56 protein-coding genes and 7 tRNA genes (1 of these 63 running past the window's edge) are annotated in these 56683 nt (G+C 55.4%); 24 read left to right on the top strand and 39 right to left on the bottom strand.

All coding sequences use genetic code 11. From position 1 onward, the window contains the following. The 6 genes from ACR8BN_RS13870 to tatE form a co-directional block, all read left to right on the top strand. Positions 1-130, top strand: partial view of a nitrate ABC transporter substrate-binding protein gene (locus tag ACR8BN_RS13870; protein ID WP_434747029.1) — the 3' portion only. 839 nt of this gene lie to the left of the window's left edge; the window shows 130 of its 969 coding nt (coding positions 840-969); its start codon lies off the left edge, out of view; its stop codon occupies positions 128-130. After that, positions 130-918: a deaminated glutathione amidase gene (locus ACR8BN_RS13865; protein WP_031593219.1), complete on the top strand. Its 789-nt coding sequence runs from the start codon at positions 130-132 to the stop codon at positions 916-918. The genes ACR8BN_RS13870 and ACR8BN_RS13865 overlap by 1 nt, the downstream gene beginning before the upstream one ends. A 22-nt stretch (positions 919-940) precedes the next feature. Further along, positions 941-1828: an ABC transporter substrate-binding protein gene (locus ACR8BN_RS13860; protein WP_064704640.1), complete on the top strand. Its 888-nt coding sequence runs from the start codon at positions 941-943 to the stop codon at positions 1826-1828. Further along, positions 1825-2781 (top strand): amino acid ABC transporter permease, encoded by a 957-nt coding sequence (locus ACR8BN_RS13855; RefSeq protein WP_434747028.1) that lies wholly within the window; start codon positions 1825-1827, stop codon positions 2779-2781. The genes ACR8BN_RS13860 and ACR8BN_RS13855 overlap by 4 nt, the downstream gene beginning before the upstream one ends. Continuing rightward, the gene (locus tag ACR8BN_RS13850; RefSeq protein ID WP_064704642.1) at positions 2778-3548 is read left to right on the top strand and encodes an amino acid ABC transporter ATP-binding protein; all 771 of its coding nucleotides are present in this window, start codon (positions 2778-2780) and stop codon (positions 3546-3548) included. The genes ACR8BN_RS13855 and ACR8BN_RS13850 overlap by 4 nt, the downstream gene beginning before the upstream one ends. Before the next feature lie 92 nt (positions 3549-3640). After that, positions 3641-3844, top strand: a complete 204-nt coding sequence (tatE, locus tag ACR8BN_RS13845) for a twin-arginine translocase subunit TatE (RefSeq protein ID WP_010671272.1) — start codon at positions 3641-3643, stop codon at positions 3842-3844. A 113-nt stretch (positions 3845-3957) separates the two neighbouring features. On the opposite strand, the gene lipA is transcribed toward tatE, so the two are convergent. From lipA to leuS, 13 genes are all read right to left on the bottom strand, one after another. Continuing rightward, a complete protein-coding gene (gene lipA / locus ACR8BN_RS13840; protein ID WP_010258979.1) occupies positions 3958-4923 on the bottom strand; it encodes a lipoyl synthase in 966 nt (321 codons plus the stop codon). A gap of 169 nt (positions 4924-5092) precedes the next feature. Further along, the gene (gene lipB, locus ACR8BN_RS13835) at positions 5093-5752 is read right to left on the bottom strand and encodes a lipoyl(octanoyl) transferase LipB (protein WP_029519432.1); all 660 of its coding nucleotides are present in this window, start codon (positions 5750-5752) and stop codon (positions 5093-5095) included. Between the two features lie 80 nt (positions 5753-5832). Beyond that, the gene (ybeD, locus tag ACR8BN_RS13830) at positions 5833-6096 is read right to left on the bottom strand and encodes a DUF493 family protein YbeD (protein ID WP_003854030.1); all 264 of its coding nucleotides are present in this window, start codon (positions 6094-6096) and stop codon (positions 5833-5835) included. 100 nt (positions 6097-6196) lie between these two features. Further along, positions 6197-7408, bottom strand: coding sequence for a D-alanyl-D-alanine carboxypeptidase DacA (gene dacA, locus ACR8BN_RS13825; RefSeq protein WP_010258977.1), 1212 nt, complete (start codon positions 7406-7408; stop codon positions 6197-6199). 131 nt (positions 7409-7539) lie between these two features. Beyond that, complete coding sequence (gene rlpA, locus ACR8BN_RS13820) at positions 7540-8637, bottom strand: endolytic peptidoglycan transglycosylase RlpA (protein ID WP_064704643.1); 1098 nt, start codon at positions 8635-8637, stop codon at positions 7540-7542. 10 nt (positions 8638-8647) lie between these two features. Then, positions 8648-9760 (bottom strand): peptidoglycan glycosyltransferase MrdB, encoded by a 1113-nt coding sequence (gene mrdB / locus ACR8BN_RS13815; RefSeq protein ID WP_031592234.1) that lies wholly within the window; start codon positions 9758-9760, stop codon positions 8648-8650. An 8-nt stretch (positions 9761-9768) separates the two neighbouring features. Continuing rightward, the gene (gene mrdA, locus ACR8BN_RS13810; protein ID WP_031592233.1) at positions 9769-11673 is read right to left on the bottom strand and encodes a peptidoglycan DD-transpeptidase MrdA; all 1905 of its coding nucleotides are present in this window, start codon (positions 11671-11673) and stop codon (positions 9769-9771) included. Positions 11674-11707: 34 nt separating this feature from the next. Then, entirely contained in the window at positions 11708-12178 is a 471-nt protein-coding gene (gene rlmH, locus ACR8BN_RS13805; RefSeq protein WP_064704644.1) for a 23S rRNA (pseudouridine(1915)-N(3))-methyltransferase RlmH, read from the bottom strand. Positions 12179-12181: 3 nt separating this feature from the next. Beyond that, positions 12182-12499 (bottom strand): ribosome silencing factor, encoded by a 318-nt coding sequence (gene rsfS / locus ACR8BN_RS13800; RefSeq protein ID WP_010258968.1) that lies wholly within the window; start codon positions 12497-12499, stop codon positions 12182-12184. Positions 12500-12591: 92 nt separating this feature from the next. Continuing rightward, positions 12592-13236: a nicotinate-nucleotide adenylyltransferase gene (nadD, locus tag ACR8BN_RS13795; RefSeq protein ID WP_022626055.1), complete on the bottom strand. Its 645-nt coding sequence runs from the start codon at positions 13234-13236 to the stop codon at positions 12592-12594. Beyond that, positions 13229-14260 carry a DNA polymerase III subunit delta gene (gene holA, locus ACR8BN_RS13790; protein ID WP_010258966.1) on the bottom strand — a complete coding sequence of 344 codons (1032 nt, stop codon included), beginning with the start codon at positions 14258-14260 and terminating at the stop codon, positions 13229-13231. The genes nadD and holA overlap by 8 nt, the downstream gene beginning before the upstream one ends. Then, on the bottom strand, positions 14257-14856 hold the full coding sequence (gene lptE, locus ACR8BN_RS13785; RefSeq protein ID WP_031592230.1) for an LPS assembly lipoprotein LptE: 600 nt from the start codon (positions 14854-14856) through the stop codon (positions 14257-14259). The genes holA and lptE overlap by 4 nt, the downstream gene beginning before the upstream one ends. Positions 14857-14870: 14 nt before the next feature. After that, complete coding sequence (gene leuS / locus ACR8BN_RS13780) at positions 14871-17453, bottom strand: leucine--tRNA ligase (protein WP_182686272.1); 2583 nt, start codon at positions 17451-17453, stop codon at positions 14871-14873. 222 nt (positions 17454-17675) lie between these two features. On the opposite strand from leuS, the gene ACR8BN_RS13775 reads away from it, so the two are divergent. After that, entirely contained in the window at positions 17676-18158 is a 483-nt protein-coding gene (locus ACR8BN_RS13775) for a zinc ribbon-containing protein (RefSeq protein ID WP_010258963.1), read from the top strand. Positions 18159-18216: 58 nt separating this feature from the next. On the opposite strand, the gene ACR8BN_RS13770 is transcribed toward ACR8BN_RS13775, so the two are convergent. From ACR8BN_RS13770 to miaB, 9 genes are all read right to left on the bottom strand, one after another. Continuing rightward, positions 18217-18942, bottom strand: a complete 726-nt coding sequence (locus ACR8BN_RS13770; RefSeq protein WP_010258962.1) for an amino acid ABC transporter ATP-binding protein — start codon at positions 18940-18942, stop codon at positions 18217-18219. Then, on the bottom strand, positions 18943-19620 hold the full coding sequence (gltK, locus tag ACR8BN_RS13765; protein ID WP_010258961.1) for a glutamate/aspartate ABC transporter permease GltK: 678 nt from the start codon (positions 19618-19620) through the stop codon (positions 18943-18945). Continuing rightward, complete coding sequence (locus ACR8BN_RS13760; protein WP_010258960.1) at positions 19620-20360, bottom strand: amino acid ABC transporter permease; 741 nt, start codon at positions 20358-20360, stop codon at positions 19620-19622. The genes gltK and ACR8BN_RS13760 overlap by 1 nt, the downstream gene beginning before the upstream one ends. A 280-nt stretch (positions 20361-20640) precedes the next feature. Beyond that, a complete protein-coding gene (locus tag ACR8BN_RS13755) occupies positions 20641-21537 on the bottom strand; it encodes an amino acid ABC transporter substrate-binding protein (RefSeq protein WP_010258958.1) in 897 nt (298 codons plus the stop codon). A 440-nt stretch (positions 21538-21977) separates the two neighbouring features. After that, complete coding sequence (lnt, locus tag ACR8BN_RS13750) at positions 21978-23501, bottom strand: apolipoprotein N-acyltransferase (protein WP_434747027.1); 1524 nt, start codon at positions 23499-23501, stop codon at positions 21978-21980. A 4-nt stretch (positions 23502-23505) separates the two neighbouring features. After that, on the bottom strand, positions 23506-24387 hold the full coding sequence (gene corC / locus ACR8BN_RS13745; protein WP_031592226.1) for a CNNM family magnesium/cobalt transport protein CorC: 882 nt from the start codon (positions 24385-24387) through the stop codon (positions 23506-23508). A gap of 82 nt (positions 24388-24469) precedes the next feature. Then, a complete protein-coding gene (gene ybeY / locus ACR8BN_RS13740) occupies positions 24470-24943 on the bottom strand; it encodes an rRNA maturation RNase YbeY (RefSeq protein ID WP_033785461.1) in 474 nt (157 codons plus the stop codon). After that, a complete protein-coding gene (locus ACR8BN_RS13735) occupies positions 24940-26001 on the bottom strand; it encodes a PhoH family protein (protein ID WP_010258952.1) in 1062 nt (353 codons plus the stop codon). Before ACR8BN_RS13735 ends, ybeY begins: the two co-directional genes overlap by 4 nt. A gap of 209 nt (positions 26002-26210) precedes the next feature. Then, a complete protein-coding gene (miaB, locus tag ACR8BN_RS13730) occupies positions 26211-27635 on the bottom strand; it encodes a tRNA (N6-isopentenyl adenosine(37)-C2)-methylthiotransferase MiaB (RefSeq protein ID WP_434747026.1) in 1425 nt (474 codons plus the stop codon). Positions 27636-27807: 172 nt separating this feature from the next. Here miaB and ubiF point away from each other — a divergent pair, with 172 nt between their 5' ends. After that, positions 27808-28980: a 3-demethoxyubiquinol 3-hydroxylase gene (ubiF, locus tag ACR8BN_RS13725; RefSeq protein ID WP_115758733.1), complete on the top strand. Its 1173-nt coding sequence runs from the start codon at positions 27808-27810 to the stop codon at positions 28978-28980. A gap of 99 nt (positions 28981-29079) precedes the next feature. Here ubiF and ACR8BN_RS13720 read toward each other — a convergent pair. From ACR8BN_RS13720 to nagB, 12 genes are all read right to left on the bottom strand, one after another. Continuing rightward, positions 29080-29154: transfer RNA gene (locus ACR8BN_RS13720), tRNA-Gln, on the bottom strand. 30 nt (positions 29155-29184) lie between these two features. After that, positions 29185-29259, bottom strand: a tRNA-Gln gene (locus ACR8BN_RS13715). A gap of 6 nt (positions 29260-29265) precedes the next feature. After that, positions 29266-29342, bottom strand: a tRNA-Met gene (locus tag ACR8BN_RS13710). Positions 29343-29364: 22 nt separating this feature from the next. Beyond that, positions 29365-29439 (bottom strand) — tRNA-Gln (locus tag ACR8BN_RS13705). A 34-nt stretch (positions 29440-29473) separates the two neighbouring features. Further along, positions 29474-29548: transfer RNA gene (locus tag ACR8BN_RS13700), tRNA-Gln, on the bottom strand. Between the two features lie 22 nt (positions 29549-29570). Continuing rightward, positions 29571-29655: transfer RNA gene (locus tag ACR8BN_RS13695), tRNA-Leu, on the bottom strand. Positions 29656-29664: 9 nt separating this feature from the next. After that, positions 29665-29741: transfer RNA gene (locus tag ACR8BN_RS13690), tRNA-Met, on the bottom strand. 218 nt (positions 29742-29959) lie between these two features. Continuing rightward, positions 29960-31627 (bottom strand): asparagine synthase B, encoded by a 1668-nt coding sequence (gene asnB, locus ACR8BN_RS13685; RefSeq protein WP_031592223.1) that lies wholly within the window; start codon positions 31625-31627, stop codon positions 29960-29962. Between the two features lie 307 nt (positions 31628-31934). Further along, entirely contained in the window at positions 31935-32687 is a 753-nt protein-coding gene (locus ACR8BN_RS13680) for an HAD-IIA family hydrolase (protein ID WP_010260664.1), read from the bottom strand. A 248-nt stretch (positions 32688-32935) separates the two neighbouring features. After that, positions 32936-34156 carry a DNA-binding transcriptional regulator NagC gene (gene nagC / locus ACR8BN_RS13675; protein WP_010260667.1) on the bottom strand — a complete coding sequence of 407 codons (1221 nt, stop codon included), beginning with the start codon at positions 34154-34156 and terminating at the stop codon, positions 32936-32938. 7 nt (positions 34157-34163) lie between these two features. Then, on the bottom strand, positions 34164-35312 hold the full coding sequence (nagA, locus tag ACR8BN_RS13670) for an N-acetylglucosamine-6-phosphate deacetylase (RefSeq protein ID WP_010671285.1): 1149 nt from the start codon (positions 35310-35312) through the stop codon (positions 34164-34166). Positions 35313-35374: 62 nt separating this feature from the next. After that, positions 35375-36175 (bottom strand): glucosamine-6-phosphate deaminase, encoded by an 801-nt coding sequence (gene nagB, locus ACR8BN_RS13665; RefSeq protein ID WP_010260676.1) that lies wholly within the window; start codon positions 36173-36175, stop codon positions 35375-35377. A 328-nt stretch (positions 36176-36503) separates the two neighbouring features. Between nagB and nagE the strand changes: the two genes are divergently transcribed. The 3 genes from nagE (at position 36504) to ACR8BN_RS13650 (ending at position 40982) form a co-directional block, all read left to right on the top strand. Further along, on the top strand, positions 36504-38531 hold the full coding sequence (gene nagE / locus ACR8BN_RS13660; protein ID WP_083068710.1) for an N-acetylglucosamine-specific PTS transporter subunit IIBC: 2028 nt from the start codon (positions 36504-36506) through the stop codon (positions 38529-38531). Between the two features lie 152 nt (positions 38532-38683). Beyond that, entirely contained in the window at positions 38684-40351 is a 1668-nt protein-coding gene (glnS, locus tag ACR8BN_RS13655) for a glutamine--tRNA ligase (protein WP_010260682.1), read from the top strand. 235 nt (positions 40352-40586) lie between these two features. Then, positions 40587-40982: a hypothetical protein gene (locus ACR8BN_RS13650; protein ID WP_010260686.1), complete on the top strand. Its 396-nt coding sequence runs from the start codon at positions 40587-40589 to the stop codon at positions 40980-40982. 71 nt (positions 40983-41053) lie between these two features. On the opposite strand, the gene fur is transcribed toward ACR8BN_RS13650, so the two are convergent. The 4 genes from fur to ybfF form a co-directional block, all read right to left on the bottom strand. After that, entirely contained in the window at positions 41054-41497 is a 444-nt protein-coding gene (fur, locus tag ACR8BN_RS13645) for a ferric iron uptake transcriptional regulator (protein WP_009091454.1), read from the bottom strand. Positions 41498-41845: 348 nt separating this feature from the next. Continuing rightward, entirely contained in the window at positions 41846-42376 is a 531-nt protein-coding gene (gene fldA, locus ACR8BN_RS13640) for a flavodoxin FldA (protein WP_010671288.1), read from the bottom strand. Between the two features lie 132 nt (positions 42377-42508). Continuing rightward, the gene (gene ybfE, locus ACR8BN_RS13635; RefSeq protein WP_010260688.1) at positions 42509-42784 is read right to left on the bottom strand and encodes a LexA regulated protein; all 276 of its coding nucleotides are present in this window, start codon (positions 42782-42784) and stop codon (positions 42509-42511) included. Positions 42785-42952: 168 nt separating this feature from the next. After that, on the bottom strand, positions 42953-43717 hold the full coding sequence (gene ybfF, locus ACR8BN_RS13630; protein WP_010260689.1) for an esterase: 765 nt from the start codon (positions 43715-43717) through the stop codon (positions 42953-42955). Between the two features lie 250 nt (positions 43718-43967). Between ybfF and seqA the strand changes: the two genes are divergently transcribed. Both seqA and pgm read left to right on the top strand, forming a co-directional pair. Continuing rightward, positions 43968-44516, top strand: coding sequence for a replication initiation negative regulator SeqA (gene seqA, locus ACR8BN_RS13625; protein ID WP_010260690.1), 549 nt, complete (start codon positions 43968-43970; stop codon positions 44514-44516). A gap of 26 nt (positions 44517-44542) precedes the next feature. Continuing rightward, positions 44543-46183 (top strand): phosphoglucomutase (alpha-D-glucose-1,6-bisphosphate-dependent), encoded by a 1641-nt coding sequence (pgm, locus tag ACR8BN_RS13620; protein ID WP_010260692.1) that lies wholly within the window; start codon positions 44543-44545, stop codon positions 46181-46183. A 273-nt stretch (positions 46184-46456) separates the two neighbouring features. Here pgm and kdpE read toward each other — a convergent pair whose 3' ends face one another. Beyond that, positions 46457-47131: a two-component system response regulator KdpE gene (gene kdpE, locus ACR8BN_RS13615; protein ID WP_010260694.1), complete on the bottom strand. Its 675-nt coding sequence runs from the start codon at positions 47129-47131 to the stop codon at positions 46457-46459. A 257-nt stretch (positions 47132-47388) separates the two neighbouring features. Here kdpE and ACR8BN_RS13610 point away from each other — a divergent pair, with 257 nt between their 5' ends. From ACR8BN_RS13610 to nei, 11 genes are all read left to right on the top strand, one after another. After that, entirely contained in the window at positions 47389-47589 is a 201-nt protein-coding gene (locus ACR8BN_RS13610; RefSeq protein ID WP_031592216.1) for a DUF2517 family protein, read from the top strand. A 154-nt stretch (positions 47590-47743) separates the two neighbouring features. Beyond that, positions 47744-48700: a YbgA family protein gene (locus ACR8BN_RS13605; RefSeq protein ID WP_022626045.1), complete on the top strand. Its 957-nt coding sequence runs from the start codon at positions 47744-47746 to the stop codon at positions 48698-48700. Positions 48701-48712: 12 nt separating this feature from the next. Then, positions 48713-50137, top strand: coding sequence for a deoxyribodipyrimidine photo-lyase (phrB, locus tag ACR8BN_RS13600; RefSeq protein ID WP_434747025.1), 1425 nt, complete (start codon positions 48713-48715; stop codon positions 50135-50137). Positions 50138-50155: 18 nt separating this feature from the next. Continuing rightward, on the top strand, positions 50156-50905 hold the full coding sequence (locus tag ACR8BN_RS13595) for a type 2 GTP cyclohydrolase I (protein WP_434747024.1): 750 nt from the start codon (positions 50156-50158) through the stop codon (positions 50903-50905). A gap of 159 nt (positions 50906-51064) precedes the next feature. After that, the gene (gene pxpB, locus ACR8BN_RS13590) at positions 51065-51721 is read left to right on the top strand and encodes a 5-oxoprolinase subunit PxpB (RefSeq protein ID WP_191938322.1); all 657 of its coding nucleotides are present in this window, start codon (positions 51065-51067) and stop codon (positions 51719-51721) included. Then, the gene (gene pxpC, locus ACR8BN_RS13585; protein ID WP_069025946.1) at positions 51715-52644 is read left to right on the top strand and encodes a 5-oxoprolinase subunit PxpC; all 930 of its coding nucleotides are present in this window, start codon (positions 51715-51717) and stop codon (positions 52642-52644) included. Before pxpB ends, pxpC begins: the two co-directional genes overlap by 7 nt. After that, complete coding sequence (gene pxpA / locus ACR8BN_RS13580) at positions 52634-53371, top strand: 5-oxoprolinase subunit PxpA (protein ID WP_010260713.1); 738 nt, start codon at positions 52634-52636, stop codon at positions 53369-53371. The genes pxpC and pxpA overlap by 11 nt, the downstream gene beginning before the upstream one ends. A gap of 53 nt (positions 53372-53424) precedes the next feature. Then, positions 53425-54153: a DUF969 domain-containing protein gene (locus ACR8BN_RS13575; RefSeq protein ID WP_137244462.1), complete on the top strand. Its 729-nt coding sequence runs from the start codon at positions 53425-53427 to the stop codon at positions 54151-54153. After that, positions 54153-55169, top strand: a complete 1017-nt coding sequence (locus tag ACR8BN_RS13570; RefSeq protein ID WP_031592206.1) for a DUF979 domain-containing protein — start codon at positions 54153-54155, stop codon at positions 55167-55169. Before ACR8BN_RS13575 ends, ACR8BN_RS13570 begins: the two co-directional genes overlap by 1 nt. 6 nt (positions 55170-55175) lie before the next feature. Continuing rightward, positions 55176-55823 carry a pyroglutamyl-peptidase I gene (gene pcp / locus ACR8BN_RS13565; RefSeq protein ID WP_434747023.1) on the top strand — a complete coding sequence of 216 codons (648 nt, stop codon included), beginning with the start codon at positions 55176-55178 and terminating at the stop codon, positions 55821-55823. Positions 55824-55834: 11 nt separating this feature from the next. After that, positions 55835-56623, top strand: coding sequence for an endonuclease VIII (gene nei, locus ACR8BN_RS13560; RefSeq protein ID WP_193585857.1), 789 nt, complete (start codon positions 55835-55837; stop codon positions 56621-56623). The last annotated feature ends 60 nt before the right edge of the window (positions 56624-56683 follow it).

Raw genomic sequence — 56683 nt, 5'->3', positions numbered from 1 at the left:
TCAGAATGGTTTTAGCGTTAACAGAAAGATGATTGCGGACTTTGGTCGCGAGCTCTATGAGCAAGGGCTGACTCACCAGGTACTAACGCCGGAAGCAATGTTTCCGGCCGCTGCGGGAGAAGAGAAATGATGAAAGTGGCACTGGGACAATTTGCGGTGAACCGCGAATGGCAGGAGAACGCCAGTATCTGTCTGGACTTAATGCAGCGGGCGGCAGAAGGTGGCGCCGATCTGCTGGTACTGCCGGAAGGGGTGCTGGCACGTGATATAGCCGACCCCGATTTAGTGCTGAAGGCGGCGCAACCGCTGGATGGCCCTTTTCTGAGCCAGCTGCTGGCCGCCAGCAAGCACACTGCGCTGACCACCATGATGAGCGTGCATGTTCCCACCGGCGAGCAAAAAGCGCTCAACGTACTGGTAGCGATCCGCAACGGTGAGATCATCGCCGCCTATGAAAAGCTGCATCTGTACGATGCCTTTGCGATGCAGGAGTCGCAGCGGGTCAATCCCGGCCACGTCATTCCGCCGCTGATTGAGGTCGCGGGTATGAAAGTCGGATTAATGACCTGCTATGACGTGCGCTTCCCGGAGCTGGCGCGTCGGCTGGTGCTGGATGGTGCAGAGGTGCTGGTGCTGCCTGCCGCCTGGGTTAAAGGTCCGCTGAAAGAGATGCACTGGGAACTGCTGACCCGCGCCCGTGCGCTGGAGAACACCTGCTATATGGTAGCGGTGGGGGAGTGTGGCCCGCGCAATATCGGCAACAGTCTGGTGGTCGATCCGCTGGGCGTAGCGGTGGCGAATGCGGCGGAATCGCCGGCGCTGCTGTTTGCCGATCTCGATCCTGAGCGCGTTGCCTATGCCCGCCGGGTGCTGCCGGTGCTGGAAAACCGGCGCTTTGCCCGTCCCGAACTCAACTGATCCGCTGAACCAGGAATCCATTATGACTAAGAGAGCAACCGCCTTAATCGTGGCGCTGGGGCTGACTGCAGCGCTGGCGCAGGCTGCCGACGCTATTCCGGTGCAAAAAGTTGACCAGGCCCTGCATGACAGGCTGCCGGATGAGATCAAAAAATCGGGCAAAATGATTTCAGTGAATAACGGCTCATTTCCGCCCTATGAAATTGTGAATGGCCCGCACTCAATGGAGGGCGCGTCGGCCGAATTAACGACTGCGCTGGCGCAACTGCTGGGTGTGAAGATCGAGCATGCAACGGTGAGTGGTTTATCGGGCGTACTCACCGGCATCAACGCGGGTCGTTATCAGCTGGCGATTGGGCCGATTGGTGATTATCCGGACCGTCAGCAGAAAGTGGATTTCATCGATTTTGTACAGGAGTTTGTGGTGTTTGGCGTGCAGAAGGGCAATCCGGCCAGAATCAATCAGCTGGACGACACCTGCGGCAAGCGCATTGCCGTCATGGCCGCTGGCTCTGCGGAACAGGTTATCCGTAAGCAGTCAGCCCGGTGTGTGGCCGACGGGAAACCGGCCGTGACAGTGCAGGCCTTTACCGATCAGCCTTCTTCAATTCTGGCGGTACGTTCTAAACGCTCCGATGCGTTCTTCTCATCACAGGCGCCGCTGACTTACTTTGTTAATCAGGCGAAGGGGCAACTTGAGCTGGCGGGCAAAGGCCAGAAAAACGGCTTTGGCGATATTTTCCAGGGCACGGTGGTGCCGAAAGGCTCGCCGCTGGGTCAGGTGGTGCTGGATGCCTACAAAGAGCTGTATCAGAACGGGACGTATGCGGCCATCATGAAAAAGTGGCAGCTTGAGGGCAACATGACCACCGCACCCGGATTGAATCTGGCGAAAGAGGCCAGCAAATGAGCCCGCCGCGCCATCTGCACAGCGGTGACAGAGGCGAGGCACAGCTGCGCGACGTGGCGTTCGCTCGCAGCGCGCCCACTTACGGACGCTGGATCAGCTGGATTGTCGTGCTGGTGATCGGCACCAATCTGTTGTGGCTGGTGGCGACCAACCCTAACTTTGAATGGCAGGTGGTGCTCAGGTGGTTTACTGAAGGATCCGTGCTCAAAGGGTTGCAGGTCACTCTGGGGCTGACAGTGGTGTCGATGGTGCTCGGCACGCTGCTCGGTCTGCTGCTTGGCGTCTGGCGGCTCTCTGAGAACCGGTTGCTGCGCGGCGTTGCCGGACTCTATATCTGGTTCTTTCGTGGCACGCCGCTGCTGGTACAGCTGATCTTCTGGTACAACCTTTCTACACTGTTTCCGGCGCTGTCGCTGACGCTGCCGTGGACCGATATCACGCTGGCCAGCTGGAATACCAACGATCTGATTACGCCGCTGACAGCCGCTATTGCCGGGCTGGCGCTGAATGAAGCGGCCTATATGGCGGAAATTATTCGCGCCGGTCTGCTGTCGGTGGATAACGGTCAGGTAGAGACCACGCAGGCCTTTGGTATGAGTCGTTCACGGGCGCTGCGACGCATTATTATTCCGCAGGCGATGCGATCGATTATTCCGCCTACTGGCAACCAGCTGATCAGCATGATCAAGGCGACGTCGCTGGTCAGCGTGATCGCAATGGGCGATCTGCTCTATTCGGTGCAGGCGATCTACAACCGTACCTTCGAGATCATCCCGATGCTGATGGTGGCGGTGATCTGGTATCTGCTGATCACCTCGATCCTCAATCTGGGCCAGTCCGGCATCGAGCGTTACTACGCGCGTGGCACTCGCCGGGTGGCCAGCGCCCCCAGACGCGCCCCCAGACGCGCCGCCGTCGCGGCTAACGCGCAACCCCAGCAGGAGGAACAATGAGTCAGCATGAACCCCTGGTCTGCGCCCGCAATGTGCAGAAGAATTACGGCGACAATCAGGTTTTGAAAGGGATCGATCTGGATGTCTGGCCTGGTGAAGTAGTGGTGATCCTCGGGCCATCCGGTTCCGGTAAATCCACGTTTCTGCGCTGCATCAATCACCTTGAAGAGATGAACGCCGGATCGATTCGGGTCGGTGATGAGCAGATCGGTTACGTACTTAAAGGGCATGTGCTGCACCGGTTGTCGCCACGCCAGATCGCCCGTCAGCGCCAGAAAATTGGTATGGTGTTTCAGCAGTTCAATCTCTACCCCCATATGACTGTGCTGCAGAACATCATTGAAGCGCCCATCGGCGTGCATAAATTCCCGCGTCAGGAGGCGATGGCTCATGCCCGATCGCTGCTGGCGACGGTGGGGTTAAGCGATAAAGCGGACGCCTGGCCACGTCACCTGTCGGGCGGACAGCAACAGCGTGTGGCGATTGCGCGGGCGCTGGCGATTAAACCGCAGCTGATGCTGTTTGATGAGCCGACCTCCGCGCTCGATCCGGAACTGGTGGGCGAAGTGCTGGCGACCATGCGTACCCTGGCCGATCAGGGATTAACGATGATCGTGGTGACTCATGAGATTAGCTTTGCGCGGGAAGCCGCCGATCGCGTGGTCTTTATGGATGGGGGGGTGGTGGTGGAGCAGGGCACGCCTGAAGAGGTGATCGCGAATCCACAGCATCCGCGCACCCAGGCGTTCCTGAGTCGTTTCATCTGAGATCTTACTCTGTTACAGATTCCAGTTGTCGCCACAGGCAAACTGCGCGTAAATATCAGTCACCGTGATTCGATAAAGTTGAAAGGTTAAATATGGAAGGTATCAGTATTGCCAAGCTGCTGATTATCGGTGCGCTTATCGTACTGCTTTTTGGTACCAACAAGTTGCGCTCACTGGGTGGCGATCTGGGCTCCGCAATCAAGGGCTTTAAAAAAGCCATGAAAGATGAAGATACCAGTGCAACCCGAACTGCGGCTGAAGACGTGCCGGCAGAACGCGTCGTTCATAAAGATTAATCGGTTATTTGCTGCAAATAACTGTTACTTTTTATTTCAGGCACAGATAAAAAAACCAGACTGTCTCCAGTCTGGTTTTTTGTTTTTTCCGGCGTCCGACCGCAGAGGCGTGATTATTTCACTTCTTCGCCTTTGGCCTGCATATCCGCGTGATAGGAAGAGCGGACAAACGGACCGCACGCGGCATGGGTAAAGCCCATCGCCATCGCTTCTTCTTTCATCTCATCGAACTCAGCCGGGCTGACGTAACGCTGAACCGGCAGGTGGTGGCGGCTCGGCTGCAGATACTGGCCCAGCGTCAGCATGGTGACACCATGGCGACGCAGATCGCGCATCACTTCAACGATTTCGGCATTGGTTTCGCCCAGGCCCACCATCAGACCCGATTTTGTCGGGATGTGAGGATGCGCCTCTTTGAAACGTTCAAGCAGCTTCAGTGACCACTCATAGTTCGCGCCCGGACGCACCTGGCGGTAGACGCGCGGTACGTTTTCCAGATTGTGGTTAAACACATCCGGTGGCGTCGCGGTGAGAATCTCCAGCGCGCGATCCATACGGCCACGGAAGTCCGGCACCAGCGTTTCGATTTTGATCGTCGGATTTTTTTCGCGAATCGCGCTGATGCAGTCGGCAAAGTGCTGTGCGCCACCATCACGCAAATCATCGCGGTCAACCGAGGTGATCACCACGTAGCGCAGGCCCATATCGGCAATCGTCTGCGCCAGTTTAGCGGGTTCGTTAGCATCAGGCGCATTGGGACGGCCATGTGCCACATCGCAGAATGGACAACGACGGGTACAGATTGCGCCAAGGATCATAAAGGTGGCGGTGCCGTGGTTGAAGCATTCGGCGAGGTTAGGGCAGGATGCCTCTTCACAGACTGAGTGCAGCCCGTTTTTGCGCATCGCGGCTTTAATGCCCTGAATACGACTGGAGTCAGCTGGCAGCTTGATTTTCATCCATTCCGGCTTACGCAACATCTCCTGCCGTTCAACAGCCACGGTTTTCACCGGGATCAGCGCCATTTTGTCTGCGTCACGATATTTGACGCCGCGTTCCATCTGAATTGGTTTACTCATAAATCAGCAGGTTCCGGTCGGATTGCGATTTGAAAGCGTTCCCACTCAAACGGGGAAGGCTGCTTTCAACTTTATTTGAAAAAAGTGCAAAAATTATATCATCACATCGCCTGCGAAGCAGCCACAGTCAGCGCGGATAAGTTACATATTTGTAAATTCGCATTCTGCGTTAAGGTTTAACAGGGAGATCCCCTGAAATCCATTCAACATTTTCATAACCTGACAGCCGCGCAAACGCGCTGACCAGCGGAGAGTGTACCTGCTCCGTCGTCACCTCTGGCTGGAAATTCTTCAACTGGGTCATGCTCATGCCGGCGTAACCACAGGGATTGATACGCAGGAAGGGCGACAAATCCATGGCAACATTCAGCGCCAGACCGTGAAACGAGCAGCCTTTACGGATGCGTAATCCCAGTGAACAGATTTTTTCTTCCCCGACGTAGACGCCGGGTGCATCAGCACGGGCGCGGGCGCTGACGCCAAATTCTGCCAGGGTGGCGATAACCGTCTCTTCCAGAATGGTCACCAGCTGGCGTACGCCGAGCTTACGGCGTTTCACATCGATCAGGACGTACATCACCTGCTGTCCCGGCCCGTGATAGGTGACCTGACCCCCACGGTCACTCTGCACCACCGGGATCTCGCCTGGCATCAGCAGATGCTCTGCTTTGCCCGCCTGACCCTGAGTAAAGACCGGAGGATGTTCAACCAGCCAGATTTCATCACGACTCTGGTCGTTGCGCTGGTCGGTATAGTGATGCATGGCGTCGGAGACAGATTGCCAGTCGCGCAGACCTGACTGGCGGACAAGAAGAGTTTCAACTGACAAAACGATAGCCCGCTAAAGGAAATAACGCTGAGGATAACGTCGGCAAACCGTCAGGCAGAGGCGCCTTGCCGACCCGTAAATTACAGTACCATCCGCACAATTTCGATGTTGCCCAGCTCTTCGTACAGGCGTTCTACCTGCTCGATGTGGGTGGCGGTGATAGTGATGTTTACGGAGTGATAGTTGCCTTTGCTGCTTGGCTTAACTTCTGGGCTGTAGTCGCCTGGCGCATGGCGTTGCACCACTTCAACCACTTGATCAACCAGCTCCGGTTGTGCCAGACCCATTACCTTGTAGGTAAACGGGGTAGGAAATTCGAGCAGCTCATTCAGTTTGGTTTTCATATTAACTCCGGTGCATAAAAAACAGGCTCCCGCCTGAGCGGGAGCAACATAATATCGTGTAATGGGGGCGAAGGGGTGATTTTTCAATCACCCGCCACGCTTAACCGAACCAGTGATGGAACATCAGCTTGATGTAATCAACGATACGGCCAAAGAAACCTCCTTCAGAGATCTCGTTCAGCACTACCAGCGGACGCTGTTCGATAGTCTTGCCATCCAGCTGGAAGTTGATGCTGCCGACTACCTGATTTTTCTTCAGTGGTGCATGCAGTTCTGTGTTGGTCAGCACATAGCTGGCTTTCAGATCTTTCATGCGGCCACGTGGGATGGTCAGGTAAGCATCTTTTTCCACGCCCAGCTGCACACGGTCGTTATCGCCGAACCAGACTGGCTCAGAGGCGAACTCTTTGCCCGCTTTCAGTGGTGCAACGGTTTCAAAGAAACGGAAACCCCAGGTGAGCAGTTTCTTACTCTCAGTTTCACGGCCTTTGTAGGTATGACCGCCCATGACAGCAGAAATCAGGCGCATCTGGCCTTCAGTCGCAGACGCCACCAGGTTGTAACCGGCAGAGTTGGTGTGACCGGTTTTGATGCCGTCCACATTCAGGTTGGTATCCCACAGCAGACCGTTACGGTTCATCTGACGGATATTATTGAAGGTGAACTCTTTCTCTTTATAGACAGCATACTCTTCCGGCACGTCACGGATCAGCGCCTGACCGATCAACGCCATATCGCGCGCGGAGCTGTACTGACCTTCCGCGTCCAGACCATGAACAGTCTGGAAGTGGGTATTCTGCAGACCAATCGCTTTAACATAGTTGTTCATCAGGTTAACGAACGCATCCTGGCTGCCAGCGACATAGTCAGCCATCGCAACACAGGCGTCGTTACCGGACTGCAGCACAATCCCACGGGTCAGCTGAGAAACCGGCACGCGGTCGCCTGGCTTCAGGAACATCAGTGAGGAGCCTTTGAACACCGGGTTGCCGGTCGCCCAGGCATCCGGGCCGACGGTGACCATATCGTCCTGATGAATTTTACCCGCTTTAACGGCCTGACCAATGACATAGCTGGTCATCATCTTGGTCAGACTGGCAGGATCGCGACGTGCATCGGCATTTTTCTCTGCCAGCACTTTGCCTGAGTTGTAGTCGATAAGGACGTACGCTTCGGCATCAATGTCCGGTACGCCCGGAATCATGGTCTTGAGATTGACGTCATCAGCAATAGCAGCATGGCTGAGAGAGAAAGCGATCAGTGATCCCACTGTCAGGCGTTTCAGCAAACGAGATGATTTCAGCGTGTTCATGTGTAGGACTACAACATCCGTGAGTTTGAGGTTGAAAATGTCACTCATCATACCCAATGCCAGATTAACTGACACCGGGCGTGATGATTGGGTTGTTAGCAGACATAACGTGCAGCTGTCTGACAAACGGTTCAGCGACGCGTGTTAGTAATAAATGAGGCGGCCTGGCCTTCACTGCTCAGGCGCTGTTGCAGCGCAGCCGCTTCGGCGCGGGAGGTGTAGCCGCCGAGCTGAACGCGATACACATTGTTGCCCGCGTCTTCTACCTTACCGGGCACGCCGTAACGCTGGCTCAGGCTTTTCATCATCTGCTGGGCACGCGCCGGGTCATTCAGCGCACCGACCTGCACAACATATCCATCGGCATCACCACTGCTGGCTGCAGGTGCAGCGCTGGCTGCTGCGGGAGCAGCATTGCTGACTGCCGGTGCGGAACTGGCGGGTGCGGCGGCTGGCGGTTCGTTACCTTCCAGTACGCCGGTCGCTAATGGCTGGGGTGCACCAAGAAAGCCGCTGCTCTGCACCGGCGCACCCATGTTGTCACCGCTTTGCAGCGTGCTGTTGCTGATGGCCTCAACATTTTGCGCAGGCGGCTCTGAGGGTGCTGAGCTGCCGCCGTTCATCACCGCGCCGCCACTCAGGTCCGGCCGGGCTGGCAGAGAGTAGCTCTGTTTTGCCACGACGGTCCCGATGGTGCCGGGGCCAGAGAGCGTGCCGTCTGGGGCGACCTTGATGTAATCAACCCGCACGCGCGAATTGTTGGAGATATTCAGGCGGTCACCGGCAGCCCGCGACAGGTCGATAATGCGTCCTGGCGTGTAAGGGCCGCGATCGTTAACGCGCACCACAATCTGACGGCCATTCGCGATATTGGTCACGCGCACATAGCTCGGCAGCGGCAGAGTAGGGTGGGCCGCGGTCAGCGCATCAGGATCGTAGGCTTCGCCGGTGGCGGTGCGGTTGCCCTGCGCCTCTTCGCCGTACCAGGTGGCGAGGCCGACTTCACTGTAGTTCGACGGATCTTTGATGACGCGATAATTTTTGCCGTTCACGCTGTAATCCTGGCTGGTGCCTGGATTGATCGGCTCATAACGTGGCTCAACGCCTGGAATCTCAACCACCGGTCCATTGTAAGCCGGTTGCGGCGGCGCCGTATTTTGGGGTTCCGGCGTGGTACAGGCCGCCAGAACCAGTGATGCCAGTGCAACGCCAAGCCATTCCTTACGCATCTGCAGCCTCTTAGACACTTTTAGATAACATTTTTCGGTGAGTGTGGATCGACATCACAATGCCAAATCCCGCCATAAGCACGATAAGCGCGGAGCCACCATAACTGACCAGCGGCAGCGGCACGCCAACTACCGGTAAGATACCACTAACCATGCCAATGTTAACGAAAACATAAACGAATAAAATCAGCATTAAACCGCCCGCCATTACCCGGCCAAAGGTGGTCTGCGCCCGGGCTGCCACCACCAATCCCCGCATGATTAGCAGCAGATAAAGGGTCAGCAGCAGCAGCACGCCAACCAGGCCTAACTCTTCGGCCAGAACCGCAAAGATAAAGTCGGTATGACGTTCCGGCAAAAACTCCAGCTGAGACTGGGTGCCCTGCAGCCAGCCTTTACCGCGCAGGCCTCCCGAGCCAATAGCAATTTTCGACTGGATAATGTGATAGCCCGCACCCAGCGGGTCCGTTTCCGGGTCGAGCAGCATCATCACGCGGTCACGCTGATAATCGTGCATCAGGAAAAACCACAAAATCGGGATAAAGGCGGCGACCAGCAACACGGCTACGCCAATCAGTTTCCAGCTCATACCCGAGAGGAACAGCACAAACAAGCCGGAGGCAGCAATCAGAATCGAGGTGCCGAGATCGGGCTGTGCCGCCACCAGCAGGGTGGGCAGGAAAATCAGAATCAGCGCAATGCCGGTATTTTTCAGCGTTGGCGGACAGACATCGCGGTTGATAAAGCGCGCCACCATCAAAGGCACCGCTATCTTGGCAATCTCAGAGGGCTGAAAACGCACAAAGCCGAGATCGAGCCAGCGTTGAGCGCCTTTACTGATCTGCCCGAAGGCATCCACCGCCACCAGCAGAATGACGCAGACAATATAGAGATAGGGTGCCCAGCCTTCATAGACGCGCGGCGGTACCTGCGCCAGCACAATCATGATGACTAGCCCCATCGCGATCTGACCGAGTTTACGCTCCATCATGCCGGGATCCTGACCACTGGCGCTCCAGATCACCACAGCGCTATAGGTCAGCAGGCCGAGAATGATCAGCATAAACAGCGGATCGATGTGGATGCGCATCCAGATCGAACGTTTCTGCGGACTATCTTGCATCGACATGTTTATTCACCTTCATAACCGGGCGGCACAGGAGCGGCGTCCGGCAGGACAGTATTGTTATCACCCAACATAATGTGATCCAGAATCTGGCGCATGACGGTGCCGACAGCCGGACCGGCGCCACCGTTTTCCAGGATAATGGTCACGGCGACCCGAGGTTTGTCATAAGGGGCAAACGCGGTCATTAATTTATGGTCGCGTAATCGTTCAGCAATTTTATGGGCGTTATAGGTTTCGTTCTCTTTCAGGCCAAAGACCTGGGCCGTACCGGACTTGGCGGCGATTTTATAGGGCGCATCGGCGAAGCTCTTGTGCGCGGTGCCGTTGGGCCGGTTCGCCACGCCATACATGCCATCTTTGGCAATTTCCCAGTAGCCGGAATGGATATCACCAATCGGGGCTTCAGGCGGCTGGCGATACGGCACCAGAGTACGACCTTCGCGGGTGGCGCGCAGCATATGCGGCACTTTGACGACGCCGTCGTTGATCAGAATCATCATCGCTTTGTTCATCTGCAACGGCGTGGCGGTCCAGTAACCCTGTCCGATCCCCACCGGAATGGTATCGCCCTGATACCACGGCTTTTTAAAGCGTCTCTGTTTCCAGTCGCGGGTCGGCATGTTACCGGCGCTCTCCTGCGGTAAATCGATGCCGGTACGGCTACCGTAACCAAATTTATTCATCCACTCCGACAGACGGTCGATGCCCATGTCATAGGCAACCTGATAGAAGAAGGTATCGGCAGACTCTTCCAGCGCTTTGGTAACGTTCAGACGTCCGTGGCCCCATTTTTTCCAGTCGCGGAAGCGTTTTTCTGAACCGGGAAGCTGCCACCAGCCGGGATCAAACAGGCTGGTATTACGGTTAATTACGCCAGCACTCAGGGCAGAGACCGCCACATAAGGTTTAACCGTCGAAGCCGGTGGATAGGCGGCCTGAATCGCACGGTTATAGAGCGGGCGGTTTTCATCTTCCAGCAGGCCGCGGTAATCCTTACTGGAAATACCGTCGACAAACAGGTTGGCGTCATAGCTGGGCGTTGAGACCATAGCGAGAATTTCGCCGGTGCGCGGGTCGCTGACCACGACGGCCGCGCGACTGCCCGCCAGCAGGGTCTCGACATATTGCTGCAGTTTGAGATCGATAGTCAGATAGATATCACGGCCTGCCTGAGGAGACTCCTCATGCAGCTGGCGAATGACCCGGCCACGGTTGTTGACCTCAACCTCTTCAAAGCCGGTTTTGCCGTGCAGCAAATCTTCGTAATAGGCTTCAATGCCCAGCTTGCCGATGTCGTGCGTCGCGGCGTAGTTAGGCCATATGCCCTCTTTGTCGAGGCGTGCAACGTCACGATCGTTGATTTTTGAGACGTAGCCGACCACATGCGTCAGTGTGGCACCGTAAGGGTAGTAGCGTCGCTGGTAACCTTTAACTTCCACGCCGGGGAAGCGGTACTGATTGACCGCAAAGCGCGCCACCTGCACGTCATTCAGACCGGTTTTAACCGGGATAGAGGTGAACCGACGCGAGCGTTTACGCTCTTTCTGGAAGTTTTCGAGGTCTTCGTCAGTCAGCTCAAGAATGGGGCGTAAGTTTTCCAGGGTCTGTTGCAGATTATCAACTTTTTCCGGGACCAGTTCTGCCTGATAAATAGTGCGGTTCAGCGCCAGCGGCGTGCCGGTACGATCGTAAATTATGCCGCGGCTGGGGGCCACAGGCACCAGTTTGATACGGTTCTGGTTGGAGCGGGTGCTGTAATCATCAAAGCGAAGGATCTGCAGGTGGTAAAGGTTAACCACCAGTACTGAAGAGAGCAGTAAGATACCGACGAAGGCGATAAAGGCCCGACGGACAAAGAGTTTCTGTTCGGCGCTGTAATCGCGAAAGGCGTTGCTTTGTAATTTCATCCGCTACTTGTCATGTCTGATGTGGGCTGATCGGTCATTCACGATGATAAGGATGATTTGTCGTTATGCTCCAGGCCCGATACAGACTTTCGGCTACCAGCACGCGCACCAGCGGATGGGGCAACGTCAATGCTGACAGTGACCAGCTCTGCTCTGCCGCCGCTTTGCAGGCGGGGGCCAGGCCTTCAGGCCCGCCAATCAGCAGGCTGACATCGCGACCATCCAGCTTCCAGCGTTCAAGCTGCTGCGCCAGCTGCGGGGTTTCCCACGGATGACCAGGAATATCCAGCGTGACGATGCGATTGCCTTTGCCGACCGCCGCTAACATCGCGTCACCCTCTTTTTCAAGGATGCGTTTGATATCAGCATTTTTACCGCGTTTACCTGCGGTTACTTCGGTCAGCTCAAGCGGCATATCTTTCGGGAAGCGGCGCAGATATTCCATAAAACCGGTCTGCACCCAGTCAGGCATTTTCGTGCCGACGGCAACAAGTTGCAGTTTCACCGATTAGCCCCAGAGTTTTTCCAGCTCATACAGCTGGCGACTCTCTTCCTGCATCACATGCACGATGACATCACCCAGATCGACCACGACCCAGTCTGCCGCGCTTTTACCTTCAATGCCCAGTGGCATCAGGCCTGCTAAACGCGACTCCTGCTCTACGTGTTCTGCGATCGAAGTCACATGACGCGTGGAGGTGCCGGTGCAGATGATCATGAAATCGGTGATGCTGGATTTGCCCTGAACGTCGATGGTGACAATGTCCTGGCCTTTGAGATCATCAATCTTATCAATAACGAACTCTTGGAGTGCTTTACCTTGCAAAAGGTTCCCCTTGGAATCTGGTGGTAACGAGCCGGCTGTAAGCCCGGAGAGTGCAGCCAAAAAATTAAGCGGCATAGTATAGCATGCCCGGATCAGTCGCGATATAAGCCTTCGCGGTCGATATAATCGATAACCGCAGCGGGCAACAGATCGTCGCAGGGCTGATTCTGGTGGCGACGGCGGCGAATTTCCGTGGCCGAAATGTCATAGAGAGGAGTGTCCGCCAGCCAGATATGGCCTGCGGGCTGCTGATGCAACTGCCGGATATCCTGAGCGAGGTGTTGCTCAAGCCAGCGCTGCATGTCAGGCGAGTCGAACCGGGTCGGATAGCCGGGTCGCTGGCATACCAGCAGATGGCAGAGTGACAGCAGATCCTGCCAGCGATGCCATTTTGATAAGCTCAGCAATGAATCCTGACCAATAATAAATCCCAGCGGCTGCTCTGCACCGCGCTCGGTTCGCCAGGCTTCCAGGGTGGTCACGGTCCAGGACGGGGTGTCGCGTTCCAGTTCGCGCGTATCAATCTCAAACAGCGGCAGGTCGCGGATAGCGCAGCGCAGCATAGCAACCCGCTGGGCAGCGCTGGCTTCCGGTTGCGGACGATGCGGCGGCACATTGTTGGGCAGCAGCGTTACACGCTGCAGGCCGGTCTGTTGCGCCAGCGCTTCGACCGGGCGCAGATGGCCAAAATGAATCGGATCAAAGGTGCCGCCAAACAGCGCGTGTAACTCAGACATGGGCAAAGCTCGTCGGAAAAGCACGACTGCTGAGCAGCAGCGTCAGGGTCTGCAACTGCGGCCACACCGGCTGTCCATAATCCTGCTTCAGGGTGATCTCAATCTGGCTCAGCAGATGAATGGCGCGTTGCAGACGCGTGGCATCCAGCCGTTGCAGCGCGTCGGTAAACAGCGCACGGCGGTTCTGCCAGATACGCTGCTGATCCATCAGCGTACGCAGCGGCTGCGCTGTCTGGTGGCGTTGCAGATGCAGCAGCGTCAGCAGATCGCGCTGCAGCGTACGCAGCAGTATCACCACTTCGCTCTCTTCTTTCTCCAGTTGATGCAGAATATGCAGGGCGCGGCGGCTTTTTCCCGCTAGCAGGGCATCCACCCAGTGGAAGGGAGTAAAGTGCGCGGCATCACTGACCGCCTCTTCAACCCGGGGCAGTGTCAGCTTGCCGTCGGGCCACTGCAGCGAGAGCCGCTCCAGCGCCTGCGCCAGCGCCAGCAGATTGCCTTCATAGCAGTAACACAATAGCTGCACGGCCGCGTCATCTACCGATAATTTCAGCGCCTTAGCGCGATTAACGACCCAGCGTGGCAGTTGCGCCTGTTCGGGCGTCTGACAGGGCACCAATACCGCAGAGGCGGACAACGCTTTAAACCACGCGCTGTTTTCCTGCGCTTTGGTCAGCTTCGCCATTCGGCAGATCAGCAGAATATCGGCGTGCAGCAACTGCGACAGCTTAACCAGCTGTTCTGCCATCGCGGCGTTAGGGCCATTATCGGGGAATTGCAGCGTCATGGTCTGACGCTGAGCAAACAGGCTCAGTGACTGGCAACTGACGAACAGGCTCTCCCAGTCAGTCTGTGCATCCAGCGTAAAACTAAAATGTTCTTCGAATCCCTGCGCGGTTGCGGCGACGCGAATCGCATCTGAACTTTCCTGCAGCAGCAGCGGTTCGTTACCGGCTAACAAATAACAGGCGCGCAGCCCCTCACGGAGCTGCGCGCTGAGTTGCTCAGGATAAATCCTGATCATTGCAGGCTGGTAGCAGAGGAAGTGGGCGCTTCCTGTGAACCCTGACCCGGCACCGGAATCACTGACGCCGGTAAGGTCTCTTTGCTGTTAATCTGCGCGGCGTGTACCGTCAGCAGTTTACGTACCAGCTGTTCAGCAGCACGCTGACGCATCTCCTGCGTAATCAGATCCTGCTCGGCATCTTTTGCCAGCGCAGCGTTCGGGTTATCGAAGAACGACCGATAAACCGTGGTGCTGATAGGATAGATACCTTTGCCTGGCAACAGCACCTGCGCAGTGAGGGTCATCACCAGCTGATACTCGGCAGTAGTGCCGCTGATAAAGACCGACGCGGTATTACGACCCGAGGCTTCCGGACCCAGACGCAGCGTCGGAATATCGGTGCGATTCTGTTTGCTGTCTTCAACAATTTTGACATCGTTGATACGCAGTTGCTGACGCACAGTACGCGCCAGCGGCCCATAAGGATCGCCGGTTGAAACAATCAGGGTTTTCAGTTCGCTGGGCACCTGAGTGGTGCCGCGCGGATGAAAACCACAGCCAGCGGTGATCACCACCGCCAGCATGACAAACAGCCTGATAATCGGATGTCGCACAGTTCCTCCTGAACTTAACCTACGACCAGGTTAAGCAGTTTGCCCGGTACATAAATGACTTTACGGATAGTCACGCCGTCCAGATACTTCGCTACCAGATGCTCCTGCGCAGCGCGTGCCTGAACCTGTTCCTGTGTTGCATCGGCTGGCACGGTGATTTTACCACGCACTTTACCGTTAACCTGAACCACTACCAGCAGCGAATCTTCAACCATAGCGGCTTCATCCGCAACCGGCCAGCTCGCTTCATCGATAGTGCCTTCGCCACCCAGCGTCTGCCACAGAACATAGCAGGCGTGCGGGGTAAACGGATAGAGCAGACGGACGATGGCCAGCAGCGCTTCCTGCATCAGGGCGCGATCCTGCTCGCTTTCCTGCGGGGCGCGTGCCAGTTTGTTCATCAGCTCCATGATCGCCGCAATGGCGGTGTTGAAAGTCTGACGACGGCCAATATCATCCGCCACTTTGGCGATGGTTTTGTGCAGATCGCGACGCAGCGATTTCTGCTCGTCATTCAGGCTTTCCACATTGAGTGCTACGGTCGCACCTTTCTGTGTGTGCTCGAAGACCAGCTTCCAGACACGTTTCAGGAAGCGGTTCGCCCCTTCAACGCCCGACTCCTGCCACTCCAGCGTCATCTCCGCCGGTGAAGCAAACATCATAAACAGACGCACGGTATCCGCGCCGTAACGCTCAACCATCAGCTGTGGGTCGATGCCGTTGTTTTTCGACTTCGACATTTTGCTCATGCCCGCGTAGATCACTTCACGGCCCTGCGTGTCTGTGGCTTTGACAATGCGGCCTTTCTCATCCCGCTCAACCTCAACGTCAACCGGTGAAACCCAGTTGCGCTCGCCGTTGGCACCGAGGGAGTAGAAGGCGTCAGCCAGCACCATGCCCTGGCACAGCAGACGTTTGGCTGGCTCATTGGAGTTCACCAGGCCCGCGTCACGCAGCAGCTTGTGGAAGAAGCGGAAATACATCAGGTGCATGATGGCGTGTTCAATACCGCCTACATACTGATCGACCGGCAGCCAGTAGTTTGCCGCTGCCGGATCCAGCATGCCTTCCTTGTAGCTGGCGCAGGTATAACGCGCGTAGTACCAGGAAGACTCCATAAAGGTGTCAAAGGTGTCGGTTTCACGCAGAGCAGGCTGGCCGTTTACCGTGGTTTTAGCCCACTCCGGATCTGCTTTGATTGGGCTGGTAATGCCATCCATCACCACATCTTCCGGCAGGATCACCGGCAGCTGGTCTTCTGGTGCAGGCATGACGGTGCCGTCTTCCAGCGTCACCATCGGGATAGGGGCACCCCAGTAGCGCTGACGGGAGACACCCCAGTCGCGCAGGCGGTAGTTCACTTTACGCACGCCCACGCCTTTTGCCGCCAGCAAATCTGCAATGGCGTTAAAACCGGTGGCGTGATCCATGCCGTTAAACTCACCTGAGTTGAACAGCGCACCTTTGTCAGTCATCGCCGCGGCGCTGACGTCAGGAATGGAACCATCCAGATTCAGGATGACCGGTTTAATCGGCAGATCGTATTTAGTGGCAAACTCCCAGTCGCGCTGATCGTGCGCCGGAACCGCCATCACGGCGCCGGTGCCATATTCCATCAGTACAAAGTTGGCAACCCAGACCGGGATAAGCTCGCCGGTCAGCGGATGAACAACAGACAGGCCTGTCGCCATGCCTTTCTTCTCCATGGTCGCCATATCGGCTTCGGCCACTTTGGTATTGCGGCATTCAGCAATAAAGTCAGCCAGCGCCGGATTATTGACCGACGCCTGGGTAGCCAGCGGATGGCCTGCGGCAACAGCAACATAGGTTGCGCCGATAAAGGTATCCGGGCGGGTGGTGTAGACGGTGATCTTCTCTTCGCTGTCAGCCACATCGAAGGTGATTTCGACACCTTCAGAGCGGCCAATCCAGTTACGCTGCATGGTTTTGACCTGCTCAGGCCACTCTTCCAGCGTATCCAGGTCGTTCAGCAGCTCTTCCGCATAATCGGTGATTTTGATAAACCACTGCGGGATCTCTTTACGCTCAACTTTGGTGTCGCAGCGCCAGCAGCAGCCGTCGATCACCTGCTCGTTCGCCAGCACCGTCTGATCGTTCGGGCACCAGTTCACGGCAGAGGTCTTTTTATAGACCAGGCCTTTTTCATACAGTTTGGTAAAGAACCACTGTTCCCAGCGATAGTATTCTGGCTGGCAGGTTGCCAGTTCACGACTCCAGTCATAGCCAAAGCCCAGCAGTTTGAGCTGGTTTTTCATGTAGGCGATGTTGTCGTAAGTCCACGGGGCCGGAGCGGTGTTGTTTTTCACCGCAGCGCCTTCCGCAGGCAGGCCGAAAGCATCCCAGCCAATCGGCTGTAGTACGTTTTTGCCGAGCATACGCTGATAACGCGCGATTACGTCGCCGATGGTGTAGTTACGAACGTGGCCCATGTGCAGGCGGCCAGAAGGATAGGGCAACATGGAGAGGCAATAGTATTTCTCTTTACCTTCCTGCTCAGTCACTTTAAACGTTTCGTTTTCATCCCAGTGCTGCTGCACACGGGATTCAATTTCTTCCGGGCGGTATTGCTCTTGCATGGCTGCCTGTGGTCCTTTATGAAAAACATTTTTCTGGCTCTAAGATCCGCATAGCATACCCATAAGGCCGCGTATCAACAACACTTCCCACTTTTGCCGGCACGATTTCTGCCGAAAGCGTCAGAGCCTTCACCCTTTTGTAATTCACTGTACAGACGACACGGCAAAAGCAACATTACGACTAAACTTAGTTCAGCGAGGGTCTGCATAAAGGAGAACAAAATGAATAAAGTGGCTCAGGAATATCGCGAGTCGTTAGCCGTATTGACCGAACGTCTCCGTCAGGGCGATCGTAACCTTGATGAGCTGATTGCCGGGCGACGAAGCCAGTTGCTGGTGCGCGATGACATGACGGAACAGGAGATTGACCAGGCGCTCAGCTCAGTGCGCCGTGATCTGGGCGAGTTTGCACGCAGCTACACCGATGTGGAAGAACCGCTGGCGGACTCACTGTTTATGCGCATCATCCGCGAGAGCGTCTGGAAAGAGCTGGCGGATATCACCGATAAAAGTCAGCTGGAGTGGCGTGAGGTCTTCCAGGATCTGCATCATCACGGGGTTTATCAGAGCGGGGAAGTGGTGGGGCTGGGCAATCTGGTCTGTGAGAAGTGCCAGTTCACCCGGGCAATCTACACGCCTGAAACGCTGTCACGTTGTCCGGAATGCGGCAACGACCAGTTTCAGCGTCAGCCTTTTGAACCCTGATAGTGCGGCGTAGCTAAATGAAGCGGGCCACCCTGGGTGACCCGCCTGTTCGTTAGGTTTAGTGCAGAATTTTTGCGAGGAAATCTTTAGCGCGCTCAGACTGTGGGTTATTAAAGAAGTCATCTTTGTTGGTGTCTTCGATAATTTTCCCTTCATCCATAAAGATCACGCGATTGGCAACCTTACGGGCGAAGCCCATCTCATGGGTCACCACCATCATCGTCATCCCTTCCTGTGCCAGTTCAACCATCACATCCAGCACTTCGTTGATCATTTCCGGATCCAGCGCGGAGGTGGGTTCATCAAACAGCATCGCGATAGGGTCCATGCAGAGCGCACGCGCAATGGCCACGCGCTGCTGCTGACCACCCGAGAGCTGGCCGGGAAACTTCTCAGCATGGGCGGAGAGACCCACACGCTTCAGCAGCTTCAGCCCTTTATCGCGGGCTGCCGCTTTGTCGCGTTTCAGCACTTTCACCTGCGCCAGAACCAGGTTGTTGATAATGCTCAGATGCGGAAACAGCTCGAAGTGCTGGAACACCATCCCGACCTGGCTGCGAAGCTGCGCAAGATTAGTTTTTTTGTTATTCACCTCGGTGCCGTTTACCGCAATCACGCCCTGCTGAATCGGCTCGAGTCCGTTCACCGTTTTGATCAGGGTCGATTTACCGGAGCCGGACGGGCCGCACACCACCACCACTTCACCGGTTTTGACGTCGGTTGAGCAGTCGGTCAGCACCTGAAAGTGACCATACCACTTAGAAACATTTTTCAGGCTAATCATTTAAACCGTCCTTTTTCTTTTTAGATAGCTGACCAACAGCGATGCGCTCAGGCTGATAACGAAGTAGACCAGACCTGCAAACAGAACCATTTCAACCTGGGTGCCATCACGCTCACCAATGGTGGACGCGGTACGGAAGAAGTCCGCCAGGCTTAAGACATAAACCAGCGAGGTATCCTGGAACAGCACGATACCCTGCGTCAGTAACAGCGGAACCATGGCGCGGAACGCCTGCGGCAGAATGATCAGTCGCATTGCCTGCCACTGCGTCATGCCCAGCGCCAGAGCCGCACTGCCTTGTCCACGCGAGATACTGATGATGCCGGCGCGAATAATTTCAGAGTAGTACGCCGCTTCGAACAGTGAAAAGGCGACCATGGCCGAAATCAGTCGGATATCCGTTTTGGGCGACAGGCCCAGCACCTGCTGCAGAAAACTCGGCACCACCAGATAGAACCACAGCAGCACCATGACCAGCGGCACCGAGCGGAACAGGTTGACGTAAATTTTAGCGAACCAGCTGATGGGCTTAAACGTCGACAGACGCATCACCGCCAGCAGAGTGCCCCACAGGATGCCGAAGACCACGGCGGTAATCGTGATTTTAAAGGTGATCACTAAGCCATTAAGCAGATAGGGCAGGCTGGGTGTAATCGAACTCCAGTCAAACTCGTACATTACTTGCCTCCCGCATTGCCTGGCAGCCGGACTTTGCGCTCGACCAGACTCATCAACAACATAATCACCAGGTTAATCGCAACGTAGGCCAGCGTAATAGCGGTAAAGGATTCATAGGCGTGGGCAGAATAGTCGAGCAGTTTGCCCGCCTGCGCCGCCATATCGACCAGACCTATGGTGGAGGCGATAGCGGAGTTCTTCACCAGGTTGAGCATTTCCGAGGTCATCGGCGGCACAATCACGCGATACGCATTCGGCAGCAGCACATAGCGATAGGTCTGCGGCAGGGTTAAGCCCATCGCCAGACCGGCATTCTTCTGTCCACTCGGCAGTGACTGAATCGCTGCGCGCACCTGCTCGCAGACACGGGCGGCGGTAAACAGGCCAAGACAGATCATCGAGGAGAGGAAGAACTGAATGTTGGGATCCAGTTCAGACTTAAACCACATGCCGAGCTTTTCGCCCACCAGCTCGGGCGCCACCAGATACCAGAAGAAGAACTGGACGATCAGTGGGATGTTGCGAAACAGTTCGACATAGCAGGTGCCAATGGTCGACAGCAGGCGATTAGGCACGGTGCGCAGAATGCCGAAAAATGAACCCACGCAGAAGGCGATAATCCAGGCGCAGCAGGAGACGGCAATCGTCACCTGAAAACCGGACCACAGCCAGCCGAGGTAGGTCGTGTTACCGAACGGGGCCTGTTCGAGGAATATGCCCCAGTTCCAATCGATACCCATAACGAGCTCCGGAAAAAAAGGGTAGCTAAGCTACCCTGAAGATTGATGAACGGCGTTTTATTTCCTGACTCAGGGGAACGACCCGTGTCAGTCTGTCTGTCCATGCCGCGGTTTCAGCAATCGAGAGGGCAGCCAGGCCGCCCTTGTTATACCCGTCGTCTTTCAGGCTGCATTTTTGTTGGCTACGTTCACTCACCTGAATCACTTACCGGAGTAAGCTCATGGGGAGTCATTCTCCTGCCGCCTCAATACAATCTGAAATCCATTGGGTATTTTGTTGTTAATTCAGTGCTTTATCATTTGGCGTTTTGAACAGCGCTTTCATGTCATCAGACAGCTCAAAGTTCATGTTCAGGTTCTTTGGTGGAATCGGCTGTTTGAACCAGGTGTCGAACCATTTTTCTGCCTGGCCAGAGGTCTGGGCTTTGGCAATGGTTTCATCCACCAGCGCTTTGAACTGCGGATCATCTTTACGCAGCATGCAGCCATAGGCTTCTTTTGACTGTGGCGTGCCCAGGATTTCCCAGTTGTCCGGCTTTTTGGCTTTGGCGCGTTCGCCTGCCAGCAGGGCATCATCCATCATAAAGGCCACGGCACGACCGGTTTCCAGCGTACGGAAGGAGTCACCGTGATCTTTTGCGCTGATGATGCGCAGATCCAGTTTCTGTTCGTCGTTGAGTTTGTGCAGCAGCACTTCAGAGGTGGTACCTGAGGTCACCACTACGGTTTTGCCTTTCAGGTCAGCGAAATCTTTGATCGGGCCATCTTTCTTAACCAGCAGACGGGTGCCGATAACAAAAATAGTGTCTGAGAAGGCGGCCTGTTTCTGGCGCTCAAGGTTATTGGTGGTCGAGCCACACTCATAATCGTAGGTGCCGTTTTGCAGCAGCGGAATACGGTTTTGTGAGGTGATCGGGATCATTTTGACCTGCAGATCAGGCTTGTTCAGCTTTGCTTTAATCGCTTCAACGATGGCGTTTGAGTAAGCCTGTGAGTAGCCGACGACTTTTTGCTGGTTGTCATAATAAGAAAAGGGAACTGATGATTCGCGATGCCCGACCACAATGACGCCATTGTCATTGATCTTCTTCAGGGTGCCGCTGAGATCTTCCGCCTGGGCCGCTCCCGCCGCTGCGCTGATCAGCAGAAGAGATAATGCCACTTTGCGTAGTTGCATGTTCCAACTCCTTCGTATGAAAAAGGCACAGGATATAACCTGCGCTGATTATGATGTTGTGTCTGTTTTCTGCTGCGTTTCTGCTCATTCTGCGGTTTAAACGGGCGCAGAAGAGTCATTAACATAGCGGATTGTTAACGCAATGAAACAAAAAAGTTTCTTTTTTGCGAGGTGATACGCACCAAAAAAAGGCAATTTTTTCACCCTGCGCGTTAATGGTGCAGCAGCGTCAATTGTTTTGGTGCAACCCGCCCGGCATCAGCGCCTGCAATCAGCCTGTTTGCGAAAAGCAGTGAAACATTTTGCAATCATCGTGCCAGAAAGAGGTTATGGGTTAGAAAGACAGCAGAGTGTGCGGCGTGGGGAGTGAAAAAAACCGGAGAGTCACCATGAAAAAGGCGAAGCACGTGCTTCGCCTTCAGTGAGCACAGGAGGGGAGGTTATCGACGACGGCGCAGGAGTGCTATCACCGCCGCCAGCAGCGTCAGTGACCATACTGGCCAGAGGCCAGCCCGCGCATACGGGGTTTCTCCCTGTGTTGGCGTAACCTTGCTGGTCAGCACATCGCGGGTAAACTGCGGCAGCATGGCTTCCACATCACCACTGGCATTAACCACCGCCGTCACACCATTATTGGTGCTGCGCAACAGCGGACGTCCCAGTTCCAGCGCACGCATCCTCGCCATCTGGAAGTGCTGCCATGGGCCGATAGAGTGACCAAACCAGGCATCGTTCGAAACGGTGAGCAGGAAGTTGGTGTCGGGATGGAAGTTGGCACGCACCTGCTCTCCCAGCACGATCTCATAACAGATGGCGCTGGTCAGCTTATAGCCCGCCACGCTGAGTTGCGGCTGGAGGTAGTTGCCACGACTGAAGGCCGACATCGGCAGATCGAAGAACGGGGCCAGCGGACGCAGCAGATCGGCCAGCGGCACAAATTCGCCAAATGGCACCAGGTGATTCTTCTGGTAACGATTGCCGCTGAAGTAGTTGTACGGCGCTTTACCGCCCAGCACGATCACGGTGTTGTAATCGTGATATCGGTTCTGTTCCAGCCGGGAGTCCACAATGCCGGTGATCAGCGAACTGCCGCGCTCACGCAGTTCGTCATCCAGCGAACGCAGGAACGGCTGCTGATTACTCTCCAGATCGGTAATTGCCGATTCAGGCCAGATAATAATCGGCGCTTTGCCCATCAGCGGCTGACTCAGACCGTTGTAAATGCGCAGGGTAGTGAGCAGCTGCTGCGGATCCCACTTCATCGATTGCGGAATGTTCCCCTGGACCAGCGCCACCTCGACGGCCCGCTCGGGCATCGGCTGAACCCACTGGATGTAGCGCAACGGCCATGGCAATGCCAGCAGCAGCAGCGCCGCCACCAGACTTCTGACGTTGCGCTGTTGCAGGGCATAAGCCAGCAGGCCAGCCACCACCATCAGCAGGAAGGTCAGCGTCTCTACGCCGGCCAGCGGGGCCAGGCCTTTTAACGGGCCATCGATCTGGCTGTAACCAAACTGCAGCCACGGAAAGCCGGTCAGCACCCAGCCGCGCAGGAACTCGGTCATCTGCCACAATGCCGGTGCCGCCAGCGCCAGGCGCCACAGCGTCGTTCGCGGCCAGATGCGATTCAGTACGCCGGCAAACAGCGCCGGGTAGATCGCCAGATAAGCCGCCAGCAGCGCTACGATAAAAACATTGACCGGGCCAGGCATGCCGCCAAAGGTGGCGACACTGACATAAACCCAGTTGATGCCACTGCCGAACAGACCTAATCCCCAGACAAAACCGATCGCGCTGGCCTGCGGGCTGGAGCGGTTAAGAGTCAGCAGCTGTAAGCCGCACAGCGAGAGCAGCGCGGCGGGCCAGAAATCATAAGGAGAGAAGGAGAGGGTGCCAAGTGCACCCGTTATTAAAGCCAGCAGCAGGCGAACCCGCTGACGCGGGTAGAGTGAGGCTAAAGCCATAGACTTATTCGTTTTCCAGTTGAGGTTGTGGCGAATTTTCCGGAATAGTCACGTGAACCTGGATAATGCGGCGGCTGTCAGCCATCGCCACCTTGAACTGGTACCCCTCAATCTCGATGCTTTCACCGCGAGCGGGCAGATGACCGAAGCCCTGCATCACCAGACCACCGATGGTGTCGACTTCATCGTCGCTGAACTGGGTGCCAAACACCTCGTTGAAATCTTCAATGGCAGTCAGTGCGCGCACCGTAAAGGTGTGACGGTTGAGCTGACGGATATCACGATCTTCTTCATCGTCATACTCATCTTCAATTTCACCGACGATCAGCTCCAGGATGTCTTCAATGGTCACCAGACCGGAGACACCGCCAAACTCATCAATGACGATCGCCATGTGGTAACGCTGGGAGCGGAACTCTTTCAGCATCCGGTCGACACGCTTACTTTCAGGCACAACCACCGCAGGACGCAGCACTTTCTCAATGCTGAAAGGCTCAGATTCGCTGCTCATAAACGGCAGCAGATCTTTCGCCATCAGAATCCCTTCCACATGATCTTTATCTTCGCTGATCACCGGGAAACGAGAATGGGCGGATTCGATGATGACATCCAGACACTCTTCGAGGCTCTGATTACGTTTCAGGGTGATCATTTGCGAGCGCGGGATCATGATGTCACGCACGCGCTGCTCCGCAATATCCAGTACCCCTTCGAGCATGTCGCGGGTGTCCTGGTCAATCAGCTCTTTGTTATTCGAGTCGCGGATCAGCTCCAGTAGCTCATCACGGCTTTTTGGTTCACCGTGAAAGAGTTGGTTGATCAACAGGGAGAAAAATCCCTTTTTACTACTGGGTGCATCGCTGTTTTGAGAATGGTCGTCGCTCATGGCGGTTTTTAAAGATCTCTCTGGTGAGGAATGGGTGCTGTCAGTAACCTGTACTGACAGCAGGATTGACTGAATTCAGGATTCAGGCGTCTTCTTTCTCCGAAATGTACGGATCAGGATACCCAAGAGCAAGCATTATCTCGGTCTCCAGCCCTTCCATCTCGTCCGCTTCGTCGTCTTCAATATGGTCGTAACCCAGCAGATGCAGCGTGCCGTGTACCACCATATGTGCCCAGTGGGCTTCAACGCTTTTACCCTGTTCAGCGGCTTCCTGCTCAACGACCTGGCGGCAGATGATCAGATCGCCCAGCAGCGGCAGCTCAATGCCCGGCGGCGCTTCAAACGGGAAAGAGAGGACGTTGGTCGGCTTGTCTTTGCCGCGATAAGTCAGATTAAGCTCATGACTCTCCGCTTCATCAACCAGACGCACCGTGACTTCGCTTTCCGGCTGAAAAGGGGTGACAGCCGCTGACAGCCAGCGATGAAACTGGCTTTCATCAGGCAGGTCAGCGGTGTTGTCACAGGCGACCTGCAGGTCGAGAATCACCTCGCTCATTTGCTCTCCTGCGTGGCGCTCTGTGCAGCCAGTGCTTCACGTTTACGCTCTTCGGCCTGCTGGTCACGACGGGTCTGATCGGCCGCTTCCCAGGCTTCATAGGCGGTAACAATGCGTGCAACCACCGGATGGCGCACCACATCTTCGCTGTGGAAGAAGTTGAAGCTGATCTCTTCAACGTCCGCCAGCACCTCAATGGCATGACGCAGGCCTGACTTGACGTGACGCGGCAGGTCAATCTGGGTAACGTCGCCGGTAATCACCGCTTTAGAGTTAAAGCCGATACGCGTCAGGAACATCTTCATCTGTTCGATGGTGGTGTTCTGGCTCTCATCAAGAATGATGAATGCATCGTTCAGGGTACGACCGCGCATGTAGGCCAGCGGGGCGACTTCAATGACGTTGCGCTCCATCAGCTTTTCTACCCGCTCGAAGCCGAGCATTTCGAACAGCGCATCGTAGAGCGGACGCAGATAAGGGTCGACTTTCTGGCTCAGATCGCCTGGCAGAAAGCCGAGCTTTTCACCCGCTTCGACGGCTGGGCGGGTCAGCATGATGCGGCGAATCTCCTGACGCTCCAGCGCATCGACTGCTGCGGCTACCGCCAGATAGGTTTTACCGGTACCGGCCGGGCCGACACCAAAGGTGATATCGTGGTCGAGCACATTAGCGATGTACTGTGCCTGGTTTGGGGTGCGCGGCTTGATCACACCGCGCTTGGTCTTGATATTGACCGCTTTACCGTACTCCGGCACGCTCTCAGCGGTTTGCTCCAGTACCCGGCTCTCTTTGATCGCCAGGTGAATCTGATCAGGCTCGATATCCGGGATGTCGCCACGCACAGGCGCGGTATCAACATAGAGGGTTTTCAGAATATCTGCTGCGGCATTGACGCAAAGTGGACGTCCTGACAGCTTAAAAACGTTGTCGCGACGATTGATCTCAATGCCCAGACGACGCTCAAGCTGTTTTACATTATCGTCGAAAGGCCCACACAGGCTCATCAGACGACGGTTATCAGCCGGTTCAAGGGCGATTTCACGAGTTTCGATATTCAAACGAATCCTTTGGGTCACTCAGGGCCAGTTATGGGATGTGTCTGACGCACCGTTAAGATTAACCGGATGCACCATAACGAAATTATTTATGCCGTAACGCCTGGGCGCAAGCTTATGGAGAGATATTTGGGCGACACTTTCAGAAAGCAAGTGGTGCAAAGTGAAATTGGCGGCAACGCGATGCGCGCTGCCGCACAGTAAAGCGGGCATCACGGCTGGAACAGACTCACGCCGATTTCATTTTCTTTACGGGTACGCGCGATCACGGACGCCGGACTTTCCGCCATGCGCAGCCCCATCTCTTCTTCAGTACGCACCAGTTTGCCGCGCAGCGAGTTGGTGTAGACATCGACAATCTCAACATCCACAAAGCGGCCGATCATTTCAGGCGAGCCTTCGAAATTCACCACGCGGTTATTTTCGGTACGGCCAGAGACTTCCATCACGTTCTTGCGGGAGATGCCTTCCACCAGAATACGCTGCACTGTGCCCACCATGCGGCGACTGATCGCCTGCGCCTGCTGGTTAATGCGGTCCTGCAGGATCCACAGACGCTGCTTCTTCTCCTCTTCGCTCACATCATCCGGCAGGTCAGCGGCGGGCGTGCCGGGACGGGCAGAGTAGATAAAGCTGAAGCTGACGTCGAAATTGATCTCGGCGATAAGCTTCATGGTCTGCTCGAAATCCTGCTGAGTTTCACCGGGGAAACCAATGATGAAGTCAGAGCTGATCTCAATATCCGGGCGCGACGCGCGCAGCTTGCGGATAATCGCCTTATATTCCAGCGCGGTATGAGCACGCTTCATCAGCGTCAGAATACGGTCTGATCCACTCTGAACCGGCAGGTGCAGGAAGCTCACCAGTTCCGGCGTATCGCGGTAGACCTCGATGATGTCATCGGTGAACTCAATCGGGTGGCTGGTGGTGAAGCGAATGCGGTCGATACCGTCGATGGCTGCGACCAGGCGCAGCAACTCAGCGAAGGTACAGATTTCACCATCAAAGGTGGCACCACGATAGGCGTTAACGTTCTGGCCAAGCAGGTTAACTTCACGCACGCCCTGCGCCGCCAGCTGAGCGATCTCCAGCAGAATGTCATCGCTGGGACGGCTCACTTCCTCGCCACGGGTGTAAGGCACCACGCAGAAAGTACAATATTTGTTGCAGCCTTCCATGATGGAGACAAAGGCAGTCGGGCCGTCTGCGCGGGGTTCCGGCAGGCGATCAAATTTCTCGATTTCCGGGAAGCTGATGTCGACCACCGGGCTTTTGGTGCCGCGCACGGTGTTGATCATCTCTGGCAGGCGGTGCAGTGTCTGCGGACCAAAAACGATATCCACGCAGGGCGCACGCTGGCGGATATGATCCCCTTCCTGCGACGCCACGCAGCCGCCCACGCCGATAATCACATCCGGGTTGCGCTCTTTGAGTTTTCTCCAGCGTCCCAGCAGGTGGAATACCTTCTCCTGCGCTTTCTCGCGAATAGAACAGGTGTTAAGCAGCAGAATATCCGCCTCTTCAGGAACCTCGGTCAGCGTATAGCCGTGCGTACTGTTCAGCAGATCAGACATCTTGGATGAATCATACTCATTCATCTGACATCCCCAGGTTTTGATATGCAGTTTTTTTGTCATCGCGCTAACCATTGATTCAGTGCAGTGAAGTGCGGGGCGCGTATTGTAATGCTTTGATGCTGTTGTGACCAGCCTCAGGGCTTTTCTGCCAGCAATCCGGTTTTCCGGTACACTTTGCTTTATTCAGACCCGTATTGCGCAGGCTGGCGGGAATAAGAGAGGGACATAAGCAATGCAGGATAATCAGTTTGATGTAGTGATTGTTGGCGGTGGCATGGTCGGTGCGGCGCTGGCATGTGGACTGACGCAGCAACATTTTCGCGTTGCGGTGATTGAGCGTGCCGAACCCGCTCCTTTTGATGCCGACAGCGATCCCGATCTGCGAATTTCGGCGATTGGCTCATCCTCGGTGGGACTGCTGAAGCAGCTCAACGTCTGGCCTCGGGTAGAGGCGATGCGCAGCGCGCCCTATCGCAGGCTGGAAACCTGGGAGTGGCAGACGGCGCAGGTGAGTTTTGATGCGGCCTCGCTGGGGCTGCCCGAGCTGGGCTTTATGGTCGAGAACAGCGTGCTTCAGCGGGCGTTATGGGAGGAGATGCAGTCGCTGGGCGTGACCTGCTATTGCCCGGCCACCCTGGAGAACCTGCAGCCAGAAAATGGCGGCTGGCGCATCGACCTTAACGACGGCGTTGCCTTACACGCCCGCCTGGTGGTTGGGGCTGATGGCGCGAACTCTCAGGTGCGACAGATGGCCGGGATCGGTATTCATGGCTGGAGCTATGCGCAATCCTGTTTACTGATCAGCGTGACCTGCGAACATCCGGCAGGCGATGCGACCTGGCAGCACTTTACGCCTCAGGGACCGCGCGCCTTTTTGCCGCTGTATGACAACCGGGCCTCGCTGGTCTGGTATGACGCGCCTGCAAGAGTCCGCCAGCTACAGGCGATGCCGATGGCCCAGCTGGAAAAAGAGATAGCCAGCCACTTCCCGGCGCGGCTGGGACGTTTTAAAGCCCACGCAGCGGGCGGTTTCCCGCTGGTGCGGCGTCACGCTTCACGGTATGTCCTGCCTGGACTGGCGCTGGTCGGTGATGCCGCGCATACCATTAATCCGCTGGCCGGGCAGGGCGTGAATCTGGGCTATCGTGATATTGATGCGTTGATTAATGTGCTGGTCAGCGCGCGCGGTGCGGCGGAGGATTGGGCATCCGAGCGCGTATTGCAGCGCTATCACCGGCAACGTCGTAAAGACAATATGCTGATGCAGGGCGGCATGGATTTGTTCTATTTTGCCTTCAGCAATCAGCTGGCACCGCTGCGGTTTGCACGTAATCTCGGTCTGATTGCCGCCGAACATTCCGGGGTACTGAAGCGGCAGGTTTTGCGTTACGCGCTGGGGTTATAGCAGATTGCGCATGTCGGCTCGCCATACGGCGGGCCTGCAATCAGGAAGGGGAACGACAAAAACAACAAAGCCCGCAAAAGCGGGCCAGGTTGTGCAATTTGGCTGGGGTGCAGGGATTCGAACCCCGGAATGCTGGTATCAGAAACCAGTGCCTTACCGCTTGGCGACACCCCAATAATGGTGTTTTTCAAATTGTCTTTTGTATGGCTGGGGTGCAGGGATTCGAACCCCGGAATGCTGGTATCAGAAACCAGTGCCTTACCGCTTGGCGACACCCCAATTATATGGTGGCTACGACGGGAATCGAACCTGTGACCCCAGCATTATGAGTGCTGTGCTCTAACCAGCTGAGCTACGTAGCCAAATTGTACTGCATTTCAATGATGGCTGGGATACCTGGATTCGAACCAGGGAATGCCGGTATCAAAAACCGGTGCCTTACCGCTTGGCGATATCCCATTCGTCCGTTCTCAGCCTCGAGAATCATCGAAATTGGCTGGGATACCTGGATTCGAACCAGGGAATGCCGGTATCAAAAACCGGTGCCTTACCGCTTGGCGATATCCCATCCACGCTGCCGAATAATGAAATGGTGCGGGAGGCGAGACTTGAACTCGCACACCTTGCGGCGCCAGAACCTAAATCTGGTGCGTCTACCAATTTCGCCACTCCCGCAAAAAAAGATGGTGGCTACGACGGGAATCGAACCTGTGACCCCAGCATTATGAGTGCTGTGCTCTAACCAGCTGAGCTACGTAGCCATCTTTTTTTCGCGTTACCTTCATCGGCGTTGCGGGGCGCATTATGCGGAGTTGACCAGACAGCGTCAACAATTTTTTTACCGTTTTTTGCCAGATAACCGCTGTTTGACTGGCTTATAACCAGCCTGAGTGTTTATTCGGCAATTTTTCAGTGAATACAACGCTAATCGTAAAAAAAATGGGCCGCAGCGGGCCCATTCTGGCTGCTCTCTGCCAGCTTATTTATAGGCTGACTGATGCACACCCACGGCACGACCAGAGGGATCGTCCATGTTTTTAAACGCTTCATCCCATTCAATCGCTTTGGCAGAAGAACAGGCGACCGATGGACCGCCAGGCACACACTCTGCCGCGCTCGCCAACGGGAACAGCTCTTCAAAGATCTCACGATAGAGATAGGCTTCTTTCGAACCCGGCGTGTTGAACGGGAAGCGGAAGTGAGCGGTAGCCAGCTGCTGATCGCTGATTTGCTTCGCAGCCACTTCTTTCAGTGAGTCGATCCAGCTGTAACCCACGCCATCCGAGAACTGCTCTTTCTGACGCCACGCCACGCTCTCCGGCAGGTAAGAGGAGAAACATTCACGCAGAATGTGCTTCTCCATTTTACCGTTGCTGCCACACATTTTATCGGCCGGGTTAATACGCATCGCCACATCCAGGAATTTTTTATCCAGGAACGGTACGCGGGCTTCAACGCCCCAGGCGGACATCGCTTTGTTGGCACGGGCGCAGTCGAACATATGCAGCGCCTGAAGTTTACGTACGTTTTCTTCGTGGAACTCTTTGGCGTCTGGCGCTTTATGGAAATAGAGATAGCCGCCGAAGACTTCATCTGCGCCTTCGCCCGACAGCACCATCTTAATGCCCATCGCTTTAATTTTACGCGACATTAAGTACATTGGCGTAGAGGCACGAATGGTGGTGACGTCATAGGTTTCAATGTGATAAATCACATCGCGAATGGCATCCAGACCTTCCTGCACGGTGAAATGAATTTCATGGTGTACGGTGCCCAGATGCTCCGCCACAGATTTCGCCGCTTTTAAGTCGGGTGACCCTTCCAGCCCTACCGCGAAGGAGTGCAGCTGTGGCCACCACGCATCACTTTTATCCTGATCTTCAACCCGCTTCGCCGCGTAACGCTTGGTCACGGCTGAAATGATGGAAGAGTCCAGACCGCCTGACAGCAGCACGCCGTAAGGCACATCTGACATCAGGTGGCTTTTCACGGACTCCTCCAGCGCATGTTTCAGGCCAGCGGCGTCGGTGGTGTTGTGCTCAACGTTTTTATATTCCATCCAGTCGCGCTGCCAGTAACGGCGGATCTCGCCATCGGTGCTGGAGAGGTAGCTTCCCGGCGGGAACTCTTTGATTGAACGGCAGGCAGGCACCAGCGCTTTCATTTCTGAAGCAACAAACAGGTTGCCATGCTCATCGTTACCCATATAGAGCGGGATGATGCCGATGTGGTCGCGACCAATCAGGTAGGTTTTTTTAACGGTGTCATAGAGGATAAAGGCGAACATGCCTTCCAGCTCATCGAGGAAATCGACACCTTTCTCCTGATAGAGCGCCAGAATCACTTCACAGTCAGAACCGGTCTGAAACGCGTAGCGATCGCTGAGTTCAGCGCGCAGTGCCTGATGGTTATAAATTTCGCCGTTAACTGCCAGTACGTGGGTGTGATCGGCGTTGTACAGCGGCTGTGCGCCATTGTTAACGTCAACAATTGAGAGACGTTCATGCGCCAGAATAGCATGGTCATCGGCGTAGACGCCTGACCAGTCCGGGCCGCGATGACGCATTAAGCGTGAACATTCCAGCGCTTTTTTGCGCAGCTCAACAGGATCGGTTTTCAGATCCAGCACACCAAAAATTGAACACATAACTGACTCCTGAGCTCGCCTTACGGCGATGTTATCTTTTGCGTTTGTCCGGCAGCCTGATGCTGCGTGATACATAAGAAAATGCGCTATTTGGTGCATTCAATGCAAGAGGAATCGTGATTTACTGATAAAAAGATTGCTTGCATGGCAATAAAATTGAATAAACGATAATTTTAAAGCCATTTTGTTGATGGATCAGCAATGAAATAGCTTTTGTGAGCAGAAATCAGGCAGTAAAAGTGAGAGATATAGCGCAAAAAGGGGTGACGCATCACAGATTAACCGGATGCGTCATAAGAGAAATGAATCAGAACAGGTCGATATCGGCCACAGAAGGGTAGATCCAGTCCGGACGGAACGGCATGGCATCAATATCACTCAGCGTCGAGACGCCGGAGAGCACCAGCACCGTCTCCAGACCCGCCTGAAAACCGGCCAGAATATCGGTTCGCAGATTGTCACCGACAATCACGGTCTCTTCCGAGTGGGCCTGCATTTTGTTCAGTGCGGCACGCATGATGTAGGGACTGGGTTTGCCGACAACAAACGGGCGACGGCCTGATATCTTCTCAATACCCGCACAGAGCGCGCCACAGGCAGGAATAAAACCGCGCGCATGGGTATCGGGGTTGGTGGCAATAAAGCGAGCGCCATTAGCCACGAAGAAAGCCGCTTTATGCATCATGTCCCAGTTAAACGAGCGCGTCTCTCCGACAATGACAAAATCGGGATTCACATCGGTAATGGTAAAGCCCGCTTTGTAGAGTTCATGAATCAGTGCGCCTTCACCAATTACATACGCCTTTTTGCCCTCCTGACGGCGCAGAAAGTCGGCGGTTGCCATTGCGGAGGTATAGAAAACGGAATCGGGAACCTCGACACCGGCCGAGGCAAAACGGTTAGCCAGATCCTGCTCGGTTTGCGAGGGATAGTTCGTCAGCACCACCAGCGGCATCTCTTTGGCCAGAATGCGCTGTAAAAACTCCTGTGCGCCGGGAACGGCCGTGTTGTCGTGCATCAGCACGCCATCGATATCACAAATTACGCTTTTAATGGTCATAGTCAGATCCGATGTGGCCCGCCACAGCAGCGGGTTAGCTTAGAGCCTATCTCATTAGGCTATTTTATTTGTCATTCTGAACCTGGGCAGTGCTCACACAGGCTGCTTTAGCAACCTGAACGCCCGTCAGGGCGGCCCTGAAGGGGCGAGCACAGCGAGTCATCCTCACGTACTACGTGTACTACGGATTGTTCCGCGCTGTCCGTGTCCAGACTGCCTGCACCAATTACGCCTACTGGGATAGGCTCTTAGTCTTCCAGAAGATGTTGCAGCAGAATGCCGTTAAGCATGGCACGTTTAGCGAGCGCAAAGGCACCGATAGCAGAACGATGATCCAGGGTGGAACGCACGACCGGCAGATTTTTACGGAAGGCCTCTAATGCCTGAGTATTAATGCAGCCCTCAATCGCGGGCAGCAGCACTTTTTCTGCTTCAGTGATCTCACCCGCCAGCACCACTTTTTGCGGATTAAACAGGTTGATCGCGATGGCGATAGCTTTGCCAAGATAACGGCCAACGTGCTCAACCACTTCACAGGCCAGTGCATCACCCTGATTGGCTGCTTTACAGATGTGGGATATCTGGCACGCCTCCAGCGTCAGTACGCTGGGATAGCCCTGATTCAGCAGATGCCGAACCCGATTTTCAATGGCGCCGTTGGCGGCAATGGTTTCAAGGCAGCCAAAGTTGCCGCAGTGACAGCGCTCGCCAAGCGGGTCGACCTGAATATGGCCGATCTCGCCAACGTTGCCGTTGCTGCCGAGAAAAATATGGCCGTTGGCAATAATGCCGGCCCCCGTGCCACGGTGTAAACGCACCAGAATCGAGTCAGCACAGTCGCGGCTTGCACCGAAATAGTGCTCGGCCAGCGCCAGGCTGCGAATATCATGACCCACAAAACTGGTAACGTTAAAACGTTTTTTCAGGCTGGCGACCAGCGGCCAGCGGCTGACAGAGATGTGTGGCATATAGCGGATCACGCCGTTAATCGGATCGACCAGCCCAGGCAGGATCACTGAAATCGCGATCAGCTCGCGAATTTTACGCTGGTGCTGCTCAATGAAGCTGCTGATGGCGTTAAACAGCGCATGTTCCAGCGTCTCCTGAGTGCGTTCCGGCAGCGCATAATCTTCCTGCGCCAGCGATTTACCGCTGAGGTCAAACAGAGTCAGGGTGGCGTCGTTGCGTCCTAGGCGGACGCCGATGGTATGGAAATGGCGGGTTTCAGTGATAATGGAGATGGCGCGGCGACCACCGGTAGACGCCTGCTGGTCTACCTCTTTGATCAGGCCGCGCTCAATCAACTGACGGGTAATTTTGGTGACGCTGGCGGGAGCGAGCTGGCTAAGTTCGGCAATCTGAATGCGCGATATCGGCCCCTGTTGATCAATCAGCCGGTAAACCGCTGCGCTATTGAGTTGCTTAACAAGATCGACATTTCCTATTTGTGACTGGCCGCCAGTGGTCATTCAGTGCTTACTCGCTCAGGACGTCGTCTCCGTTGACAAACGTCTTTATGATTTTAAAGTCGCGCGTAAACACAGTCAGGTTCGCGATTTTTCCTGCTTCGATCGAGCCTGACTGCCTTTCCACGCCCATCGCCCGTGCCGGGTAGAGTGTTGCCATGCGCAACGCTTCGTCCAGTGCGATCCCTGCATGTTCAACGCTGTTTTGTACCGCTTCAATCATCGTCAGGGCAGAACCACTTAATGTACCGTTTTCGTCGACACAGAGCCCATCGCGATAATAGATTGTTTTGCCTGCAAAAATAAACTCGCTTATGTCTGCGCCAGCCGGTGCAGTGGCATCCGTGACCAGCACCAGTTTGTCGCCTTTAATGCGTTTTGCATTGCGCACGTTAGCGTAATGTACATGTAAACCGTCCGCAATAATGCCGCAGTATACATCAGGAGAATCAAACAGCGCACCGATAAGCCCGGGTTCACGTCCGGCAAAGGTGGGCATGGCGTTGTAGAGGTGCGTCGCGAAACTCACACCAGCAGAAAAGCCCGCTTTAGCCTCTTCATAGGTCGCATTCGAGTGACCGGCTGAGACAATAATCCCGGCATCAGTCAATTGACGAATCACATCGCTACCCGCATTTTCAGGGGCAAGCGTGACTTTGGTGATGACGTCCGCGTTGTCGCACAGGTACTGCACCATTGCCGCATCCGGCAGGCGAATCAGCGCCGGATCGTGGGTGCCTTTTTTCGCTTTGCTCAGCCAGGGCCCTTCCAGATGCAGACCCAGCGCCTGATTCTGGTGTTTCTGCAGGTAAGCGCGCATGGTTTCAATCGCCCGTTTCATCAGGGCGTCGCTGCTGGTGATAAGCGTCGGTAAAAAGCTGGTGCAGCCAGACTTTTCATTGGCGCGCTGCATCGTTTCCAGCGTTTCAATGCTGAGCGCCTCAAGGCTGTCGTTGAACTGCACGCCACCGCAGCCATTGAGCTGGAGATCGATAAAGCCTGGCGCAATATTCGCCCCTGCCATATCCCGCTGCTCAATATCCGCCGGGAGCGCTTCACGCGGACAGACGCGCGCAATACGCCCATCGGCAACCACCACCGCGTGATTATCCAGAACCTCATGGCCACTGTAGATTCGACCGTTAACTAATGCGTACATCTCTCTTCTCCCGTCCTGGCCTGCTGCCACTCAGCGTAACAGCAGGGCATGACAATGTTCTGTTACACGCCTTTCATATTTTCCGCTTCCATTTCGCGGAAATATTTCACGGTTTTCACTTTCAGTTCCATGGTGGCCGGCTCATCACACACTACCACCGATTTCGCGTGCAGCTGCAGGCAGCTGATGGTCCACATATGATTAACGTTGCCTTCAACCGCCGCCTGTAATGCCTGCGCTTTAACATGGCCGGTAACCAGAATCATCACTTCCTCTGCATCCAGCAGCGTACCGACGCCGACCGTCAGCGCATATTTAGGCACCTGATCAACATCACCGTTAAAGAAGCGGGAGTTCGCCACGCGGGTGTCATGGGTCAGGGTTTTAATGCGGGTACGGGAAGCGAGAGAGGAAGCCGGTTCGTTAAAGGCGATATGACCGTCGTTGCCGACGCCGCCCATGAACAGGTGAATTTTACCCAGCGCGCGAATTTTCTCTTCGTACTGACGACATTCTGCGTCAATATCGGGGGCATTACCATTCAGCAGGTTGATATTTTCCGGTTGAATATCAACGTGATCGAAGAAATTTCGATACATGAAGCTGTGATAGCTCTCAGGATGCTCCTTTGGCAGGCCAACATATTCATCCATATTGAACGTCACGACGTTTTTAAAACTGACCTGGCCCGCTTTGTGCATATCAATCAGGTGTTTGTACGCTTCCAGTGGCGTACCGCCGGTTGGCAGACCCAGGACAAAAGGTTTATCCGCCGTCGGGTTAAACGCATTGATACGATTAACAATATGTCGGGCGGCCCATTTTCCCACCTGGGTTGGTGTCGCTAAAGGAATCAGTCTCATGTTTCACCTCAATTGAAAATAGAAAGGGGATGGCTAAGCCGTTGCGTGAGTCACCAATCTGAACAGATGATTCATTGTCGCCACGGGCGGCGCATAATTCAATATTTCGGATCATAAAATAAGTTTACGGTCATAGCCAGATGTTGCCGTATGAAACGATGTTTTTTAGTGATAAAAATCACATTTACCAGGCTTTTAATTTGCGAGGCGAATTAATTTATCATTACACTTCGCTGCGTGATATGAAGTGTATTAACGATCTTTGCAGCTGACATAACAACATTAAGCGGCGCAAAGGGATAAGTCAGGCTCATAGGGGGAAGGGGATATGTTAGGTTACTTACAAAAGGTGGGGCGCGCACTGATGGTGCCGGTAGCAACCCTGCCAGCAGCAGCGATATTAATGGGCGTGGGCTACTGGATCGATCCAGACAGCTGGGGCGCAGGTAATGCGCTGGCGGCGCTACTGATCAAATCTGGTGCTGCCATCATCGAAAACATGTCAGTACTGTTTGCGATTGGTGTCGCGTATGGCATGTCGAAAGATAAAGATGGTGCGGCAGCCCTGACCGGTTTTGTCGGATTCCTGGTGGTCACCACGCTCTGCTCACCGGCCGCGGTGGCGATGATACAGAAGATGCCGGTTGACCAGGTGCCTGTGGCGTTTGGCAAAATTAATAACCAGTTTGTCGGTATTCTGGTCGGTATCCTGTCGGCGGAGGTCTATAACCGCTTCAGCCACGTCGAGCTGCCGAAAGCACTCTCCTTCTTCAGCGGACGGCGACTGGTGCCGATTCTGGTCTCGTTCCTGATGATCCTGGTCGCCTTTATCCTGATGTATATCTGGCCGGTTATCTTTAACGGTCTGGTGGGCTTTGGTGAACATATCCAGAAGCTCGGCTCTGCCGGTGCCGGTATCTACGCCTTCTTTAACCGCCTGCTGATTCCGGTCGGTCTGCATCACGCTCTGAACTCGGTGTTCTGGTTCGATGTTGCGGGCATTAATGACATTCCTAAATTCCTTGGCGGTGCACAGTCACTGGCTGACGGATCGGCAACTGTCGGCATCACCGGTCGTTATCAGGCGGGCTTCTTCCCGATCATGATGTTTGGTCTGCCGGGTGCTGCGCTGGCTATCTACCACTGTGCGCGTCCTGAGAACCGCGTCAAAGTCGGTAGTATCATGCTGGCCGCAGCGTTTGCTGCCTTCTTTACGGGTATTACCGAACCGCTGGAGTTCTCCTTCATGTTCGTGGCACCCGTGCTTTATCTGATCCACGCCGTCCTGACCGGTATTTCTGTCTTCATCGCTGCCAGCATGCACTGGATTGCCGGATTTGGTTTCAGCGCCGGGCTGGTGGATATGGTGCTGTCGACCCGTAATCCGCTGGCGACACACTGGTACATGCTTATCCCGCAGGGTCTGGTCTTCTTCGTTATCTATTATGTGGTGTTCCGCTTTACCATCAAAAAATTCAACCTGATGACGCCGGGCCGCGAGCTGGCGGTTGATGGTGATGAAACTGATGGTTATGACGTTAACGTTGATAAAACGGATAGCGGTGAAAGTGCCACAGAGTCACTGGCGCGCCGCTACATTGGGGCGATTGGTGGTTCAGCTAACTTAACCAGCATCGATGCCTGTATCACCCGTCTGCGTCTTAACGTGAATGACTCGGCGCAGGTGAATGAGGCGGTTGCTAAGCGTCTTGGCGCGTCCGGCGTGATCCGTCTTAACAAACAGAGCGTGCAGATCATCGTAGGTACCCAGGCAGAAAGCATCGCCTCGGCCATGAAAAAAGTGCTGACCAAAGGTCCGGTTGCTGCAGCGGCTACCAGCAGTGCGCCGGCCGAGCCGGATGTTAAACCGCAGGCGGTGCTGAACAGTGAGAAGCAGGTCATCGCCACGCTGCTGGCGCCGGTCAGCGGTGAAGTCGTGGCACTGGATGATGTGCCGGATGAAGCCTTTGCCAGCAAAGCGGTGGGCGATGGTCTGGCGATCAAACCCAGCGACAAATGGGTAGTGGCACCGATTGCCGGTACGCTGGTGAAAATCTTTAACACCAATCACGCCTTCTGTCTGGAAACCGAAAATGGCGTGGAGATCGTGGTGCACATGGGGCTGGATACCGTGGCGCTGGAAGGTAAAGGCTTTACCCGTCTGGTTGAAGAGGGGGCCAGCGTGGTCGCCGGTCAGCGAGTACTGGAGATGGACCTTGAATTCCTTAACGCCAATGCCCGCTCAATGGTGAGTCCGGTCGTGGTCAGCAACAGCGACGATTTCGCCGGTCTGACTTTACTGGCACAGGGTCAGGTAATAGCAGGGGAAACCCCGCTGTATGAAGTGAAAGGCTAATCCCCGCAACAGAACCCCACAGGCAGGAAGCGATTCCTGCCTTTTTTGTTTTAAAGGCTTAACAAACGGTTGTTTCCCTCAGACGCTTTGTGGATCATACTCCGTTACTTCGTGGTACAAATCACCCGTTATTCGTATTGAGGATTTTTGAGATGAGTGAGGCTGAAGCCCGCCCAACTAACTTTATTCGTCAGATCATTGACGAAGATTTGGCGAGCGGTAAGCACAGCAGCGTGCATACCCGTTTTCCGCCGGAGCCCAATGGCTATCTGCATATTGGTCATGCGAAATCGATCTGTCTGAATTTTGGCATCGCCCAGGATTATCAGGGGCAATGCAACCTGCGTTTCGACGATACCAATCCGGTTAAAGAGGATATGGAATTCGTTGAATCCATCAAGCGTGACGTTCAGTGGCTGGGTTTTGAGTGGAGCGGTGAGGTCTGTTACTCATCAAACTATTTCGATCAGCTCTACAACTATGCCATCGAGCTGATTTCCAAAGGGCTGGCCTACGTTGATGAACTGAGTCCGGATGCGATTCGTGAATATCGCGGCACCCTGAAAGAGCCGGGTAAAAACAGCCCTTATCGCGATCGCAGCGTGGAAGAGAATCTGGCGCTGTTTGAGAAGATGCGAAACGGTGAGTTTGCCGAAGGCACCGCCTGTCTGCGCGCCAAAATCGACATGGCCTCTAATTTCATCGTGATGCGCGATCCGGTGCTTTACCGCATCAAGTTCGCGGAACACCACCAGACCGGCAATAAGTGGTGCATCTACCCGATGTATGACTTTACCCACTGCATCTCCGATGCGCTGGAAGGCATTACGCACTCGCTCTGTACGCTGGAGTTCCAGGACAACCGCCGTCTCTATGACTGGGTGCTGGACAACATCACTATTCCGGTTCATCCGCGTCAGTATGAATTCTCGCGCCTGAATCTGGAGTATGCGGTGATGTCGAAGCGTAAACTCACTCAGCTGGTGACCGAGAAGCACGTAGAAGGGTGGGACGATCCGCGCATGCTGACCGTTTCAGGTCTGCGTCGTCGTGGTTACACCGCAGCTTCTATCCGTGAGTTCTGCCGTCGTATTGGCGTGACTAAGCAGGATAACATCGTGGAGATGGCTTCGCTGGAGTCCTGTATCCGTGATGATCTTAACGAGAATGCGCCCCGCGCCATGGCGGTTTTAGATCCGCTTAAAGTGGTGATCGAAAACCTGCCAGCAGGCCATAGCGAAATCGTCACCATGCCAAATCATCCGGGTAAACCGGAGATGGGCACGCGTGAAGTGCCGTTCAGCCGCGAGATCTGGATCGATCGCGCGGATTTCCGTGAAGAGGCGAACAAACAATATAAGCGTCTGGTGCTGGGCAAAGAAGTCCGCCTGCGTAACGCCTATGTGATTCGTGCTGAGCGGGTCGCCAAAGATGAAGCGGGCAACATTACCTGCATCTACTGCACCAGCGATGTTGATACGCTGAGCAAAGATCCAGCCGATGGCCGCAAAGTTAAAGGCGTAATTCACTGGGTTTCTGCGGATCACGCGCAGCCAGCTGAGTTCCGCCTGTATGACCGTCTGTTCAGTGTGCCAAACCCGGCTGCTGCAGAGGATTTCCTGGCGGTCATTAATCCTGAGTCACTGACCATCAAAAACGGCTTTGTTGAACCCAGCCTGCGCGATGTGGAACCGACAACACCGTTTCAGTTTGAACGTGAAGGTTATTTCTGCGCCGACAGCGTTTACTCGAAACCGACGCAACTGGTGTTTAACCGCACCGTCGGTCTTCGTGATACCTGGACCAAAACGGGCGAATAAATTTTTTGAGGCCGACCTCATAAAATGACAAAAGGGCGATTTATCGCCCTTTTTTATTGCCCCGATTTTTACCATCGCCGACGTTTATTCTGCACTAACCACAACCGGTTCAGTACCGCTTTGTGGGAGTAATCTGAGTTTAAAAAAATTAATCAATTTCAGGATGTGAATTGTCAGCTTTCAGGTAGGCTATCCGCTCTCAGAGGTTGCAAAGCGGGTTACAGAAGGAAAAAAAATGACAGTTCTCGCCCAGGAAGCCAAACACAGTGTCGTCGTTTTACATCAGCTCATTGAACGTATTTTTAATCAGCCAGCCGGATCTGACGACAGTTTCCAGCTGCTGATGTCCTATTTTCATCCTGAATTTCGCATGGTGACCCCAAAGGGCAAAGAGTACAATCTGAACGAGGTCGAGGATCTTTTCCAGCAGTTGCAAGGGCAGCGGGAAGGGATGCGCATTGCCACCTGTGAACATGTCATTCTCTCTCATCATGAAAAAGAGATCGTCGTACAGTATCGTGAAATGCAGATGATGAACGGCAATAACCAGAGCCGCATTTCGCTGGCCATTCTGGATTGCAGCAGCTCCATTCCACGCTGGCGCTATCTGCAGGAGACGCTGGTCGCCTGAGTTGAGGGCAGAAAACAGACGAAAAAAAACCGGTGAATTCACCGGTTTTTTTATTTCAGGCCGCGCCAGCGTTACTGGTCGTGCAGCGTTTCGTCTTCACGGCAGTCGCCCAGCGTACAGTGTCCATAGAGATAGAGGCTGTGGTTGGTCAGCTTGATGCCATGACGAGTCGCGATTTCACGCTGACGCGTTTCAATCGATTCGTCGCTGAACTCGATAACCTTGCCGCAATCCAGGCAGATCAGGTGATCGTGGTGATGCTGCTGCGTCAGTTCGAAGACAGACTTGCCGCCTTCAAAGTTGTGACGAGTCACAATACCGGCATCATCAAACTGGTTCAGAACACGGTAAACGGTCGCCAGGCCAATCTCTTCGCCAATGTCGATCAGGCGTTTATACAAATCTTCCGCACTGACGTGATGGCACTCAGGTTCCTGAAGCACTTCCAGAATTTTCAGTCTGGGCAGCGTTACTTTCAGGCCAGCCTTCTTTAATGCGGTGTTGTTGTCAGTCATGCGGATTTTGTCCTGTTACTAATATTCACTTTTGTGGCTTATCGCCTTGAATGTCGATCTGTGCTCATTCTCATTTGCGTCTCATTATAGAACTGAAGCGATGAAATGAAAACCAGAGGGCGTGTCTGAATCATCATGGGCTATTGGGGATTCGTCACCGGGCCGGGGAAGATTCTGACAGAGGTCTGTTAGCACATCACTTAGTCTTGCCGCCTGAGAAAATAAGCGGAAGATCGATGCGGGTATTCTACAGATTAAACGGAGAAAGTTAAAAAAATGTGGCTATTATTTCTATAGGCATTTTCATTGCCTCAATGTGAGCTGGCGCTCACATTGAGTCGGGCAGGATCAGGCTTCGATGATCTCTTTCAGCTGCAGTTCATCAAAAATCTGCTTAACCCACTGCTCCACACGCTGGCTGGTCAGCTCAGGCTGGCGATCTTCGTCAATGGCCAGGCCCAGGAAGTGGGTGTCATCGGCCAGGCCTTTCGAGGCTTCGAAGTGATAACCTTCAGTTGGCCAGTGTCCGACAATCACGGCACCGTGCGGTTCGATAATGTCGCGAATCGTGCCCATGGCATCACAGAAATACTCTGCGTAATCTTCCTGGTCGCCACAGCCAAACAGCGCAACCAGCTTGCCGTTAAAATCGATCTCTTCCAGCGTCGGGAAAAAGTCATCCCAGTCGCACTGCGCTTCACCGTAGTACCAGGTCGGAATGCCCAGCAGCAGGATATCGAACGCTTCCAGATCTTCTTTTGTGCTTTTTGCGATGTCATGGACTTCTGCAACATCTGTACCCAGCTGTTTCTGGATCATTTTTGCAATGTTTTCGGTATTGCCGGTATCGCTGCCGAAGAAGATGCCTACGAGTGCCATGAGTAAAATAACCTCTTAAATCCTGATGATGAGATGTGTGCCGCAGCACATTTCAGCGAATAATAGCAGACGAGAGAAAACCGGTGAACGGTTAAAGCCCCGACATTTGCCTCTGCGTGCGATTTGCCCGCATTAATCCAGTTTGAGCTGTGCCAGTAGCATCTGTTCAATCAGTTCGCTACGGCTGAGATTGCGCTGTTCTGCCAGCGTATTGAGTGCATCGACGGCGTCACTGTTCATTTTCAGTTCGACACGACGAAGTCCGCGTCCTTTGTCACGTTTCAGTTGATTGCGCTTGTTAATGCGCAGCTGTTCATCACGCGAAAGCGGACTGGTTTTGGGTCGACCTGGGCGGCGCTCATCAGCAAAGAGATCGAGCGTCGTGCGGTCAGTCTGTTCTTTTGCCATGGCTTAGTAAAACTGAATGGGGGCGGGCGCCAGACACTCACCGCGCAGATTATAAATTATTGGCCATTGCCGCAGCAAAACTGACCCGCGGCAAAATTTTAGCGCGCCATCATACTTCACGCTTACGCCGGACGCCAATCCTAAACCTTTACCGCCATCTATTTGCTTTTAAAGCGCAAAAAAGCGACGGACACTGCGCAAAACGGCATCGGGTTTCTCTGCATGAACCCAGTGTCCTGCGCCACCGATCACATGCGCCTGAGCGGCCGGGAACTGCTGCAGCAACGCATCGCGATAGCTGTTATCCAGGTAGCTGGAGTCGCCGCCGCGAATAAACAGCGCCGGGTGATTCCAGGCGGGAACCGGCTGCCAGCCAGAGATCGTGGTGTAGTTATCCCATAGCACCGGGACGTTGAAGCGCCACTCCCCCTCCTGGAATGATTTCAGCAGGAACTGGATCACCCCTTCTTCCTCGATCAGCGTTCGCATGACCTTCGCCGCCTCGCTGCGGGATGAGACGCCCGCATCGGTGACGGCACGAATGCCGGCAAATATCTGGTCATGGCGGCGCGTCTGGTAATCCACCGGGGCGATATCGATCATCACCAAGCGCTCAATGCGTTCCGGCACCAGCGCGCTCATGGTCATGGCGATTTTACCGCCCATCGAGTGTCCGATCACCGCGACGCGATCAATGCCATGTGCATCCAGCGTATCGACCATATCCTGCGCCATTACAGCGTAGTTCATCTCGTCAGAACGTGGTGAAAGTCCGTGGTTGCGGACATCCACCTGCAGCAACGGACCGGCATCTTTCAGCCCGCGCGCCAGCACGCCAAGGTTATCGAGACTGCCAAACAGACCGTGAATAAGCAGGATGGGCAGAGAATCAGCAGGGGATTGTTCAGTTTGCAGACGGGCGTTCAAAATCATAGCAAAGTTCTTAAGTTTGAGACCTGAGCTTAGGTTATCATGGTTTCACCTTTTCAGGCGCGCCGGTTCCGGCGGCATTAGGACATATTCTGACTTTTGCCCGTAAACCGTTTGATTGCTAACAACCCGCCTGACTTTAACTTTATAATCCTGATGTTAGAACCCACACACCCTTTGAATTGCCTGACTATACTCAGAGCTTTTCAGGAAACAGGTGGTTCTGTCATGAGAAAGAACCGTACGGAATAAGATGAAAACGATCGAAGTTGACGAAGAGCTCTACCGTTATATTGCCAGCCACACGCAACACATTGGTGAAAGCGCATCCGACATTCTGCGTCGTATGCTGAAGTTCACGGCCGGTCAGACTGCACCCGCTTCGCCTGCACAGCCAGCCTCAAAAGATGCAGCGAAAGAGTCCCAGCCTGCGTCTGTGGGTTCGCGCCCGCAGGATCGTGTCCGCGCGGTGCGCGAGCTGCTGCTTTCCGATGAATATGCGGAGCAGAAGCGGGCGGTGAATCGCTTTATGCTTATCTTGTCAACGCTCTATCGTCTTGATACCGCAGCCTTTGCTGAAGCTACTGCATCTCTGCAGGGCCGCACCCGCGTCTATTTTGCAGGTGATGAGCATACGCTGTTGCAGAATGGCACCCATACTAAGCCGAAGCATGTGCCCGGCACGCCGTACTGGGTGATCACCAACACCAATACTGGTCGTAAATGCAGCATGATCGAACACATCATGCTCTCGATGCAGTTCCCTGCGGAACTGACCGAGAAAGTTTGCGGCACCATTTAAAACTTAAGCGTCAGGGAGCAGCGCCAATGGCCAATCACCCACGTGCCGGGCAACCCGCCCAGCAGAGCGATTTGATTAACGTTGCACAATTAACGTCACAATATTATGTCCTGCAGCCCGATGTGGCGAACCCGGAACATGCGGTGAAATTTGGCACTTCCGGCCATCGCGGCAGTGCAGGGCGTCAAAGCTTCAACGAGATGCACATTCTGGCGATCGCTCAGGCGATTGCCGAAGAGCGTAAAAAGAATGGTATCACCGGGCCTTGCTACGTCGGTAAAGACACCCATGCGCTGTCAGAACCCGCCATCCTGTCTGTTCTGGAAGTGCTGGCGGCGAACGGCGTGGATGTGATTGTGCAGCAGGATAATGGCTATACGCCGACCCCTGCGATCTCGAATGCGATTCTTGAGCACAACAAAGCGGGTGGCGCGCTGGCTGACGGCATCGTGATTACGCCGTCGCATAACCCACCGGAAGATGGCGGCATCAAGTACAACCCACCTAACGGCGGACCTGCTGATACCAACGTCACCAAAGTGGTTGAAGATCGTGCCAATCAGCTGATCAAAGATGGCCTGAAAGAGGTGAAACGTCTGCCGCTGGAGCAGGCGATGGCCAGCGGTCATGTGGTCGAAAAAGATCTGATCCAGCCTTATGTTGAAGGTCTGGCAGAGATTATCGACTTCCCGGCGATTCAGAAAGCGGGCCTGAAGCTGGGTGTGGATCCACTGGGTGGTTCCGGTATTGCTTACTGGCAGCGTATTGCTGAGCACTACAAGCTGGATCTGACGCTGGTGAATGACGCGGTCGATCAGACCTTCCGCTTTATGCATCTGGATAAAGATGGCGTGGTCCGCATGGACTGCTCGTCTGAAAGCGCAATGGCAGGCCTGCTGGCTTACCGTGACAAGTTCGATCTGGCGTTCGGCAACGATCCCGATTATGACCGTCACGGCATTGTGACCCCGGCGGGTCTGATGAATCCAAACCACTATCTGGCGGTGGCGATCAACTATCTGTTCCAGCACCGCCCACAGTGGGGTCAGGATGTGGCCGTGGGTAAAACCCTGGTCTCCAGCGCCATGATTGACCGTGTGGTCAACGACATTGGTCGCAAGCTGGTGGAAGTGCCGGTGGGTTTCAAATGGTTTGTTGATGGTCTGTATGACGGCAGCCTCGGTTTCGGTGGCGAAGAGAGCGCAGGCGCTTCATTCCTGCGTTTCGACGGTACGCCGTGGTCTACGGACAAAGATGGCATCATCATGTGTCTGCTGGCCGCTGAAATTACTGCCGTAACCGGTAAAAATCCGCAGCAGCACTATGACGAACTGGCAGCGCGCTTTGGCGCACCAAGCTACAACCGTCTGCAGGCATCAGCCACCTCAGCGCAGAAAGCCGCGCTGTCGAAGCTGTCACCGGAGATGGTCAGCGCTGATACCCTGGCGGGTGATCCTATCACCGCTCGTCTGACTGCCGCGCCAGGTAATGGTGCATCTATCGGCGGTCTGAAAGTGATGACGGAGAATGGCTGGTTTGCTGCCCGTCCTTCAGGGACCGAAGACGCTTACAAAATCTACTGTGAAAGCTTCCTGGGCGCTGAACACCGCGCGCAGATTGAGAAAGAAGCCGTTGAGATTGTCAGCGAAGTGCTGAAAAACGCCTGATTAGTCGGGCAGATAAAGAGGCGCATCGCGCGCCTCAGACTGCTGGTAAAGCGCGGCCTTCATCGCTGTGAGGCCGTGTAGCTAGCTCAGGAAACGCGGCCAGATCGGAAAGACGCAAAAGCCGTCATCCATGACACGCTCGGCCCACGCCATCCCTGGCGTGGGACGCTTTCCTCTTCTGGCCGTGTTCCCTGCGCTTTGAATTTATTCATTGCGGTGAGATTCACAGGATTTGGCTTTATCAGCACTCTGAAGGCGCCTCTGGCGCCTTTTTTATGGCATAAAGCGATAGCCGATCCCGGTTTCCGTCAGCAGATGAGCCGGTTGTGTCGGATTGGCTTCCAGCTTCTGGCGCAGATGTCCCATATAGATGCGCAGATAGTGGCTGTGCTCCACCGCATTGGGTCCCCAGACCTGGCTCAGCAACTGCCGCTGCGTCAGCACCTTGCCGGCATTGTTAAGCAGAATACTCAACAGACGAAATTCAATCGGGGTAAGGTGAATCTCGCTGCTGCCGCGCTGTACCCGTCGTGCGGCGAAATCGACGCTGACGTCGGCGAACGTCACCCTGGCATCCGGCTGCTGACCACTATGACGACGCAGCGCAACCCGGACGCGCGCCAGCAGTTCGCCAATGCCAAAGGGTTTAGTCAGATAGTCATCTGCACCCGCATCCAGTGCGGCGATCTTATCCTGCTCATCGCTGCGCGCTGACAGCACAATCACCGGTATGGCACTCCACTGGCGCAGGTCACGAATGAAATCGGTGCCATCCCCATCCGGCAAACCCAGATCCAGGATCACTAAGTCCGGCTTGCGGGTCGCCGCTTCAATCAGTCCGCGTTGCAGCGTATCGGCATCAAACACCTTAAGGGCTTCATTTTCCAGCGCCAGCCGGACAAAGCGCCGGATCTCTTTTTCATCTTCAACGATCAAAACCGTGGTCACGCAATACCTGCCTTGAGTGGGGACCGAAGCGCTACTTTATCAACATTTTATGCTGGCGTCCGCGACCATAATCGGCCAGCCCTTTCAACGCTCACGCAACCAGGCGGTAACCTTTTTGTAACTTAATTACAGGTTAATTCTTAAACAGTAAAAATAGCGGTAAATAAGTGGTCAGATGAGTAGTAAAATTACACAACCTGGCGTAAAGTTGAACACAGATCACATTCACACTATTTCACTTACCGGGAGGAGAAACCATGTATCGGGCCTATCCACGTTATAAAATTATTGCGCGACGTACGCTGGTGGTTCTTCTCGGCGTACTGGCACTCCCTGTTATGCTGTTTCGACAGGATCGGGCACGTTTCTACAGCTACCTGCACCGCGTCTGGTGTAAGACCAGCGCCAAGCCAGTCTGGCTGGCGCAGTCTGAAGCGAGTGGTGGCGCGTTCTGGTAATTTGCCCTGCTGCAAAACAGGCCTGGTCAACTGACCAGGCTTTTTTTTGCGTTTTTTCTGAGAATAAGCGATCCGGAATCCCGTTTTACTCCTTTATTCCTGACCATTTTACGCTACACTTAAACCTCTACAAGATTTCGGAGGTTGTACAAGTATGAGCAAAAAAATCCCCGTTGGAATCAGTGCATGCCTGCTCGGCGACCGCGTCAGATTTGATGGTGGGCATAAGCGTCTTACTTTTGCGACCGACGATCTCACCCCATTTGTCCGTTTTGAGCCCATCTGCCCTGAGATGGCGATTGGTCTGCCAACGCCGCGTCCGGCATTGCGTCTGGTGAAGCAGGGCGATGATGAGCTGCATCTCTGCTTCAGCAAAGATGGCGGAGAAGAGGTTACGACGCAGATGCGTGACTGGTCTGCTGAGCGGGTAAAATCGCTGCATCACCTCTGTGGCTATATCCTATGCGCCAAATCACCCAGTTGTGGCATGGAGCGGGTGCGGGTCTATGAGCCAGATAACAACAATAACCGCAAAGCAGGCACCGGTATTTTTACTGAATTCCTGCAGCGCGAGATGCCCTGGCTTCCGCTGGAAGAAGATGGTCGTCTGCACGATCCCGCGCTGCGTGAGAACTTTATCGGTCGTGTCTGCGCGCTGCATGAATTTAATCAGATGTGGGAAAACGGCCTGACCCGGCAGGGGCTGATCGCCTTCCACAGCCGTTACAAACTGATGATGCTGGCGCATTCGCAGGAAAAATACCGCGAGCTGGGCCCCTTTGTCGCCTCCATGAGCCAGTGGGAGTCGCTGGACGCCTTTGCCTTTGAGTACCGCAATCGCATGATGGAACTGATGTCACGTCCCGCCTCACGTCGCAATCACACCAATGTGCTGATGCATGTGCAGGGCTACTTCCGCACGCACCTGAGTTCACCGCAGCGCCAGGAGCTGGCAACGCTGATTGACCGCTATCGTCAGGGCACACAACCGCTGCTGGTGCCGATTACCATTCTCAAGCACTACATGGCGGAGTACCCGCACCCGTGGCTGGCCCAGCAACGCTATTTCGATCCCTATCCCGAAGCCTTGTGCTTACGCTACGGACAGTAATACAGGAGGAGTATGACCACCCATCTGGTCTGGCTGCGTAACGATTTACGCGTCAACGACAATCTGGCGCTGCACGCCGCCTGCCGCGACAGCGATGCAAAAGTGATTGCGCTCTACCTTGCCACGCCAGCACAGTGGCAGCAGCATGACATGTCACCGAAGCAGGCGGCGTTTATCCACGCCAGTCTGTTGCAGGTGCAGCGTGCGCTGGCGGAGCGGGGCATTGAACTGCACTACCAGGCGTGTCAAGCCTTCAGCGACAGTATTGATGCGCTGCTGCAGTTCTGTGCTAAGCAGCAGGTCGATCAGCTCTTCTATAATTACCAGTATGAAGTTAATGAACGCCAGCGCGATGCGGAGGCTGAAAAGCGTCTCGACGACGCGGGCGTGATTTGCCAGGGCTTTGATGACAGCCTGTTGCTGCCGCCCGGCAGTGTGCAGAGCGGCGATCGCTCGATGTATAAGGTGTTTACCCCGTTCAGCAAAGCCTTTGTCCGCCGCTTGCAGCAGGGGCTGCCTGAGTGCGTGCCTGCGCCGAAAGCGCGCGAAGGCGCACCCCTAAAAGCCACCCCGATTCCCGCCTTTGACTATCCAACCGAAGCCTTTGATCAGGATCTGTTTCCGCCAGGCGAAGCGGCGGCGCTGAAGCGGTTGCGCCATTTCGCCACGCAACCGGTTATCGACTATCCCGCTAAGCGCAACCTTCCGGCGCTGGACGCCACCAGCCGTCTGTCGGTTTATCTGGCGACCGGCGTACTGTCGCCACGTCAGTGCCTGCATCGCGTGCTGCATGAACATCCCGATGCGCTGGACAACAGCCGCGCGTTCACCTGGCTGAACGAGCTGATCTGGCGTGAATTCTACCGTCATCTGCTGGTTGCCTGGCCGGCGCTATGCCGACACAAACCGTTTATCGACTGGACGCGAAACGTTGAATGGCAGCGTAACGACGCACATTTCGACGCGTGGAAAGCGGGTAAAACCGGCTATCCGATTGTCGATGCCGCAATGCGTCAGATGAAGGCGCTGGGCTGGATGCACAACCGCTTACGGATGATCACCGCCAGTTTCCTGGTCAAAGATCTGCTGATCGACTGGCGTGAAGGTGAACGCTATTTCATGCAGCAGCTGATTGATGGTGACCTGGCCGCGAACAACGGCGGCTGGCAGTGGGCGGCCTCGACCGGCACGGACGCGGCGCCCTATTTCCGCATCTTTAACCCGACCACGCAGGGCGAGCGCTTCGATGAGAAGGGGGATTTTATCCGTCACTATCTGCCGGAACTGGCCGGGGTGCCTGACAGCGATATTCACCAGCCCCATGTCTGGGCGGAGAAGCATCATAAGAAACTCGATTATCCGGCACCAATCGTGGATCATAAGGCGGCACGTAAAAAGACATTAGACGCCTTTGAGCGCGCCAGGAGCGCAGCCTGAGGCCTCGAAGGAGCCTGAATGAACCATTACGAATTAGAGACGCTGATCAATCAGCAACTCGACAGCCACAGTTTCAGCGATTACGCCCCCAACGGTTTGCAGGTTGAGGGACGCAGCGAGATCAAAACGATTATCACCGGCGTCACTGCCTGTCAGGCGCTGCTGGATGAGGCGGTGGCGCGTCAGGCCGATGCGATTATTGTCCATCATGGCTATTTCTGGAAAAGTGAACCGGCCGCGATTAAAGGCATGAAGCGTCGTCGTCTGCGGACCCTGCTGGCCAACGATATCAATCTCTATGGCTGGCACCTGCCGCTCGACGCGCATCCTGAACTAGGCAACAACGCCCAGCTGGCGAAACTGCTGGATATCGAAGTGCGCGGCGAAGTGATGCCGCTGGTATTCTGGGGTGAGCTGGCTGAGCCCCTGTCCGGCGAACAGCTGGCCCGCCGAATCGGTGAGCGGCTGGGACGTGAACCCCTGCATTGTGGTGACAACGCGCCAGCGCTGATCCGTCGCATTGCCTGGTGCAGCGGGGGCGGGCAGGGCTTTATCGACCAGGCGGCGGCGGCGGCGGCGGGCGTCGATGCCTTTATCACCGGTGAAGTCTCTGAACAGACTATTCATAGCGCGCGTGAGCAGGGGCTGCATTTCTTTGCCGCAGGCCATCACGCCACCGAGCGCGGCGGCGTAAAAGCGCTGGGCGACTGGCTGGCGAAACACCACGATCTTGATGTGACCTTCATCGATATCCCCAATCCTGCCTGACTCTCTCCCTTGTCCTGCGCGCCTGCGCAGGACCTAAATCTGTTGACACATCCCTGTCACTTTCGCATAACTGTTTGCTTTACGTAGATAAGCAATGGGCTGCACCGGGCATCCGGTCAGGTCGGCCAGGCGCGATCTCAACTGAGCGGGAGGTAGCTGTTGCAACGAGCACGGTGTTATTTATTGGGTGAACGCGCTGTCGTGCTGGAGCTGGAACCGCCGGTCTCACTGGAGAGTCAGCAACGAATATGGGGACTTAGTCAGCGCCTGCACGCCTATGCCAGCGTGCTGGAGGTGATCCCTGGCATGAACAACATCACCCTGATCCTGCGTGATCCCCAGCAGAGCGCGCTGGACGCGATAGAGCGGCTTCAGCGCTGGTGGGAAGAGAGTGAAGCGCAGTTACCGGAGTCGCGTCAGGTGGAGATCCCGGTGATCTATGGCGGCGAGTCTGGCCCCGATCTGACGGTCGTGGCGGAACACGCCGCGCTGACGCCCCGTCAGGTGGTTGAGCTGCACAGCAGCAGCGACTATGTGGTGTTTTTTATCGGCTTTCAGCCCGGTTTTCCCTATCTGGGCGGACTGGACCCGCGCCTGCACATCCCGCGGCGTGCTGAGCCCAGGGTTGCAGTGCCCGCCGGCTCGGTGGGCATCGGCGGCAGCCAGACCGGCGTCTATCCGCTGGCTTCGCCCGGCGGCTGGCAGCTGATTGGCCAGACGCGCACTGTGCTGTTTGATCCTCTGCAGCAACCGCCTACGCTGCTCTGTCCCGGTGACAGGGTTCGCTTTGTGCCGCAACAGGAGGGCGTATGTTAAATATTCTGCGAGCCGGCCTGGCCGCCACTATTCAGGATGCGGGCCGTTACGGCTGGCGTCAGTATGGCATCAGCCCTGGCGGCGTGCTGGATCACCCCGCGATGTTCACCGCCAACCTGCTGGTGGGCAATGACCCCGACAGCGCGGTGCTGGAGATGGTGCTCGGCCAGTTCAAAGCGGAGTTTACCCGCGATGGCTGGTTTGCGCTGACCGGCGCAGGCTGCCATGCGGAGCTTGACGGCCAGCCGGTCTGGACGGGCTGGCGCACGCCGGTGAAACGGGGGCAGCTCCTGTCACTGGCGATGCCGCAGCGCGGCATGCGCAGCTATCTGGCAGTGCAGGGCGGTTTTGATATTCCTGCGATGCTCGGCTCTGCCAGCACCGATCTAAAAGCAAAATTTGGCGGCTTTCAGGGGCGAACCTTGCAGGATGGCGATCAGCTCCCGCTGGGCAAACCGACCCGCACGTTTGACCGTAAAGTCGGGGTGCGGCAACTGCTATGGGGCAACCGCATCCGCGCACTACCTGGCCCGGAATATCACGAGTTCAGCCGCGAAGCGCAGCAGGCGTTCTGGCGCACCGCATGGAAACTCAGCCCGCAAAGTAACCGGATGGGATACCGGCTTGAGGGACGCAAGCTTGAGCGCGAGAGCCCGCGCGAGCTGCTGTCACACGGCGTGATGCCGGGTGTGATTCAGGTGCCGCCGAACGGACAGCCTATCGTGCTGATGGCGGATGCCCAGACCACCGGCGGCTATCCGCGCATCGCCTCGGTTATCGAAGCCGATCTCTATCACCTGGCACAAATCCGGCTGGGTGAGCCGATTCACTTTATTCACTGCACCCTGCCGGAAGCGATGCTGGCACGTCAGCATCAGCAACGCGCACTGGACCAGATGAAGTGGGGACTCAATGAAAATTGATTTAAACGCCGACCTGGGCGAGGGCTGCGCCAGCGATCAGGCGCTGCTGCAACTGGTGAGTTCCGCCAACATCGCCTGTGGCTTTCACGCAGGTGATGCGCAGACCATGCTGCAGTCGGTGCGCTGGGCACAGGCATCCGGCGTCGCGATTGGTGCACATCCCGCCTTTCCCGATCGGGAGAACTTTGGCCGCAGCGCCATGCAGCTGCCGCCGGAAACGGTCTACGCCCAGATGATCTACCAGATTGGTGCGCTGAAAAGTCTGGCGGAAAGCGAAGGAGCGCGGCTGCTTCATGTTAAACCGCATGGCATGCTCTACAACCAGGCTGCGGCCGATCCGGTGCTGGCGGATGCCATTGCCCGCGCCATCAGGGCGGTCGACAGCCAGCTGATTGTGGTGGGACTGGCTAACAGCGAATCGATTCGCGCGGCGGCGCATTACGGCCTACGCACGCGGGAAGAGGTGTTCGCCGACCGTGGCTATCTCAGCAGCGGTGCGCTGGTGCCGCGCAGCGAGCCGGGCGCGCTGATTGAAGATGAACAGCAGGCTATCAGTCAGACGCTGACGATGGTGCAGCAGGGCAAAGTCAAAAGTATCACCGGAGAATGGGTAGCGGTGAATGCACAGACTGTCTGCTTACATGGCGACGGCGCGCACGCCCTGCAATTTGCACAGCGGTTGCGTGATGCGTTTGCCGATCAGCAGATTCGTGTCACCAGCAACTGAATAACCACACTTAGCCCGGCGTATGCCGGGTTTTTCAACTCTGAGGGAAATCCATGGATAGTGCAGTAAATCTCTGGCCATTACTGGGCATCGCCGCCATCGTCGTCGGCTTCCTGTTACGGTTCAATCCGGTGCTGGTGGTGATTGTCGCCGGGTTTGTGACCGGTCTTGCCGCGATGATGCCGCTGGCGGACATTCTGGAAAAGCTCGGAGCGGGTTTTCTTAACACCCGTAACCTGCCGCTGATCCTGCTGCTGCCGCTGGCGGTCATTGGCCTGCTGGAGCGTCACGGACTGAAAGAGCGGGCGCAGGCGTGGATTGCACAGATCAAAACGGCAACCGCCGGACGGCTGCTGATCGTCTATCTGTTTGTGCGCGAAATCACCGCCGCGCTGGGGTTAACCAGTCTCGGCGGACATCCGCAGATGGTGCGTCCGTTGCTGGCACCGATGGCGGAAGGGGCAACTGAAAGCCGCTATGGCGACATCTCACCTGAGCTGCGCCATCGGCTGCGCGCGATGTCAGCGGCGACCGATAATGTCGGCCTCTTCTTTGGTGAGGATATCTTCGTGGCGTTTGGCGCGATTATCTTTATGCATAATTTTATGCAGGAGTCCGCAGGGATTCAGACCGAACCGCTGCACATCGCCTTATGGGGCATTCCGACTGCCGTCGCCGCGTTCCTGATCCACTCGGCACGTCTGGTACGGTTGGATCGGCAACTGGCGCGAGAGCTGCAGCAGCTGAACCGTCAGGCGCTGAAAGCCAAAGGAGGTGAGTAATGTTCCAGCAACAATATCTGATGTGGCTGGCGGGCATTATCCTGCTGGTAGTGGCGGTGCTTTCCTGGCGTGACAGCGCGAATCCACGTCGCTTTACCACCGGCCTGTTCTGGGCCTTGTATGGCCTGGTTTTTCTGGTCGGTGACTGGACGACACAACTGATGAGCGCCTGGATGGGTTCAGATGCGGCGGGCACCCGTATGCTGCACATCGGCATCGGTGTCATTGTGGTGGTGATGGCGCTGATTGCCGGATTTGGCGGTGTCAGGCTGGGTCGCTATCATCAGCGCAGCGATGAAGAGAAACAGGCCAGTGCGCTGCGTCTGCGCAATAAACTGTTTCTGCCTGCACTGTCGATTCCGGTCGTGACCGTGGTCGGTGTGCTGGCGTTTAACCATATTCCCGGTTTGCAGGATGCGGTGTTCGGCCCCGGTAACCACGCCACGCTGGTGACGCTGTTTTCAATGATGGTCGGCTGTGTGATTGGCTGGCTGGTGGCGTTAAAACTGACCCACGAGAAACCGGTGCAGTCGATGCAGGAGACCCGTCGCCTGCTGGATTCGATTGGCTGGGCCTTTATCCTGCCGCAGATCCTCGCCACCCTGGGGCTGCTGTTTACCAGCGCGGGCGTGGGCAGTGCTATTTCGCATCTGACAGAAACCTGGCTGGCGGTGGATAATCGCTTTGTCGCGGTCACCGTCTATGCCGTTGGGATGGCGCTGTTAACCATGATCATGGGTAATGCTTTTGCGGCGTTTCCGATTATCACCGCAGGCGTCGGCATCCCGATTCTGGTGTTGCAGCACGGCGGAAACCCGGCAGTGATGGCGGCAATTGGCATGTTCTCCGGCTACTGCGGCACGCTGATGACGCCGATGGCGGCCAACTTCAATATCGTCCCGGCGGCCCTGCTGGAACTGCCCGATCGTAACGCGGTGATCAAGGCTCAGATTCCGACCGGTGTGCTACTGTTAATCGTTAATATTTTCCTGCTCTATTTCCTGATGTTCCTGTGAGGTTGCATGAAAACTGTCCTGATGACCGCCTTTGAACCTTTTGGCGGTGAAACGATTAACCCTTCATGGGAAGCGGTGCGCGCACTGGAAGGCAAACAGATTAGCGGGGCGACGATAGTGATCCGCCAGTTGCCGGTGGTATTCAGCGACGTACTCAGGGTGCTGAATCAGGCGCTGGAAGAGGTGAAACCGGATGCGATTCTGTCGGTGGGGCAGGCGGGCGGGCGAAGCGACATTACCGTTGAACGTATTGGTATTAATGTTGATGACGCCCGTATCCCGGACAACGAAGGTCACCAGCCGGTGGATGAGCCCGTTGTAGCAGGCGGCCCGGCAGCCTATTTTTCCCGTCTGCCCATCAAAGCGATTGTGGCGGCGTTGCGTGAAGCGGGGATCCCCGCTTCAGTGTCGCAAACGGCGGGCACCTTTACCTGTAACCGCGTAATGTACGGCCTGCTGCACTGGCTTGAGCAGCATCACAGTCCGGTGCGGGGAGGTTTTATCCATATTCCTTATCTGCCTGAACAGGCGGCGCAGCATCCGGGCGCACCGAGCATGGCGCTGGCGTCCATTATTCAGGCGCTGGAAATTGCGGTAAAGGTCACGCTGGAGACCGGCGAGGATATTAAACAGGCTGGCGGCGCCACCCATTAAGAGGATGAACGATGCCTGAAGGACCGGAAATTCGCCGCGTGGCGGATAAACTTGAAGACGCCATTGTGGGTCAGCCCTTAACGGAAGCATGGTTCGCGTTTCCTCAGCTCAAGACCTATGAACCAGCGTTGATTGGTGAGCAGGTTAATGCGATTGAGACGCGGGGTAAAGCGCTGCTGACTCATTTCAGCAATGGCCTGACGCTCTACAGCCATAACCAGCTTTATGGTGTCTGGCGCATTGTAAAACCTGATACCGAACTCAATTCCACCCGTCAGCTGCGGGTGAGACTGGCGACGGCGGGCAAAGCGATTCTGCTCTACAGCGCCTCAGATATTGAGCTGCTCAATGCGGATACGCTGGCGGCGCATCCGTTTCTTAATCGTATCGGGCCGGATGTGCTGAACAGTGCGCTGACAGTGGAAGAGGTGAAAGAGCGGCTGCTGTCACCCCGTTTCCGGCGGCGGCAGTTCAGTGGTCTGCTGCTGGATCAGGCTTTTCTGGCCGGGCTGGGAAACTACCTGCGTGCCGAAATTCTGTGGCTGGCACAGTTGCTGCCGCAGCATCGGGCGCAGGATCTTAGTAACGATCAGCTGACCGCTTTCAGCGAGGCGCTGCTTTCAGTGCCGCGCCATGCCTATCGGATGCGTGGAACCATGAAGAAATATCATGAGGAAGCGGCGTTTCAGTTTGAGGTGTTTCATCGGCAGGGCAAAGAATGCCGGCGCTGTGGCACGGTGATTGAGAAGGGCACGCTTTCATCACGGCCGTTTTACTGGTGTCCGGGTTGTCAGAGATAGGCACTTGAAGAAAGCAAAAGCGGGGTAGTGTAGTTCTGGTCTGCGGTGAGATCGAGCCTG

The sequence above is a fragment of the Pantoea sp. Lu_F5_004 genome (genome assembly GCF_051136245.1).
Taxonomy (GTDB): Bacteria; Pseudomonadota; Gammaproteobacteria; order Enterobacterales; family Enterobacteriaceae; genus Pantoea; species Pantoea agglomerans.
Note: the sequence above shows the minus strand (reverse complement) of the source record. Positions and strands in the feature narration are given on the sequence as shown.

Bases quoted from the DNA above. Each gene is read 5' to 3' on its own strand.
- ACR8BN_RS13865 (WP_031593219.1), top strand. From the start codon at position 130: ATGAAAGTGGCACTGGGACAATTTGCGGTGAACCGCGAATGGCAGGAG.
- ACR8BN_RS13860 (WP_064704640.1), top strand. From the start codon at position 941: ATGACTAAGAGAGCAACCGCCTTAATCGTGGCGCTGGGGCTGACTGCA.
- ACR8BN_RS13855 (WP_434747028.1), top strand. From the start codon at position 1,825: ATGAGCCCGCCGCGCCATCTGCACAGCGGTGACAGAGGCGAGGCACAG.
- ACR8BN_RS13850 (WP_064704642.1), top strand. From the start codon at position 2,778: ATGAGTCAGCATGAACCCCTGGTCTGCGCCCGCAATGTGCAGAAGAAT.
- tatE (WP_010671272.1), top strand. From the start codon at position 3,641: ATGGAAGGTATCAGTATTGCCAAGCTGCTGATTATCGGTGCGCTTATC.
- lipA (WP_010258979.1), bottom strand. From the start codon at position 4,923: ATGAGTAAACCAATTCAGATGGAACGCGGCGTCAAATATCGTGACGCA.
- ybeD (WP_003854030.1), bottom strand. From the start codon at position 6,096: ATGAAAACCAAACTGAATGAGCTGCTCGAATTTCCTACCCCGTTTACC.
- dacA (WP_010258977.1), bottom strand. From the start codon at position 7,408: ATGAACACGCTGAAATCATCTCGTTTGCTGAAACGCCTGACAGTGGGA.
- rlpA (WP_064704643.1), bottom strand. From the start codon at position 8,637: ATGCGTAAGGAATGGCTTGGCGTTGCACTGGCATCACTGGTTCTGGCG.
- mrdB (WP_031592234.1), bottom strand. From the start codon at position 9,760: ATGCAAGATAGTCCGCAGAAACGTTCGATCTGGATGCGCATCCACATC.
- mrdA (WP_031592233.1), bottom strand. From the start codon at position 11,673: ATGAAATTACAAAGCAACGCCTTTCGCGATTACAGCGCCGAACAGAAA.
- nadD (WP_022626055.1), bottom strand. From the start codon at position 13,236: ATGTCTGAGTTACACGCGCTGTTTGGCGGCACCTTTGATCCGATTCAT.
- holA (WP_010258966.1), bottom strand. From the start codon at position 14,260: ATGATCAGGATTTATCCTGAGCAACTCAGCGCGCAGCTCCGTGAGGGG.
- leuS (WP_182686272.1), bottom strand. From the start codon at position 17,453: ATGCAAGAGCAATACCGCCCGGAAGAAATTGAATCCCGTGTGCAGCAG.
- ACR8BN_RS13775 (WP_010258963.1), top strand. From the start codon at position 17,676: ATGAATAAAGTGGCTCAGGAATATCGCGAGTCGTTAGCCGTATTGACC.
- ACR8BN_RS13770 (WP_010258962.1), bottom strand. From the start codon at position 18,942: ATGATTAGCCTGAAAAATGTTTCTAAGTGGTATGGTCACTTTCAGGTG.
- gltK (WP_010258961.1), bottom strand. From the start codon at position 19,620: ATGTACGAGTTTGACTGGAGTTCGATTACACCCAGCCTGCCCTATCTG.
- ACR8BN_RS13760 (WP_010258960.1), bottom strand. From the start codon at position 20,360: ATGGGTATCGATTGGAACTGGGGCATATTCCTCGAACAGGCCCCGTTC.
- ACR8BN_RS13755 (WP_010258958.1), bottom strand. From the start codon at position 21,537: ATGCAACTACGCAAAGTGGCATTATCTCTTCTGCTGATCAGCGCAGCG.
- lnt (WP_434747027.1), bottom strand. From the start codon at position 23,501: ATGGCTTTAGCCTCACTCTACCCGCGTCAGCGGGTTCGCCTGCTGCTG.
- corC (WP_031592226.1), bottom strand. From the start codon at position 24,387: ATGAGCGACGACCATTCTCAAAACAGCGATGCACCCAGTAGTAAAAAG.
- ybeY (WP_033785461.1), bottom strand. From the start codon at position 24,943: ATGAGCGAGGTGATTCTCGACCTGCAGGTCGCCTGTGACAACACCGCT.
- miaB (WP_434747026.1), bottom strand. From the start codon at position 27,635: ATGACAAAAAAACTGCATATCAAAACCTGGGGATGTCAGATGAATGAG.
- ubiF (WP_115758733.1), top strand. From the start codon at position 27,808: ATGCAGGATAATCAGTTTGATGTAGTGATTGTTGGCGGTGGCATGGTC.
- asnB (WP_031592223.1), bottom strand. From the start codon at position 31,627: ATGTGTTCAATTTTTGGTGTGCTGGATCTGAAAACCGATCCTGTTGAG.
- ACR8BN_RS13680 (WP_010260664.1), bottom strand. From the start codon at position 32,687: ATGACCATTAAAAGCGTAATTTGTGATATCGATGGCGTGCTGATGCAC.
- nagC (WP_010260667.1), bottom strand. From the start codon at position 34,156: ATGACCACTGGCGGCCAGTCACAAATAGGAAATGTCGATCTTGTTAAG.
- nagA (WP_010671285.1), bottom strand. From the start codon at position 35,312: ATGTACGCATTAGTTAACGGTCGAATCTACAGTGGCCATGAGGTTCTG.
- nagB (WP_010260676.1), bottom strand. From the start codon at position 36,175: ATGAGACTGATTCCTTTAGCGACACCAACCCAGGTGGGAAAATGGGCC.
- nagE (WP_083068710.1), top strand. From the start codon at position 36,504: ATGTTAGGTTACTTACAAAAGGTGGGGCGCGCACTGATGGTGCCGGTA.
- glnS (WP_010260682.1), top strand. From the start codon at position 38,684: ATGAGTGAGGCTGAAGCCCGCCCAACTAACTTTATTCGTCAGATCATT.
- ACR8BN_RS13650 (WP_010260686.1), top strand. From the start codon at position 40,587: ATGACAGTTCTCGCCCAGGAAGCCAAACACAGTGTCGTCGTTTTACAT.
- fur (WP_009091454.1), bottom strand. From the start codon at position 41,497: ATGACTGACAACAACACCGCATTAAAGAAGGCTGGCCTGAAAGTAACG.
- fldA (WP_010671288.1), bottom strand. From the start codon at position 42,376: ATGGCACTCGTAGGCATCTTCTTCGGCAGCGATACCGGCAATACCGAA.
- ybfE (WP_010260688.1), bottom strand. From the start codon at position 42,784: ATGGCAAAAGAACAGACTGACCGCACGACGCTCGATCTCTTTGCTGAT.
- ybfF (WP_010260689.1), bottom strand. From the start codon at position 43,717: ATGATTTTGAACGCCCGTCTGCAAACTGAACAATCCCCTGCTGATTCT.
- seqA (WP_010260690.1), top strand. From the start codon at position 43,968: ATGAAAACGATCGAAGTTGACGAAGAGCTCTACCGTTATATTGCCAGC.
- pgm (WP_010260692.1), top strand. From the start codon at position 44,543: ATGGCCAATCACCCACGTGCCGGGCAACCCGCCCAGCAGAGCGATTTG.
- ACR8BN_RS13610 (WP_031592216.1), top strand. From the start codon at position 47,389: ATGTATCGGGCCTATCCACGTTATAAAATTATTGCGCGACGTACGCTG.
- ACR8BN_RS13605 (WP_022626045.1), top strand. From the start codon at position 47,744: ATGAGCAAAAAAATCCCCGTTGGAATCAGTGCATGCCTGCTCGGCGAC.
- phrB (WP_434747025.1), top strand. From the start codon at position 48,713: ATGACCACCCATCTGGTCTGGCTGCGTAACGATTTACGCGTCAACGAC.
- ACR8BN_RS13595 (WP_434747024.1), top strand. From the start codon at position 50,156: ATGAACCATTACGAATTAGAGACGCTGATCAATCAGCAACTCGACAGC.
- pxpC (WP_069025946.1), top strand. From the start codon at position 51,715: ATGTTAAATATTCTGCGAGCCGGCCTGGCCGCCACTATTCAGGATGCG.
- pxpA (WP_010260713.1), top strand. From the start codon at position 52,634: ATGAAAATTGATTTAAACGCCGACCTGGGCGAGGGCTGCGCCAGCGAT.
- ACR8BN_RS13575 (WP_137244462.1), top strand. From the start codon at position 53,425: ATGGATAGTGCAGTAAATCTCTGGCCATTACTGGGCATCGCCGCCATC.
- ACR8BN_RS13570 (WP_031592206.1), top strand. From the start codon at position 54,153: ATGTTCCAGCAACAATATCTGATGTGGCTGGCGGGCATTATCCTGCTG.
- pcp (WP_434747023.1), top strand. From the start codon at position 55,176: ATGAAAACTGTCCTGATGACCGCCTTTGAACCTTTTGGCGGTGAAACG.
- nei (WP_193585857.1), top strand. From the start codon at position 55,835: ATGCCTGAAGGACCGGAAATTCGCCGCGTGGCGGATAAACTTGAAGAC.